Genomic DNA, 57,671 nt, shown 5'->3' on the forward strand with positions numbered 1-57,671 from the left:
ATCGCAAGGCGGAGGAGGGAGTCCATGCGGTGGGGGCACCTCCCGGCCGGAGGCTGGGGGCCATCGGCGACCGACGACAACGCCGCGAGGTGCGTGCTCCGGCGTCGCGCGCCCGGCGCGATCCGAAAGAGAGCCCCTAGGCCAGGCCGGCTCCCGCAACTCGGCCACCTGGAGCCTGAGTTCGCGAGGCGGCTCGGCCTCGGGCAGGGCCGGGATCCGCAGCCCGCCCACCGGACGCCTCCGTTCCGCAGGGGTCGCCGAAGACTACTCATGCGTAGCGTCAACCGATGGTTGACGACCTGGGATCGACAACCTACGGTTGACGCATGGAGAATCCCGTCGTTCCCAACACCACTCCGCTGCGCCTCGACGACCTGATCGCCGCGATCAAGAAGGTCCACCCCGACGCGCTCGACCAGTTGTCCGACGCGGTCATCGCCGCCGACCACCTCGACGACCTCGCCGACCACCTGATCGGCCACTTCGTCGACCAGGCCCGCCGCTCCGGCGCGTCCTGGACCGACATCGGCCGCAGCATGGGCGTCAGCAAGCAGGCCGCCCAGAAGCGGTTCGTCCCCAAGGACCCGGGCACCCCCACCGACCTCGACCCCAGCCAGGGCTTCGCCCGGTTCACCGACCGGGCCCGGAGCGTCGTGATGGCCTCGCAGGAGGAGGCCAGGGCGGCCGGCAACGCCGAGATCACCGCCGAACACCTCCTGCTCGGCCTGCTCGCCGAACCGGAGGGCATCGGGCTCAAGGCGCTCGCCGCCCAGGGCATCACCCCGGAGGCCGTCCGGGAGGCGGCCGCCGCCGCCCTGCCGGCCACCTCCGAGCAGGTGCCCGCGCTGATCCCGTACGACGCGCAGGGCAAGAAGGTGCTGGAACTGACCTTCCGCGAGGCGCTGAAGCTCGGGCACAACTACGTCGGCACCGAGCACATCCTGCTCGCCCTGCTGGAGCTGGAGAACGGCTCGGGCGTGCTCGCCGGCCTCGGCGTCGAGAAGTCCGAGGCGGAGACCTTCACCTCCGAGGCCATCAAGGCCATCATCGCCGCCCGGAACGCCGAGCAGGCCTGAGACGGGGCCCGGCCCCGGGCGGAACTCCCGCCCGGGGCCGGTCGGTTGGGCCGGGGCGGGACTCAGAAGCCGGAGATGGGCGTGCTGACGATCCGCACCCGGCCGTCGGCGGCCGCCTCCAGCGCCGCCCGCAACCGGACCGAGCGGGCCGGGCCGAGGAGTTCCAGCGCCTCCTCGACGGTGGCCCACTGGTGCCGGTCCAGTTCACCGGCCGGGACGGTCACGGGGGTGCCGTCCGGGACGGTGCCGAAGTCGAACATCAAGTGCTGCGCCGGGTGGTCGAGTTCGGACGAGGGGTGGGTCCAGGAGATGGCCAGTAGATCCCCGGTCGCCTTGACGATGCCGGTCTCCTCCAGCAACTCCCGCGAGGCGCACTCCACCGGGCCCTCGCCGAGGTCGATCGTGCCGCCCGGGAACTGCCAGTACTCGCGGTACCCGGCCTTCACGATCAGGATCCGGCCGGACTCGTCCCGCAGCAGGCAGCCCGCCGCCGCGTAGATCCTGGGCAGGGACGCCAACCATTCCTCACGGGACTTCAAGGGCTCAGCCGTCACTGCGATCCTCCTGGGGCACGGTGGTTCTGCACCGCCCACTCTGCCACCGACCCGCCCGGGGCCGTCGGTTCAGCGCTGGGCCGTCGGTTCAACGCTGGGCGGAGCGCAGGCCCACGCTCTCCTCGGCCAGGGCGGAGCTCCGGGAGGTTGCGAGAAGTTCCGCCGGAGCCGATGAGCCCGGGCCGCCGGGCCGGTCCAAGCAGCATGGACACCACGCCGAAGCCCCCGACCGTCCCCGCCCTGACCCCCGCCTTGACCTGCGACCTGACCTGCGACCTGGGCGCGCTGACCGCGCCCGACCTGGCCGTCGTCGACGCCCTCGCCCGGCTGCGGCTCGCCGCCGCTCGGCACGGGGTGGGCGTGGTGCTGCTGAACGCGAGCGGCCCGCTGCGGGAACTGCTCGCGTTCAGCGGGCTCGCGGCCCTGCTGCCGGGGGGTGTGGACCCCCTCGACCTCCGGCGGCCCGAACAGGGCCTACTCGGCGGCCAGCCGGGGCGGGAGGCCGAACAGCGGGAAGAGCACGTCGGTGTCCAGGAAGTTGGTGAACCCGGTGATCCGGCCCGCTGACACCTCCAGCACGATCAGCGCCCACGGCTCGTGCCCGCCCACCGGGCTCGGCCGGTACTGGGCGAAGGCCGGAGCGCCGTTGGCCGTCACCGGGACCAGCCGGGAGCCGCGGCAGCCGTGGCCCGGGCCGAGCATCCAGGCCCGGATCTCGCCCTGCCCCCGCAGCCACATCGCGTACGGCGGCATGTTGAGCGTGACGTCCTCGTGCAGCAGCGCGGCGAGGCCGTCCATGTCGTACGCCTCGAAGGCGCGGACGTAGCGGTCCAGCAGCGCGCGGTGGTCGTCGTCCAGGGCGGGGGCCGGGCGGGCGGCGGCGCCGTCCCCGGCGAGCACCGCGCGCGCCCGCTGCAGCGCGCTGTTCACCGAGGCCACCGTGACGCCGAGCAGTTCGGCCACCTCGGCGGCCTTCCAGCCGAGCACCTCGCGCAGGATCAGCACGGCCCGCTGCCGGGGCGCGAGGCGCTGCAGCACGGCGACGAAGGCCAGCTTCACCGACTCGCGCTGGGCCGCCACCTCGGCCGGGTCGCCCGTCTCGGGCAGCACCCGGCCGTCCGGCGCGGGGCCGATCCACGTCACCTCGGGCAGTTGGGTGTCGCTCGCGGTGGCCACCGTCACCGGGCCGGCCAGGTCCATCGGGCGGGCCCGGTTGTTGCGGCCGTTCAGCGCGTCCAGGCACACGTTGGTGGCGATCCGGTACAGCCAGGAGCGCAGCGCGGCGCGGCCCTCGAAGCCGCGGTGGCCCCGCCAGGCGCGGACCATCGTCTCCTGCACCGCGTCCTCGGCCTCGAAGACCGAGCCGAGCATCCGGTAGCAGTAGCCCGTCAGCTCCGTCCGGTACCGCTCCAACTGGAGCTCGACCGGCTCCTCCGTGATCAGGTCGGCCATGGTGCGCCCCCGTCGTCCCGCCCCGTGCTGGTGAACGGCACGAAGGTACTCCAGCCCACTGACAACCGCCCGGCGCCCCCCAGCACCGGCCGCGAACCACCCCGGACACCCTCCGAGCACGCGTCGCGGGCGGGCGCCGGAACGCGGCGCCCGCCCCCGGACCCGGATCCGCTCAGTGGGCGGAGTGCTTCTCCGCGCCGCGGTGCCGGTGGCCCTTCAGCTCGGCGTGCATCGACGGGGCGGCGTGCCCCGCCGAGGCCGCCCGGTCGCGGCCACCGTGCCGGAAGGCGTCGGGCACGGCGTACCCGGCGGTGGCGGAGGACATGGCGTCGGCGCGCAGCATCGGCACCAGCCGGGTGGGCGCGGTCGCCATGCCGCGGCGCTCCAGCAGTTCCTGGGTGCCCCGGCGGAGCTGGGCAGTGCTGCCCGGTGTTCGCTTGGTCATCGTCGGCCTCCCTTCGGCGGTCACCGGCCGGACGGATGTCGACCGGAAGGGCCGGGGGCCGCGCGGGCGTTATGTCCGGATTTTATCGGGGTTGCGCCCGAATGCCACCGGGAGATGCCACCGGGAACGGGCCCCGGGCCGGCCGGATCCGCGGGACGCGCCCCGCGCCGGGCCTCAGCCCATGACCTCGTGGACGAAGCACCAGCGCCAGTCCTCGCCCCGCTCGTACGAGCGGATCACCGGATGCGAGGTGTTGTGGAAGTGCGCGGTGGCGTGCCGCTGCGGCGAGAAGTCGCAGCAGCCGATGTGGCCGCAGTCCAGGCAGATCCGCAGGTGCACCCAGTCCCGGCGCCCTTGGGCCAGGCAGTCGGCGCAGCCGTCGACCGGCGGGAGGGGCTCGATGCCCTGGGGGGCCGCGGCGAGGTCTTCGCAGGCACTCATGCCCGCAGGGTAGTGACGGCCCGGCCGGCCCCGGCCTCAAGACACGCCGCGCGCCCGGTCGGCCTTCCCGGCGCCAGGGTGGTCCTGCCGCACCCAGGACCGCGGATCCCGGGAAAGCGCATCCCAGGAAGGCCGCACCCGGGACGCACACAGCCCTGGGCGAACCTCCGCCGCCCGCGCACAGTTGTCGTCGTCAGCCCCACCACCCTCCCAGGCCCAGGAGCCACCGATGAGCTACCCCGCCCTCGCCGCCCGCACCGCCGTCGTCACCGGAGCCGCCAGCGGCATGGGCGCGGCCACCGCCCGCCTGCTCGCCGCCCACGGCGCCCGGGTCGCCCTGCTCGCCCGCCGCACCGACCGGCTCGACACCCTCGCGGCCGAGCTCACCGCCGCCGGCGGCCAGGCCCTCGCCGTCACCGCCGACATCACCGACCAGGCCTCCGTCGACGCCGCCGCCAAGGCCGTCCACGACGCCTACGGCCGGGTCGACCTGGTGGTCAACAGCGCCGGCGTGATGCTGCCCAACCCCCTCGCCGACGGCCGGACCGACGAGTGGACCCGCATGGTCGACACCAACCTCACCGGCGCCCTGCGGATCATCCGCGCCTTCGCCGACGACCTCACCGCGGCCGCCGCCGACGGCCGGGCCGCCGACCTGGTCAACGTCTCCTCCATCGCCTCGCGCGTCGTCTTCCCCAACTACGCCGTGTACAGCGCCACCAAGGCCGCGCTCACCCAGCTGTCCGCCGCCCTGCGCTCCGAACTCAGCCCCCGCGACGTCCGGGTCAGCTCCATCGAGCCCGGCCTGACCGACACCGAACTCGGCGGCCACATCGACAACCCCGCCCTGCGCGAACAGCTCGGCGGCATGTTCGCGGCCATCCCCGCACTCACCGCGGACGACCTCGCCGACCTGATCGCCTACACCGTCAGCCGCCCCCGGCACGTCAACCTGAGCCACACGGTCGTCGTGCCGACCCGGCAGGCGTAGGGCCGGTCCCCGAACTCCCCCGATCCGGGTCGGCTTCCGGGCTCCGGCTCCACCATCAGGGGAGGCATGGGAGCATGCCACCCGTGGCGATCGTGACGGGGAGAACGAACGGCGACACCGGCGGTGGCGACACCGCCGGCACGCCCGCACCGGCGGACACCGGCATACCGGCGAGCGCCGGAGCCGGCCGGGGCCCGGCCCGGGCGGTGTCCGAACCCGGCCGGATCCGGCAGCCCGTCGCCCTGATCCGGCTGCTCACCGGGCTCATCGCCATCGCCCTCACCCTGCTGCTCGCCGACTACGCCCGGGCCACCACCGGCGGCATCGCCGCCGACGTCGCCGAAGCCGCCGAACTGGTGCCCCGGCCGCTCGCCGGCCTCGCCGGCGGCCTCACCACCGCCGCCGTGCTGCTGGTGCCCGTCGTCCTCGCCGCCCGCCGCCTCCTCGGCCCCGACCGGCGACGCGCCCTCCAGCAGGTCTCCGACGGCCTGCTCGCCGCCGTCCTCGCCTACGGCGCCACCCTGCTCCTCGACCTGTGGGCCGACGGCGTCGCCCCCGCCTCCCTGCTCGCCGCCCTCACCCAGGCCCTGCCGGGCGGCGCCCTCGGCCACACCGAGCCCGTCTACGGCTACCTCGCACCCGTCCTCGCCTTCATGACCGCCTCCGGCAACCGCGAACACCGGGCCCCCTGGGCCGTCCTCGCCCTCTCCGGCCTCGCCGGACTCGCCGGCGGGTACGCCACCCCCACCGCCCTGCTGCTCGGCCTGCTCATCGGCTGGACCGGCGCCCACGGCACCCTCTACGCCGTCGGCACCCCCGACCCGCTGCCCAGGCCCGGCGAGATCCTCCGGGCCCTGCGCGAGAGCGGCCTGCGCCCGGCCGAGGCCCACCCCGCCGGGCCCGACCGCTACCTGGTCCGGCAAGCCGACGACCGGCCCGACCTCGACGTCCAGCTCCTCGACCGGCAAGCCGTCACCGCCGCCGCCGTCCAGCGCGCCTGGCGCCGCCTGCGGCTGCGCACCGCCCCCCACCCCCGGGCCCTGCGCTCCCCCCGCGCCGGCCTCGAACACGAGGCGCTCGTCACCTACGCGGCCCTCGCCGCCGGCGTCCGCACCCGCCGCATCGCCGCCACCGCCGGCCTCGGCCAGGACACCGCCCTCATCGCCTACGAACACCTCCCCGGACGCGCCCTCGACCGGCTCCCCGACGAGGAGGTCACCGACGACCTGCTGGCCGACGCCTGGCGGCAGCTCGCCCGCCTCCAGCGCCGGGAGATCGCCCACCGGGCGCTCGTCCCGTCCTCCCTGCTGGTGGACGCGACCGGCGCGGTGCACCTGGTCGACTTCGCCGACGGCGACATCGCGGCCAGCGAACTCGTGCTGCGCTGCGACATCGCCCAGCTGCTCACCACCCTCGCCCTGCGGGCCGGCGCCGCCCGCTCCGTCCACACCGCCGTCACCGTCCTCGGCGCCGACACCGTCGAGGCCGCCCTCCCCCTCCTCCAGCCCATCGCCCTCGCCCGCACCACCCGCCACGCCCTCAAGCGCACCGCCCACCCGACCGCCGCCCACCCGACCGCCGCCGCGCGCACGGGCGGCCCGGCAGGCCCCGGGCCCGACGAAGCCGCCGGCGGCGGGGGCGGGCTGCTGGAGGAGATCCGGGCGGAGGTGCTGCGGACCAGGCCGCAGGCGGAGGTGCGGCCGGTGCGGTTGGAGCGGCTGCGGCCACGGACCCTGTTGGCGGTGGTGGGCGGGGTGGTGGCCGGGTGGCTGCTGATCCCGCAACTGTTCGCGGCCGAGGACAACCCGATCTCGGCGGTGGCCGACGCCGATCCGGCGTGGCTGGCGCTGGCACTGCTGGCGGCGGCGCTGAGCCACGTGACGGCGGCGATGGGGTTCGTCGGGTTCGTGCCGGAGCGGCTGGACTTCCGCAACGCGGTGCTGGCGCAGCTGGCCGGGGCGTTCGTGAAGCTGGTGTCGCCCGGGGGCGTCGGCGGGATCGCACTGAACACCCGGCTGTTGCAGCGGGCCGGGATCCCGACCGCGCAGGCACTGTCCAGCGTCGGGGTGGGGCAGTTGATCGGCCTGGTGCTGCACCTGCTCCAGCTGGGCGCCTTCGTCTACCTGCTGGACCTGCAACCGGGCGGTTCGGAGCTGGACGCGCTGCCCGCCGTGGTGGGCGGGCTGGCGGGGGCGGCGGCGCTGCTGGCGGTGGTCTCGGCGGTGCCGCCGGCCCGGCGCTGGCTGGCGGCGCGGCTGCGGCCGCTGACCACCGAGGTGCTGCCGCGGCTGCTGGACCTGCTGCGCAGCCCGGCCCGGCTGGCGGTGGGGCTGACCGGGCAGCTGCTGGTGTCGATCTGCCTGATCGGCTGCCTGTACTGCTGCACCCGGGCGATCGGCCGGGAGCCGTCCTTCGCCTCGGTGGCGGTGGTGTTCCTGGTGGGCAACGCGGCGGGCAACGTTGCGCCGACCCCGGGCGGGGCCGGCGCGGTGGACGGGGCGCTGATCGCCCTGCTGCAGCAGACCGCGTCGATGGAGAAGGGCGGCGCGCTGGCGGCGGTGGCGATGTACCGCCTGCTGACGCTGATCCTGCCGGTGCTGCCGGGCTGGGCGGCGATGACCTGGCTGCAGCGCCGCCGGGCGCTGTAGGGCCCCGGACGGCGCCCCGGACAACGCACCGGACGGCGCCCCCGACCGGGCCCGGCGGCGGCTACTCGCGGTACTCGTCCTCGTCGAGCTGGACGACGCGGCTCTGCTCGGCGGCGTCGGCGACATCGGTGGCCGGGTCGGCTCCGACTGCCCGGCGTTCGGCCACCTCGTCGTACTCGTCGCCCTCGGGTGCCTCGTCGTCGGATTCGACGGTCTCGACGGCCTCGTCGATCAGGTAGTCCTCGTGATTCTGCGGCATGGCGTCCGTCCTCACTGTTCGGAGGCGCTGTCCGGAGGCTCCCACGGGCGCGGGGGCGGTACTGGCAGTATCCGTCGCCGGGCGGCCGGGCGCGATTGCGCCGGGGCGGCCCCGCGGCACCCGGGCCGCCGGCCGGCACGGAACGCGCCGCAGGCCACCGGGGGTACGATCGGTGCCGTACCAAGGGCTTACCCACACCCACCCGGTGGCCCCGAGGCCCTTACGAACGACGGGGAAATCATGTCCGGCTCGCACTACTTCACCGGTGCACCCGAGGTCGCCAGCGAGCGCCGGCCGATCACGGTCTCCCTGCCGGACCTCACCCTCGAACTGACCACCGACACCGGGGTGTTCTCGCGCGGCCGGCTCGACCCGGGCACCCGGATCCTGCTGGAGCACGCCCCGCAGCCGCGGGTGCGCGGCCCGATCCTGGACGTCGGCTGCGGCTACGGCCCGATCGCGCTGACCTGGGCGAGCCGGCGCAGGCGGCTGCCGGTCTGGGCGGTGGACGTGAACGAGCGCGCGCTGGAACTGGTGCGGCTGAACGCCGAGGCACTGCGGCTGGGCAACGTCCAGGCCGCGCTGCCCGAGGACGTCCCGCAGGACGTGCGGTTCGCCACCATCTACTCCAACCCGCCGATCCGGATCGGCAAGGCCGCGCTGCGCCGGCTGCTCACGCACTGGCTCGGCCGGCTGACCCCGGACGGCTCGGCGTTCCTGGTGGTGCAGAAGCACCTGGGCTCGGACTCGCTGCAGAAGTGGCTGAACGAGCAGGGCTACCCGACCACCCGGGTCGCGTCGGTCAACGGGTTCCGGATTCTGGAAGCACGACCCCGCCCGGAGCCGGGCGAGGGTACGGAGAGTGGACGGGGAACGTCGTCGTGAAGCAGTTGCGCGGGACCGAACTGAAGCGACTGCACCGCTCGTGGCGGCGCAGCAACGAGTTCCGGCTCGCGATGATCCTGGAGAACCTGCAGTCGCCGTTCAACGTCGGCTCGGTGGTCCGGACCGGGGCCGCGATGGGCGCCGAGAAGCTGTACCTGGCCGGGGAGACCCCGTCGGTGCGCTCCTCGGGCGCGCAGAAGGCCGCGATGGGCACCGACAAGTACCTGAAGGTGGAGCACTTCCCGACGATCGCGGAGGCGGTCGCGGCGGCGAAGGCGGACGGCTTCAAGGTGGTCGGCCTGGAGCTGGCGGACGAGGCGGTGCCGATGTTCGCCGCCGAACTGACCCCGGCGGTGGCCTTCGTGCTGGGGCACGAGGACCGCGGGATCACCCCCGACGCGCTGGCGCTCTGCGACCAGGTGGTGTTCGTGCCGCAGCTGGGCCGGGTCGGCTCGCTGAACGTGTCGGCGGCCGCGACGGTGGCCTGCTACGAGGCGCGCCGCCAGGGGTACGCGATCAGCGGCACCCCGGACGGCACCGACCTCGGCGACCTCGGTGACCTCGGCGGGGCCGACGACGAGTAGGACCTGATCGGATTCCGGAGGGGTGTGCCGAAAGGCCCACCCCTCCGGTCGTTTCCGTCCGCCATCTCTGCCGAACGGCAGATGTGCCCGGCCGCCCGCGCCGGAAGCATGGCGGACATGACGGAACTCCGGATCCTCGACCTGACCAAGGAGTACCGCGGCGGCAAGCGCGCGGTGGACTCGTTCTCGCTGACGCTGCGGCCCGGCGTGCTCGGCCTGCTCGGTGCCAACGGCGCCGGGAAGTCCAGCCTGATGCGCATCCTGGCCACGGTCACCCGGCCCACCGCCGGGCAGGTGCTCTGGGACGGCGCGGACACCGCCCGCCGGCCCGGCCCGCTGCGCCGCACGGTCGGCTACCTGCCGCAGGACTTCGACGGCTACCCACAGCTCACCGCCCGCGAGTTCCTCGCCTACCTGGCCGCCGCCAAGGGCCTGCGGCGGCGCCACGCGAAGGCCCGGATCGACGAACTGCTCGACCTGGTCAACCTGTCCGGCGCGGCCGGGCAGCGGCTGGGGGCGATGTCCGGCGGGATGCGCCAGCGCGTCGGCATCGCGCAGGCGCTGCTGAACGACCCGGCACTGCTGATCGTCGACGAGCCGACCGTCGGGCTCGACCCGGAGGAGCGGCTGCGCTTCGGCGGCCTGCTGACCGGGCTCGGCGCCGAGCGGATCGTCGTGCTGTCCACCCACATCGTCTCCGACGTGGCCGCCACCGCCGACCGGATCGCCGTGATGGGGCACGGCCGGCTGCTGCACCACGGCACCCCGGAGGACCTGCTGCGGGGCGCGGCGGGCTCGGTCTGGGAGCTGACCGTGGCCGCCGACCGGCTCCCGGCGCTGCGCTCGCGGTTCCTGCTGGGCGCCACCACCCGCACCCCGCAGGGCGTCCGGGTCCGGGTGCTGTCCCCGCACCCTCCCGCGCCGGAGGCCGAGCCCGTCCCGCCCCGGCTGGACGACGCGTACCTGCTGCTCACCGCCGCCCAGGCCGGGCCCGAGCGGGTGGCGGCGTGACGGCCGGCCTCTGGGCGCTCGCGCTCGCCGACTTCCGGGAGCGCCGGCGGCGGCCCGGGTACCTGGCGGTGCTGCTCGGCACGCTCGCGCTCGGACTGCTGGCCGCACCGGTCGGCGACTCCCGCTGGACGGTGTTCCAGGTCACCGACCTGCACGGCCGCTACACCAGCGGCTACGTGGGGACGGTGACGGCGCTCGGCGGCGCGGTCTGGCTGTCACTGGCTGGCTTCGGCATCGCCCGGGGGTCGATCGGGCGGGACGAGCGGAGCGGCGTGGGCAGGTTGCTCGCCGCCACCCCGCTGACCCGGATCGGCTACCTGGCGGGCAAGTTCGGCAGCAACCTGCTGCTGTTCGGCTCGATGCTGCTGGCCCTGGCCGGGACGGCCCTCGGCGTGCAGCTGGTCAAGGGCGACTCCGGGCACGTGGACGTGCTGCGGCTGCTGCTGCCGTACGTGCTGATCACGCTGCCGCTGCTGGCCGCGGTCGCCGGGTGCGCGGTGCTCTTCGACACCCTGCCCGGGCTGCGCGGCGGGCTCGGGGCGCTGGTGTGGTTCGCGGTCTGGCTGGTCGCCGTGCTCGGCGCGCAGGCGGGCGGCGGGCCAGACCTGCTGGGCATGCGCCGGATCACCGCGTCGATCCGGGAGGCGATCGCGGCCGGCGGGCGGTCGGCGGACGGGGTCGAGTTCGGGGTCGGGCTCACCGCGGACAACCGGGTGCTGGGCACCTTCGACTGGCCCGGCCTCGGCCCCGGCGAGGCGGGCGCGCAGGCCGCCGGGGCGCTGCTGCTGACCGCCGTCGCGGTGGGGCTGGCGCTGCTCGGGGCGCTCTGGTTCCGGCGCTTCGACGGGGAGGGGCCGCGCCCGGCCGCCGGGGCGTCCGGAGCCGTCCGGACCGACGGCCCCGCGCCCGGGGTCGGGGTCGGTCCCGGCGCGGCCGCGGCCGCCTTCACCCTCGCCCCGGCCCGGCTGACCCCGGCCCCGGCACGCCGGGGCGGCGCGGTGCTCGCCGCCCTCGTGGGCGAGCTGCGGATCCTGGTGCAGGGCCAACGGCTTTGGTGGGCCGGGGCGGTGGCCCTCGCCGCACTGGCGGCATGGGTCGCGCCGGACGGCCCGAGCCACCCGGTGCTGCCGTTCGCGATGCTCTGGCCGGTGCTGCTGTGGTCCCGGATGGGCCACCGGGCGGGTGGCGGCAGCACCGGCGAACTGCTCGGCGCCTGCCCCTCGCCCCTGCGCCGGGGGCTGGCCGCCCTGCTCGCCGGGGTCGTCCCGGCCCTCGCCGTGGTAGCCGTGCCCGCCGCCCGGCTGCTCGCCGCCGGACAGCCCCGGGCCGCCGCGGGCGCCCTGGCCGGGGCACTGCTGATACCCGCCCTGGCACTGCTCTGCGGGGCCGTCACGGGCGGGCCTCGGCTGTTCCAGTCGCTCTACCCGATGCTCTGGTACGCAATGGTCAGCCATGTCTCCGGGCTGGACTTCCTCGGCGTCTCCGGGGAGCGTGCCCCGGCCCCGACCGCGGTGGCCGCCGTCGCCGCCGCACTGGCCCTCGGCGCGCTCGCCCTGGGCGCGGTCCGCGAGGCCTCCCGTTGACCGCCACCGCGCGGCGGTGGTCAGCGCAGCGTCAGCTAAGCGTCAGCGCTCCAGGCGACTGTAGTTGGCATGACGTCGATCACGGCAGTCTCCAGCTGTCTTCCCGACACCATCCCGATCGCGCGCTTCCAACAGGAACTCCAGCTGACGGATGTGCAGCTCCGGCGCTACCAGCGCTTCTACGGGCTCTCCGAGGTGTGCCGCGACCCTGCGGCCACCGAGACCGAGCTGCTGCTGCGCGCCGCGACCAAGCTGGTGGAGCTGCGCGGGCAGGAACAGCGCGTCAAGTACGTCCTCCAGGCCCGCACGATGCCGTCGCCGCTGCCGTACCCGATGACCTCGCTCCGACCGCTCCAGGTCGAGCTCGGCCTGGAGCACGCCGCCGGCTTCGTCGTCTCGCACCACGCCTGCGCCTCCGGGCTGCTCGCGCTGGACCTGGCGGGCACCCTGCTGGCCGCCGACCCGGACCCGAACGCGCTCGCCCTGGTCCTGGCCGGGGAGAAGGCGTGCACCACCCAGACGCAGTCCATCCCGGACGTCACCGTCATGGGCGAGGGCACCGTCGCCTTCCTGGTGAGCGCGGACCGCACCGGCTCCGACCGGATGCTCGGCTACGCGACGCGCACCCACACCCAGTTCGGCGACGAGTTCATCATGGGCGACGCCGCCGCCAAGGAGTTCCAGGACCTGTACGGGCCCGGCCTGTGCGAGGTGATCGGCGCCGCCCTGGAGGAGGCCGGCTGCGGCCTCGACGAGCTGGCGCTCGTGCTTCCGCACAACGTCAACCGGCTGTCGTGGATCGGCGTCTGCAAGACGCTCGGGCTGCCGCTCGACAAGGTCTTCCTCGACCTGGTCGGCGAGACCGGGCACTGCTTCTGCGCCGACCCCTTCATCAACCTGCAGAAGGCCACCGAGCTGGGGCGGCTGCGCCCCGGCGACCGCTACCTGATGACCAGCGTGGGGCTCGGGGCGACCTTCGCCGCGATGGTCCTGGAGCACTGACGGCCGTCCACCGAGTCGGCCACCACCGCAGCACCTGCGCACCCGCCGCACCGCGCCCGAGCGCACACGAGAAATGACGAGGTCGACATGCATCTACCGTCCTCCGGCTTCAGCGCGCGCCTCAAGCGCGCCGTGACCGGGTCCGCGGACACCCCGCTGGTGTTCCTGGGCAACTTCGAGGTGGAGAACCACTGGGCGCTCGGCGAGCCCGCGCTGCCCCGGGTCGCCTCGCACGCGGGCAGTGCGGTGGTGAACCGCATGGACGAGTTCGCGCTGCTGCTCGGCGGCAAGGACGACCACGTCGTGCTGAAGACCGCCTTGGACGAGGGCTACCGCGGCTACCTGGAGGGCCTCGGCCTGGAGCTGCCCACCGTGCACGTGGTGGCCGGCCAGGACCCGCAGCGCACCGTCAGCGAGGACGCCCTCGCCGACCCCGAGCTGCTGCGCGCGCTGTCCGCCGTCGCCGCCGAGGGCGCCCGGCTGACCGCGCACGGCATCTCCACCGTCGAGGAGGAGCTGGCCGAGCGCACCGGGCTGCAGCTGGGCGCGCCGACCGCCGCGGTCTGCAAGCGGGTCAACAGCAAGGTGTACAGCCGCCGGCTCTCCGACGAGCTGGGCATCCGCCAGGCCCGCGGCTGGGCCTGCGAGACGCTGGAGGAGCTGGCCGAGGCGGTGGCCGCGGCCGGTGAACTGCTGGCGGCGGGCCGCAAGGTGGTGCTGAAGGACGCGTTCGGCGTGTCCGGCAAGGGCATCGTCGTGCTGGACTCCGAGGCCCGCCTGGGCCGGCTGCACCGGATGGCGGTCCAGCAGGCCGAGCGCGCCGCCAAGGCCGCGGGCGGGGCCCCGCGCACCGCGCTGGTGATCGAGGAGTGGGTCGCCAAGCGCTGCGACCTCAACTACCAGTTCACGGTGGGCCGGGACGGCTCCACGCACTTCGACTTCGTCAAGGAGCTGCTGACCGAGGGCGGCGTCCACAAGGGCCACCGGATCCCGGCCCGGCTGACCGACGGGCAGGTCGCGGAGATCGAGGCGACGGCGCTGCGGCTCGGCGAGCGGCTCGCCGCCGACGGCTACTACGGCGTGGTCGGCGTCGACGCGATGGTCGACCCGGACGAGGGCCTGTACCCGGTCATCGAGATCAACGCCCGCAACAACATGTCCACGTACCAGAACGTGGTGCACGAGGGCGGCCTGGCCGGGGCCGACGACGTCGCCGTCGCCCGGCACTTCCCGCTGCGGCTGACCCGCCCGCTGCCCTTCGCCGAACTGGCCGAGGTGCTGGACGGGCTGCTGCTGACCGAGCGGGGCCCGCGCCCGCGCGGCCTGTTCGTGAACAACTACGCCACGGTGAACGCCGCCGCGGGCACCGCCGCCGGCGCCGAAGCGGACGGCTTCGAGGGCCGGCTGTACGGCGTGCTCGTCGGTGCCTCCGACGAGGAGATCGAGGCGCTCGACACCGACATCACCCGCCGCCTCGCGGCCTACCCGGAACGGAGCTGACCGTGAGCGTCGCATTCGAGGTGCAGGGCCTCGGGATCACCGAGCTCGCCGAGGAGTTCGGCACCCCGCTCTACCTGTACGACGGCGAGGAGATCACCACCCGCTTCCAGGGGCTGCGCGAGGCGCTGCACCCGGCGCTGGAGGTCTTCTACTCGCTCAAGGCGAACCCCAACATCTCCGTCTGCGCGCTGCTGCACAGCCTGGGCTCGCGCGCCGAGGTGTCCTCGCTGACGGAGCTGGTCACCGCCCGCCGGGCCGGGGTCGAGCCGCGCGACATCATCTTCCTCGGCCCGGGCAAGAGCCGCGGCGAGGTGGCGGCCTGCCTGGACGAGGACATCCACGCGATCGTCTGCGAGTCGATCGGCGAGCTGGACCTGATCGACGAGGTGGCCCGCGAGCGCGGGATCACCGCCCGGGTCGCGCTGCGGGTCAACCCGCGCTTCTCGGTGAAGGGTTCGGGTCTGACCATGGGCGGCAAGCCGCGCCAGTTCGGCACCGACGAGGAGCTGCTGCTGGCCGAGGGCAAGGAGCTCGCCGGCCGCTACCCCAACATCCGGCTGATGGGCGTCCAGGTGTACCTGGGCACCCGCATCCTGATCGAGGAGTCCGTCGTCGAGAACACCCGGCGGATCCTGGAGCTGGCCGAGCGCCTCTCCACCGAGCTGGGCTTCCCGCTGGAGACGGTCGACGTCGGCGGCGGCCTCGGCATCGCCTACTTCGACAACGAGAAGGACCTCGACGTCGCCGAGCTGACCGCCGGGCTCAACCCGCTGATCGCGGACTTCCGCGCCCGGCACCCGGAGACCCGGATGATCATGGAGCTGGGCCGCTTCCTGGTCGCCGCGTCCGGCACCTACGTCACCCGGGTGCGCTACACCAAGACCTCGATGGGCGAGAACTTCGCGGTCACCGACGGCGGCACCAACCACCACATGGCGGCCGTCGGCATCGGCTCGTACGTGAAGCGCAACTTCCCGATGGCCGCGCTGGAGCGGCTGGACGAGCCGGCCACCGAGCCCTGGCACATCACCGGCCCGCTCTGCACGCCCAACGACGTCATCGGCAAGAAGGTGCCGATGCCGGCGCTGCGGGCCGGCGAGCTGATCGGGGTGCAGCGCTCCGGCGCGTACGGGCCGACGGCCTCGCCGGTGCACTTCCTCAGCCACGGCTACCCGGCGGAGGTGCTCGTCCTGGACGGGCGGGCGCACCTGATCCGGGAGCGCGACGACGTCGAGGCCATGCTCGGCCGCCAGCGGCTGTACGCGGCCCCCGGCGACGATCAGAACTGACCACCGACCGGCCGACCCACGGCCGGGACCAGCCCGAGGAGAACACCATGAGCGACACTGCCAACACCGTGGCCGACGTGAAGTACGTCGACGCCGTCCGCAAGGGCCTGTCGGAGGTCCTCAACAAGGACGTCTCCGGCGCCGACCCGGGCGTCCGCCTCTTCGACGAGCTGGGCCTGGACTCCAGCAGCGCGCTCGAACTGCTCATCACCATCGAGGAGATCCTCGACGTGCAGTTCGACGCCGACGAGCTGGACATGACCCACTTCGAGACCGTGGGCTCGCTGGCCGGCTTCGTCGCCGCGGAAGCGAGCGCCTAAGCATGTTCCGCGCGACTGCGCCCGTGCGGCGTCCGGCCCCGGCCGGCGCGGACGGCACGCCCGGCCCGGCCCCGGCGGCGGTCCTGCCGCGGCTGATCCGGGCCGGCGCCCACACCCCGCCGGGGCCTGGCGCGCCGTACCGGCCGGAGGCCGCGCGGGAGGACTTCTACCGCGAGCTCGGGGCGCTCTACGGCGCGGACTTCGACCGCGAGCAGTTCGCCGCCTCGGGGCGGCGCACCTCGGTGGAGCTGGCCCACGGCGCGCTCGACGCGCTGGGCCCGCTGACCGCCGAGGAGTGCCCCGAGGTGGTGGTGGTCGCCTACTCCGCGCCGGACTTCGACCACGCCGAGCTGGTCGCCTCCTGCGTGAAGGGGCGGCTGCCGGGCGAGCCGCTCTCCTTCGCCCTGTCCGACCAGGGCGTCCTGGCGCCGTTCAGCGCGCTGCGGGTCGCCGTGGAGTACGCCCGGCGGTGCGGCTGGTCGCGGCTGCTGCTGCTGGTCGTGGACCAGGGCACCCAGCCGTTCCCGCTGCCCGCGACGGGGCAGAGCGCCGTCCACACGGACGCCGCGGTCGCGCTGCTGATCCACTGGGACGGCGGCGACGCGCCGCTGGGCGGTGCGGCCCAGGGCCTCCCGGAGCCGGGGCTGTTCGCCGACTGGGACGCCTCGGCCGCGCTGGTCACCGGCTCCGGCCTGTCCGACGGCTGTGCTGAACTTCCGACACACGGCGGTCCGTGGACCAAGGTGGCGGCCGGACAGCCCGCCACCGGCGGCTGGGCCGCCCTGCTCGCCGCCGCCGACCGGGACCGCCCGGTGGTGGTGGCCGACTACGACCGGGAGCGCGGCTTCCTGGCCTACTGCACACTCGACACGGGGGAGTTGGGGGTCCGATGACGGTTCCGGCCGAGGTGCGCGAGCACTGGCAGGAGGCCCGGACGAGCGCGCGCAACGACGGCCTCGTCCCCGCACTGACCCTGCTCTCCCGCGCGCTGTCCCCCGGGGTGGCACCGCGCGGCCCGCGCGGGCACGCCGTGGTCCCGCGCGAACTCCTCGGCGAGTACGCCGAGTTCGGCGACGACGAGGACGGGGACGAGGACGGGAATGGGGGCCTGGACCCGGTGCCCGGTCTGGCCGTCCTGAGCCCCGCCGACGCCACCCGGGCGCCCGCTGGCCCCGACGCCCACGACTGGGGCACCGGCCTCGCCTGGCTGCGGCTCGGCGCGTCCGAGCGGCTGCGGGAGGCCTGCCTGGCCTACCTCGCGGGCCGCCAGGTCGAGGGTTCCTCGCTGCTGCTGCAACAGCTGGTCAAGGGCGCGCTCGCCGACGTGCTGATCGACCACCTGGAGATCGAGGGCGTCCTCGACGACCTCGCCGAGGGGCCGGACGACTCCCCGCTGGCCCCCGCCCGGCCCCTGGACGGCCCGGCCCTCGCCCGCCTCCAGGCCCAGATCACCCATGCCGACCGCGCACTGCTGCGGCTGCTCGGGGCGTACGGTTTCACCGCCGAGGGGCCGGGCCGGGCGGCGTACGCCTCCGAGCTCCTCGCCGACGTGTACTGCGGCTGGCCGGGGCCGGCCGGGGACACGGCACAGAACGTCGACTCCCGGAAGGGGAACGTGTGATCAGCCTGCCCGGCCCGCTGGAAACCACGCACCGGTACGTGCGGCGGTGGGCCGAAGACCTGCGGGCGGGCGCGCTCGACCTCGACCGGGACCCGGAGGCCGTCCACCGCTTCCTGGACCTGCCCGCCGTGCGCTTCCTGGCCGGCCACCAGGTGCCGCCGGAGTGGGACCGGGCGTCCGCCGAGGCCGGTGCCGGCCCCGCGCACGGCCTGGCCACCCTGGAACGGGTCCTGGTGAGCGAGGAACTGGCGCGCGGCGACGCCGGGATGATGCTGGGCGCGCCCGGCGCCTCGATGTGCGGGGTGCTGCTGAGCGTGCTCGGCAGCCAGGCCCAGAAGGACTGGGTGTACGGCCGGCTCGCCGAACGCCCCCGCTGGACCTGCTTCGGCCTCACCGAGCCCGACCGCGGCTCGGCCATCGGCGAGATGACCACCACGCTGACCCCGGTGGGCGACGGCTCGTACGTCCTGGACGGCGAGAAGCGCTACGTCGGCAACGCCGCCCGGGCCGACCTGGGCGCCGTGTTCGCGCGGGTCGCGGGCACCGAGCGGCTCGGCGTGCTGGCCGTCCTGGTGGACACCGCCGACCCCGGCTTCCGGGCGGAGCCGCTGCCCACCCTCGGCCTGCGCGGCGTCCAGCTGACCCGGATCACCCTCGACGGGGTGCACGTGCCCGCCGAACGGGTGCTCGGCGCCCACCTGCCGCCGACCCGGCGGGGCATGTGGAGCATCGTCTCGGTCTTCAACCAGCTCCGCCCGAGTGTGGCCGCGATCGCCCTCGGCATCGCCCGGGCCGCCCACGACTACGTCGCCGAGAACCGCCGGGAACTGCGCGGCGCGGAGCGCGAGCTGTTCGAGTCGCTCGGCCAGCGGATCGACGCGGCCCGCCAGTTGACCTACCGGGCGGCCCTCGCGGTGGACCGCAAGCCGGCCGCCGGGCACCTCTCCTCGGCGGCGAAGGCCCGCGCCTGCGAACTCGCCGAGGACGTCACGATGCGCGCGCTGGGTTTCTTCGGGCCCGGCGCCCGGCTGGACCACCCGCTCCTCGACAAACTCGCCCGGGACGCACGGGGCGTGGAGTTCATGGAGGGGACACGGAACATCCAGAAGCTGAATCTGTTCCAGGGGCTGCACACCGGAAAGGTGGGCCGGTTCTGAACGGGACAGAACAACCGGTCGGTCGGGATACGGTCGAGATCTGGCAGATTCCGCTGACCGGTGGCGAGCACCCGGACCGCCCGGACGGCGAAGCCGCCCAGGACGCCCCGGACGGGTACCCGCCGCACCTGGAGGAACTGCTCGACGAGCAGGAGCGGGCGCGCGCCCGGAGCGGACAGCTGCCCGGGCTGCGGCGCCGCTTCGTGCTCGCGCACGCCGCCACCCGGATCGTCCTCGGCGAGCACCTCGGCCGCCCCCCGGCCGGGCTGCGCTTCAGCCGCGGCCCGTGGGGGAAGCCGGCCGTCGAGGACGCGCCGGGCCTGCACTTCAACCTGTCCCACTCGGGCGAGATCGCCCTGCTCGCCCTGGCATCACGGCCGGTCGGCGTGGATGTCGAGCTGGCCCGCGCCGAGCTGGACACCGCCCGGCTGGCCGGTCGCTTCTTCCCCCCGGACGAACGGGAGCTGGTCGCCCGGGGCGGGCCCGACGCCTTCACCCGGCTGTGGACCAGGAAGGAGGCGTGCGTGAAGGCCTCGGGCGCCAGACTCACCCAGGGCATGGGGATCCCGGTCGCCCACGACGGACCGGAAGCCACCGTGTACGCACGCTCCGGTCCGTTGCCCGGTCCGTGGAGAGTCACCGACCTGCCGCTGCCCGAGGAATACGCGGGGTCCGTCGCACTGATCGGCGACGGGCCCTTTAACGTGTCCCGGCGGATGTGGTATCAAATTCCGCCCGGAGAATCCGGCGGCAGCCCTCTCGGGTCGGCTGTCAAGTAGAAGAAACTCCCCCTCCAATCGTCGAAGTTGTACCCGTGATCATGCGTCGAAGCGTCACTAGATTCAGTGATGCAGGCGAACGCCGCACCGCACCGGCCGGACTCATAAGTCAGGCCCGTGTCTTGATCCGGGCATTTCTTTTGAGGAGGGGAACGTGATCGTGGAAGGCAGGAACGTGATCACCAGGGCCGCTCGGTGGAGCGCCGTCCACCCCTGGTGGGCGATCGCGCTCTGGGTGGCGTTCGTCGTGGCGGCCCTCGTGGTCGGCGGCGTCACGGGCACCCGGCAGGCCACCACCTCCGACCTCGCCATCGGCCAGTCCGGCCGGGCGGCCGCGATCGCCCGCAGCGGCGGCCTCCAGGAGCGCGCGGTGGAGAACGTCCTCATCACCCCGTGGGGCGGCGGCCGGCTCGACCCCGTCCAGGCGCAGTCCGCGGCCTCGGACGCCACCCGCGACCTGAAGGCCCTCCCCGGCATCAGCTCGATCGACGCCCCGGTGCCCGCGCCGGACGGCTCGGCCCTGCTCGTCCCGGTGACCCTCGACGGCGATCCGGAGACCTCCGCCGACCGGGTGCAGCCGCTCATCGACACCGTGGCGAGGACCCACACGTCGCACACCGAGCTGCGGATGGAACTCGTCGGCGCCGGCTCGATCAAGGCCGGGCTCAACGAGATGCTGAGCAAGGACCTCGGCAAGGCGACCGTGCTGAGCCTGCCGGTGACGCTGCTCGTGATGGTCTTCGTGTTCGGCGCGATCGTCGCCGCGAGCGTCCCGGTCGTCCTCGGCCTGTCCTCGGTGCTCGCCGGACTGGGCCTGTGGGGGGTGGCCTCCCAACTGGTGCCCGACCCGGGGCCGGTGACGCACGTCATCGTGCTGATGGGCATGGCCATCGGGGTCGACTACTCGCTGTTCTACCTCAAGCGCCAGCGCGAGGAGCGGGCGTTGGGCGCCAACAACATCGACGCCATCGAGATCGCGGCCGCCACCTCCGGGCACTCGGTGCTGGTGTCCGGCGTGGTCGTCATGATCTCGATGGGGGCGCTCTACCTCGCCGGGCACATCGCCTTCGAGTCGATGGCCACCGGCGCGGTGCTGGTGGTCGCCATCGCGATCACCTCCTCGCTGACCGTGCTGCCGGCCATGCTGTCCCGGTTCGGCCGCTACCTGGACGCGCCGCGGGTCCCGCTGGTGTGGCGGCTCACCCAGAAGGGCGGGGTCAAGCCGCGGCTGTGGTCGACCATGCTCAAGCCCGCGCTGCGCCACCCGGTGATCGCACTGGTGGTCTCGGTCGGCGCGCTGCTCGTCCTCGCGCTGCCCGCCCTCGGCCTGAAGCTCAAGGCCACCGGGATCGACGACCTGCCCCGGTCGATCCCGGCGATGCAGGCCAACGAGCGGCTGACCCACTCCTTCCCGAGCCAGGCCGACACCCACACCGTCGCGGTGAAGGTCCCGGCCGACCGGACGGCGCAGTTGGGCACCGCGGTGGAGTCGCTGGTCGAACGCGCCTCGCAGGACGACCTCTTCGTGCACAACCCCGCGCCGGTCGTCCGCACCTCCCCCGACGGCACGGTCGCCACCGTCGCGATCGGCACCCACTTCGACAGCGGCTCCCCGCAGGCCCGCGCCTCGCTGGCCCGGCTGCGCCAGGACCTCGCCCCGCAGACCCTCGGCGCGGTCGCGGGCGCCGAGTTCGCGGTCGGCGGCAGCGACGTCGCGTTCGACGTCGACTACCGGGCGAACGTCATGCACAAGATGCCCTGGGTGCTCGGGGTGGCCCTGGTGCTGACCTTCCTGGTGATGACCGCCGCGTTCCGCTCGGTGGTGCTCGCGCTGATCACCGTGGTGCTCAACGTGCTGTCCGCGGCGGCCTCCTTCGGCCTGCTCGCGCTGATCTTCCAGCACACCTGGGCGGAGGACCTGCTGCACTTCGAGTCCACCGGCCGGGTGGTGGCCTGGCTGCCGCTGATGCTCTTCGTGATCCTGCTCGGCCTGTCGATGGACTACCACGTCTTCGTGGTCAGCCGGATCCGGGAGGCGGCGCGCGGCGGACTCTCCGTCAAGGAGGCGGTCGAGCAGGGCATCACCCGCACGGCCGGCGTGGTGACCAGCGCCGCGGTGGTGATGGTCTGCGTGTTCGCCCTGCTGGCCTCGCTGAACTTCATCGAGATGAAGCAGATGGGGGTGGGCATGGCCTGCGCGGTGCTGCTCGACGCGACGGTGATCCGGATCGTCGTCCTGCCGGCCGTGGTCACCCTGCTCGGCTGGAAGACCTTCTGGCCCTCGCGGCTCGCGCGCCAGACCACGACCCGGACCCCGCGGATGCCGGCCATCGTGGCCGCCGCGGCGGCGGCCTCGGCGGCACGCACGACCCTCCCGTAACACGGGACCCGTCCAACTCGACGGCCGGGGAAGGGCTTAGCCCCTCCCCGGCCCTTTTCGTGTGCGTTTCGTGCAGGCACCCGGCCACAACCAGTCGTGACAAGGGGTTTGACGCCGACTGTCCCGTGGTGGTTTGTTACGGGAGTTGTAGAATCGCATGCGCGTTCGTCGGCACGTGAACGACCTTCCCGGTGACGGGGGGGCGCAACTGCCGGTGGACGCGCCACGGGGAAGCAGGGGGCGGTCAGGGGGGTGGCCATGCACAGTGACGGCAGCCTTGCCTCGGCGCGCTGGCGCAACGAGCTCACCCGGGTCGGGACGCTGTCCGGACGGGAACGGCAGGTCTTCGACCTGATCGGTGCCGGACACTCCAACCGCGGCATCGCCGCCCGACTGCACGTCACAGAGCGCACGGTGAAGGCGCATGTCGCCAACATCCTGGCGAAACTGGGAGTGGAGTCGCGGCTTCAGGTGGGGTTGGTGGCGCAGGTTCATCAACTCATGTACGAAGGTACATGGCCGGACGACCCAGGCGTGTCCGATACTTGACCAGCGCGAATGATACCCAGGCTTTTCCCCTTTGTCAGGCCACCCCAAACACGTCGACCACTGTTGACGGTGGCCGGGCCGAGGTCACAGGAGAAAAGCTTGTGGCTGGAGTTCACCGCTAGGGACGGGGAATTTGGTGTACATCTCCATATTAGGCCCACTATTGATCGGCGACGGTCAGCGCACCGTAGGTCTACGGGCGAAGAAGAATCGCGTGATGCTCACCATGCTGGCGCTCAACGCCGGTCAGGTGGTCGCGTTCGACGAACTGATCGACGAGCTGTGGGGGGAAGCGCCGCTCAAGAACGCGCGCAACGCCTTGCAGGCCAATGTCAAACGCATGCGCAAATCGTTGGCGGAACTTGGTCTGGAGGGGCCGGACCAGGAACTCATCCGCACGGTTGACAACGGTTACATGCTCAACGTCTCGGAGGACGCGGTCGACGCGTACCGGTTCCTGCGGACGGCGGAGAAAGGCGCGGGGCTGGTCAGCGACCGGCCGTACGAAGCGATGGACACGCTCCGCAAGTCGCTCGGGATGTGGCGCGGACCGGCCCTGCTCGACACGAGCGACGGGCCCTGGTGCCGTGCCGTAGCGCTGCGTCTGGACGAGCAGCGCAAGACCGCGCGGGAGGACCTGATCTCGGCCCAGCTGCAAGCGGGCGAGGCGGGGACGGTGGTGGCCGAGCTGAAGCAGTTGCTCGCCCAGTACCCGGAACGCGAGCGGTTCAGCGAGCAGTTGATGATCGCCCTCTACCGGTGCGGCCGGCAGTCGGAGGCCGTCGACATCTTCCACCGCACCCGGAAGTGGCTCGACGACGAGTTGGGGCTCAAACCGAGTCGTCGTCTCCACCACCTCTACCAGGCGATCCTGATGCAGGATCCCTCGCTGTAAGTCCCGTCGGGGCGAGGGCAGTTCGCCCCGGCACGTCGGCGGCTCCCCGGCTGGGGTGCCGCCGACGGCCCCGTGACGGCCGGGCCCGGATTCCGGGCCCGGCCGTCCGGTCGTTCAGGACCGGCGCAGCGCGGCGTCGGCCACCGCGCCGATCCGGCCGGCCGCCTCCCGGCCGAGCATCTCCTCGTGGCCGCAGGCGACGTCGTGCACCGTCAGCGCGCCGGTCAGGTGCGCGCGCCAGCGGTCGGCGAGCTCGGCGGCGGGGGCGCCCTGCACCTCGTCGGCGGCGGTGAACAGCAGCAGCGAGCCGTCGAACCGGCCGGGGGTGAACTCCCGGGCGATGTCCGTGTGGTGGCGCATCACCGCCATCAGCCGGCGCAGCTCCCCGTCGTCGATGCCCGCCCCGGCGGCGTGGTGGGCGAGGAAGGCCCCGCGGATCTCCTCGTCGGTCGGGTTGTGGTCGCCCGGCAGCACCGGGAAGACGTCCAGCGCCGCCAGGAAGGCCACCCGCTCGCCCGCCGCCTGGAGCTGCACCGCCATCTCGTGCACGACCAGCCCGCCGAAGGACCAGCCCAGCAGGTGGTACGGGCCGTGCGGCTGCACCCGGCGGATCCTCGCCAGGTACGTGGCCGCCAGTTCCCGTACGCCCTGCGGCCGTTCCCACTCCCCCTCGGGCGCGGCGATGCCGTCGGACTGCAGCGCGTACACCGGCCGGGCCGGGTCGAGGTGCGGGGCCAGCTCCGCGTACGGCAGGCCGAAGCCGACCCCGCCGTGCACGCAGAACAGCGGCTCGGCGGTGCCGCCCGGCCGGATCGGCAGCACCGGCTCCAGCACCGTCGCGGGGAGCCGCTGCGAGCCGGCGGGCCGGGCGGCGGCGGCGAGGGCCGCCACCGTCTTGTGGGTGAAGACGTCGGCCAGCGAGAGCGTGAGCCCGGCCTTCGCGGCCCGGCTGACGATCTGCACCGAGCGCAGGCTGTCGCCGCCGAGGTCGAAGAAGTCCCCGTCGGCGCCGACCTGGTCGAGGCCGAGGATCTCGCCGAAGACCCCGGCGATGACCTCCTCGGCCGGCGTGCCCGGGCGCCGCACCGGGGCCTGCGCGGCGGCGGGCGCGGCACCGGGCGCCGGCAGGGCGCGGGTGTCGAGCTTGCCGTTCGCGGTCAGCGGCAGCGCGGGCAGCGTCACCAGCGTCGCGGGCACCATGTGCGCGGGCAGCGACTCGGCGACGAACGCGCGCAGCACCGGCACGTCGACGGCGGCGACGCCGGGCAGCGGCACCACGTACCCGGTCAGCTGGGGCACGCCGGTGGGCGAGGGCGCGACCTGCACCGCGGCCTGCACGACCACCGGGTGGCGCATCAGCGCGGCCTCGATCTCGCCGAGCTCGATCCGGAAGCCGCGCAGCTTCACCTGGTGGTCCACCCGGCCGACGTAGTCGAGCGTGCCGTCGGCCCGCCAGCGGACCAGGTCGCCGGTGCGGTACATCCGGGTGCCGGCCGGCCCGTACGGGTCGGCGACGAAGCGCTCGGCGGTGGTGACGGGGCGGCGCAGGTAGCCGTGCGCCAGGCCGGTGCCGGCGATGTACAGCTCGCCGGTGACGCCGACCGGCGCGGGCGCGAGGGCGTCGTCCAGGACGTACAGCCGGTGGTTGTCCAGCGGGCGGCCGATCGGCGGGCGGCCGCCGCCGGGGCGCAGCGGGTCGCTCCAGGTGGCGCAGACCGAGGCCTCGGTCGGGCCGTAGGCGTTGCGGAACTCGGTCAGCGGGGCGAACCGGTCGACCAGCGCGGCCGGGCAGGCCTCGCCGCCGACCAGCAGGTGCAGGCCCTCGGGCAGCACCACGTCCTCGGGCAGGCCGGCCACCACGGTGGGCGGCAGCACCACGTGGTTGACCTGGTGCTCGGCGAGCAGCGCGCCCAGCACCTCGCCGGAGACCCGGCTCTCGTCGGTGGCGACCACCAGGGTGCCGCCCGAGTACAGCGAGACGCCGAGCTCCCAGACGGTGGCGTCGAAGCTGAACGAGGCGAACTGCAGCACCCGGGTGTCCGGCCCCGCGCCCATCCGCGCCTGGTGGTTGGCGGCCAGGTTGGCCGCCCCCAGGTGCGGCACCGCGACGCCCTTGGGGCGGCCGGTGGAGCCCGAGGTGTAGATCACGTAGGCGACGTCCTGCGGGACGAGCGGCCGGGTGCGGTCGGCGTCGACGGGGTTGCGGTCGGGCCGGCCGGTCAGGTCGGACCGGGTGCGCAGGGAGTCCAGGACCAGCGGGACGACGCCCTCGGGCAGCCCCGGGATCCGGTCGGCGACCGCCTCGACGGTCAGCACCTGGGCGGGCGCCGCGTCGTCGAGCATGTAGGCGATCCGCTCGGCCGGGTACTGCGGGTCGACCGGCAGGTAGGCGGCGCCGGTCTTGAGCACCGCCAGCAGCGCGATCACCAGCGGCGCGGAGCGCGGCATCGCCAGCGCGACCACGTCGCCGGGGCCGACCCCGCGCTCCAGCAGCAGGTGGGCGAGCCGGTTGGCCCGCTCGTTGAGCGCCGCGTAGGACAGCCGCATCGTCGCCGGGCCGGCCGGTACGCCGTCCGGGCCGATCAGCGCGGGGTGGTCCGGGTCGGCGGCCGCCAGGCCCTCGAACAGGGCGGTCAGGGTGACCGGGGTGAACGGGGCGGTCGGGCCGGCCCACTCCTCCAGCAGGACGCGGCGCTCCTCGGCGGTGAGCAGGTCGAGGGCGCTGAGCGGTGCGTCGGGGGTGCGGGCGGCGGAGTCGAGCAGGGTGGCCAGGGCCCGGGCGAGGCGGGCCGCCGTCGCCCCGGTGAACAGGTCCTCGCGGTACTCCAGGCGGATGTCCAGTCCGGCCGGGGCGCCGTCCGGGCCGGTCCGCTCCAGTACCTGGAAGGACAGGTCGAACTTGGCCGTCGTGCTGCCGATCGGCAGCACCTCGGCGCTCAGGCCGGGCATCGCGGGCAGCGGGTCGGCACTGTTCTCGAAGGCCAGGATCACCTGGAAGAGCGGCTGCCGGCCCATCGAGCGGACCGGGTTGAGCTCCTCCACCAGGTGCTCGAACGGCAGTTCGGCGTGCCCGTAGGCGGTCAGGTCGGTCTCCCGGACCCGCCCGAGCAGGGCGGTGAACGCCGGGTCGCCCGAGGTGTCGGTGCGCAGCACCACGGTGTTGACGAAGAAGCCGACCAGGTCGCGGACGGCGTCGTCGGTGCGCCCGGCCACCGGGCTGCCGAGCGGGATGTCGGTGCCCGCGCCCAGCCGGGTGAGGAGCGCGGCCAGGCCCGCCTGGACGGCCATGAACAGGCTGGCGCCGCCGCGCCGGGCCAGTTCGGCGAGCCGGGCGTGGGTCTCGGCGGGCACCGTGCACTCGACCTCGGCGCCGCGGTGCCCGGCCCGGGCCGGGCGGGGGAAGTCGGTGGGCAGGTCCAGCTCCTCCGGGATGCCCGCCAGCGCCTCGCGCCAGTGCGCGAGTTCGGCGCTGGCCAGGCTGTCCGGGTCGTCCTTGGAGCCGAGCAGTTCGCGCTGCCAGAGCGCGTGGTCGGCGTACTGCACCGGCAGCGGCTCCCAGCGCGGCCCGGCGCCGTCCAGCCGGGCCCGGTAGGCGTCGGAGAGGTCGCGGGAGAGCGGGCCGAGCGACCAGCCGTCGGCGGCGATGTGGTGCACCGTCAGGGCCAGCGCGTGGCTGTCCCGGCCGAGGGTGAACAGCCGGGCCCGCAGCGGCACCTGGGCGGACAGCTCGAAGGGGTGGGCGGCCTCGGCGGCCAGCGCCGCCTCCAGCGCGCCCGGCGCCGCCCCGGAGAGGTCCACCACGACCAGCGGGGCGCCGGCCTGCTCGGCCTCCTCGGCGGAGAGCACCAGCTGCGAGGGCAGCCCGTCGGCCTCGGCGAAGACGGTGCGCAGGCTCTCGTGCCGGGCCACCACGTCCCGGACGGCGGCGGCCAGCGCGGCGGCGTCCAGCGGGCCGGTGAGGCGGACCGCCAGCGGGATGTTGTAGCTGCCGGTGGGGCCGTCCATCTTGTCCAGGAACCAGAGCCGCTCCTGGGCGTGCGAGAGCGGCACCGAGGACGGCCGGTTCGGGACGGCGCGCAGCGCGGGGCGCCGGGGGGCCGGCTCCGCCGCGTCGGCGGCCGCCGACTCCGGGTCGAGGACGCGGGCCAGCGCCTCGGCCGTCCGGGCGTCGAACAGGGCCCGCACCGGGACGTCCGCGCCGAGCGCGGCACGCAGCCGGTTGGCGACCCTGGTCGCGGACAGCGAGTGGCCGCCGAGTTCGAAGAAGTCGTCGTCGGCGCCGACCCGGTCGAGCCCGAGGGCCTCCGCGAAGACCGCGCAGAGCAGTTCCTCGCGCTCCCCCGCGGGCTCGCGTCCGGTGCCCGCCCGCTCGTCCGGCGGGGCGGGCAGGGCCTTGCGGTCGACCTTGCCGTTGGGGGTCAGCGGCAGGTCGTCCAAGGGAACGTACACGGCAGGGATCATGTGCGTGGGCAGCACCGATGACGCCCGCTCCCGCAAGCGGTCGCGGTCGATCCCTGCCGGTACGACATAGGCGACCAGGCGGGCGTCCCCCGCCTGGTCGGTGCGGGCCGTGACGACGGCCCGCGTCACTCCGGGCTGCGCCGCGAGCACGGACTCGATCTCGCCGAGCTCGATGCGGTAGCCACGGATCTTCACCTGGTGGTCACTGCGCCCCGCGTACTCCAGGGCGGTGCCGGCGGCGTCCCAGCGGACGATGTCGCCGGTGCGGTACATCCGCGTGCCGCTCGGGCCGTACGGGTCGGCGACGAAGCGCTCGGCGCTCAGGCCGGGGCGGCCCAGGTAGCCGCGGGCCAGGCCGGTGCCGGCGAGGTAGAGGTCGCCGAAGGTGCCGTCGGGGACGGGGCGCAGCGCGCCGTCCAGGACGTACACCCGGGTGTTGGCGATCGGGCCGCCGATCGGCGGCGGCCCGGCCGCGGCGGTGGTCAGCGGCGCGGCGGTGGACCAGATGGTGGTCTCGGTCGGGCCGTACACGTTGGTCACGGACGCGCAGTGCGCGGTGAGGGTGCGGGCCAGCGGCTCGGGCAGCGCCTCGCCGCCGACCAGGGCGCGCAGGTCGGCCAGCCGGGGGGCGTGGTCGGCGGCGAGCGACTGCCAGAGGCTGGGGGTGGCCTGCAGCAGGGTGGCGTCCAGGCCGGTGACGGCGTCCGCCAGGGCGGCCGGGTCGCGGACCGTCTCGCGGTCGGCGACCAGCAGTTCGGCGCCGGCGGCGAGCGGGACGAACAGCTCCAGGTTGGCGATGTCGAAGCCGAAGGTGGTGACGGCGAGGAAGCGGTCCTCGGTGGTCACTTCGAAGCGGGCGACCATGTCCTCGACCAGGTTGACCAGCGCCCGGTGCGGCACCACGACGCCCTTGGGGCGGCCGGTGGAGCCCGAGGTGTAGATCACGTACGCGGGGTGGTCGGCGCGCGGGGCCGTGCCCGGTACGCGCTGCCCGGGCGCACCGGTCGCGGCGTCCGGGCCGTCCAGGACCCACAGCTCGCCGGTGCTCATCTCGCCTTCGGAGGCTTCGGCGGCGAGGAGTTCGCGCACCCGGCGGTGGGTGAGGGTGACCACCGGGGCGGCGTCGGCGAGCATGTAGCGCAGCCGGTCGGCCGGGTAGTCCGGGTCCAGCGGCAGGTAGGCCGCGCCGGACTTGAGGACGGCCAGGGCGGCGACCACCAGGTCGCAGGAGCGGTCCAGCGCGATCGCCACCACCTGCTCCGGGCCGGCCCCGGCGGCGTGCAGGGCGTGCGCCAGCGCGTCGGCGCGGGCGTGCAGTTCGCGGTAGGTCAGGCGCTCCTCGCCGCAGCGCACGGCGGGCGCGTCCGGGGTGCGGGCGGCCCGGGCGGCCAGCAGCGGGGCCAGCCAGTCGCCGGGCAGCTGCGTCCCGGTGGCGTTGCGGGTCTCGGTGATCCCGGCGCGCTCGGCCTCGTCCAGGACGTCCAGCCGGCCGCACGGCTCGTCGGGCCGGGCGACGGCGGCGGCCAGCAGCCGGGCGAAGCGCCGCCCGACCAGTTCGGCCTCGGCCCGGGTGACCAGCGCGGGCACGTGGTTGACGGCCAGGCCGAACGGGGTGCCGGGGAAGACCGTGAGGGTGACCGGGAAGTGGGTGGCGGAGCGGACGTCGGCGCCGGTCACCCGGGGTCCGGTGCCGGTGGCCAGCGGCAGGCCGCCCATCGGGTAGTTCTGGAACATCAGGGCGGTGTCGAATAGTTCGCCGCGCACGGCGGTGAGCTGCTGGACCTCCGCCAGGGTCAGGTGCTCGTGCGCCAGCAGCGCGGTCTGCGACCGCTGCACGTCGGCGAAGAGCTCGGCCGGGGTGCGGGCCGGGTCGACGTCCACCCGGACCGGGAGCGTGTTGGCGAACAGGCCCACCATCCGCTCGACGTCCGGGACCTCGGCCGGCCGGCCGGAGGTGACCGCGCCGAACAGCACGGTGTCCTGGCCGGTCAGCCGGGACAGCAGCAGCGCCCAGCAGCCCTGCACCACCGCGTTGACGGTCAGGCCGCGCGAGCGGGCGAAGCCGGTCAGCGCGGCGGAGACCTCGGGGGTCAGCTCCAGCGGGACGGCCTGCGGCAGCGCGGCCGCACCGGCGGCCCGGTCGCGGCCGGCCGGCACCAGCCGGGTCGGGTCGACGACCCCGGCCAGGGCGGCGGTCCAGGCCTGCCGGGCGGCCTCCTTGTCCTGCGCGCCGAGCCAGGCCAGGTGCGCCTGGTAGCGGGCCGCGCCGGCCCGCGGCTGCTTGGCGGGGGTGCCGCCGGCCTTCAGCTCCTCGGCGAGCGCGGCGAGTTCGCCGATCAGCGAGACCATCGACCAGCCGTCCACCAGGATGTGGTGGACGGTCCAGACCAGCCGGCAGCGCCCGCCCTCGGCGCGGGCCAGGGTGAGCCGCTGGAGCGGCGGGCGGGCGAGGTCGAAGCGGCGCAGCCGGTCCTCCTCGGCGAGCCGGTCGAACTCCGCCTCCGGCCCCTCGGCGGAGGCCGCCACCGCGACCTCGCGCCACGGCAGTTCGACCGACGTGGGGATCACCTGGATCGCCTCGCCGTTCTTGCGGTGCCGGAAGCAGGCCTTCAGGTTGGGGTGCCGCTCCAGGAGCAGGCCCGCCGCGGTGCGCAGCGCGGCGGCATCGGCGTCGGTCAGCTCGTCCAGGTCGAGGACCAGCTGAATGGTGTAGACGTCCGTCCCCTCACGGTCGTACTCCGAGAGAAAGAGCAGTCCCTGTTGCAGCGGCGAGAGCGGAAGGACTTCACTGATGGCGGACGGCCGATTCAAACCGGGCTCCTCGTGGAAGGCCTGCAAGTGCGGAATAACAAACGCTTTCCGATGGCGCTGACGAGCAACTGACCGGCAACTGACGGACGGCTGACGCGTGCCTCAGGACGGGTCCGAAACCCTGGTCGCGGACCCCGTCAGCAGTCCGTCAGCCCCTCGTCAGCGCCCGGCGGGAGGCTTGCCGCCGAGGCTAATTCGTTACCGAAGGCCAGGAGTCTCCAGTGCCGGTCATTTCCGCGTCGCACGAATTCGAGGTCAGCGACCTCTTCGTGAATCTGCAGCCGTTCTTCGGGCACCGTCTCTTCCTGAAAGTCGAAGGGTTCAACTTCGCCGGGTCCATCAAGCTGAAAGCGGCCCGGGAAATGGTCGCGCAGGCCGAGGCGGCGGGCGTCCTCGGCCCCGGCTCGACCCTGGTGGAATCCTCGTCCGGGAACATGGGCGTCGCCCTGAGCGTGCTCGCCGCCAGCCGCGGCTACAAGTTCATCTGTGTCACCGACTCTCGCTGCAACGAGGTCACCCGCCGCACCATGGAGTCGTACGGCGCCGAGGTGCACCTGATCACCGAGCCGCACGAGACCGAGGGCTTCCTCGGTGCGCGGATCCGCCACGTCAAGGCGCTGCTCGCCGCCGACGAGAAGCGGGTCTGGCTCAACCAGTACCTGAGTCCGGGCAACTGGATGGCGCACTACCGGACCACCGCGCCGGCCATCGCCCGCCAGTTCCCGGACCTGAACGTGCTGTTCATCGGCGCGGGCACGACCGGGACGCTGATGGGCTGCGCCCGGTACTTCCGCGAGCGGCGCCCCTCGGTGCGGGTCGTCCCGGTCGACAGCGTCGGCTCGGTCACCTTCGGCGCCCCGCCGGCCACCCGGCACATCCCGGGCCTGGGCACCAGCGTGCGGCCCGCGCTGCTGGACGAGTCGCTGGTGGAGCGGGCGGTCCACGTCGAGGAGACCGACACCGTCCGGACCTGCCGCGAACTGATGCGCGGCGGCTTCCTGTTCGGCGGCTCCACCGGGACGGCCGTCAGCGGCGCGCTGCGCTGGCTGAACGAGCACTACGGCGACGGCGCGGGCGGCGTGCGCGAGCGGGTGACCGCCGTGACCATCTCGCCGGACCTGGGCGAGCGCTACATGGACACCGTCTACCACGACGAGTGGGTGCGCGGTTCGGTCGGCCCGGAGGGCCTGCTGCCCGGGGTCGAGCACCGGGGCCTCGGGGCGGGCGTCGCCGCCGGGCTCCAGACGGTGTCCGGCTGACCGGTCCGCCGGGGGCGGGGCCGGCGGGGTCAGAGGGTCGAGAGTTTTCAAGGCGGGGCTGAGGCTGAGAATGACGGAGAGCAAAGCAGTGACGACAAACCGGAACGCTGTCCTTCCGCTCACCGCGGCACAGGCCGAGATCTGGTTCGACGAGCAGTTCGCCGCCGGGCCGCTGGCCTACAACATGGCGGACTACATCGATCTGCGCGGACCGCTCGACGCCGAGCTGCTCGGACGGGCGCTGCAACGCCTCGGCCACGAGGCCGAGGGGCTGCGGGTGCAGTTCGTCGAGGAGGACGGCGCCCCCGGCCAGATCATCCGCCCGCTCGCCCAGCTCCCGCTCAAGACGCTGGACTTCAGCGGCGAGGCGGAGCCCTCGGCGGCCGCCGAGCGGTGGATGCGGGCCGACCACGCCGACCCGATGAAGGTCACCGACTTCCCGCTGTTCCGCGGCGCGCTGATCAGGCTCGCCCCGGAGCACCACCTGCTCTACCTGTGCATGCACCACATCCTCGCGGACGGCTTCAGCCGCTCGCTGCTCTACCCCAAGCTGTCCAGCGCCTACACCCGGCTGGCCGCCGGCGAGGGCCCGGCCGAGCTGGACGCCGACGCCATGCCGGCCTTCCACCGGCTGCTGGACGCCGAGCGCAAGTACCTCGACTCGTCGATGGTCGAGAAGGACCGCGCCTACTGGACGGACCGCCTCACCTCCGACCGGCACGGCGCGGTGCCCGAGCTGGTCTCGCTCTCCGAGCAGGAGCCGGCCCCCGGCCGGGTCGCGCTGCGCGAGACCGCCCGGCTCTCCCCCGCGACCACGGCCGCGCTGCACGCCCTCGCCCAGGACGGCAAGGTCACCATGCCGGTCCTGATGGTCGCCGCGATGGCCGCCTACACCCAGCGCGTCACCGGGGTCGCGGCGCCGCTGCTCACCCTGCCGGTCACCGGCCGGGTCGGCGCGGTCAGCCGCGAGATCCCCGGCATGCTCGCCAACTACCTGCCGCTGGCCGTCCGGGTGCGCCCGGAGATGACCCGCACCGAACTGCTGCGCGCGGCCTGGGTCGAGGTCGCCGGCACGCTGAAGCACCAGCGCTACCGCGGGGACAAGGTCCGCCGCGACATCGGCCTGCGGATCGACGACCAGCGCGCCTTCGGCCCGTTCATCAACGTGCTCAACCAGGACCCGGAGCTGGCCTTCGGCGACTGCCGCGGGGTCGTGGTCAACCTGTCCACCGGCATCGTCAAGGACCTCATCATGACGGTCCTGAACGCCGACGACGGCACCGTCGAGATCCACCTCGACGGCAACCCCGAGCTGTACGAGCCGGCCGAACTCGCCACCCACCTCGCCCGGTTCGAGACCTTCCTCGGCACCCTCGCCACCATGCCCGCGGACCGTCCGCTCGGCCAGGTGGGCCTGGGCGCGACCGGCGAACCGCTCGGGCTGCTCGGCGCCTGGGATCCGGCCACCGCCGCCGACCAGGGCCTGGTCGAGCGGGTCCGCGCCGTCGCGGCCGGTACGCCCGACGCGGTGGCCGTGGCCGACGGCGCCGAGCGGATCGACTACCGCGAACTGGTCGCCCGTGCGGCAGGCCTGGCCGCCCGGCTGACCGCCGCCGGGGTCACCACCGGTTCGGTGGTCGCGATGTTCGCCGAGCCCGGCGTCCCCTTCGTCACCGGTGTGCTGGCCGTCCAGGCCGCCGGCGGCGCGTACCTGCCGCTCGACCCGACCGCCCCCGCCGCCCGCAACACCGGGCTGCTGGACGACGGCGGCGCCCGCCACCTGCTGGTCGGCGCCGGGTACGAGGCACAGGCCGCCGAGCTCACCGCCGGGGCGACCACCGCCCTGCCGCTGACCGACCCGTCCGACTCCACCAGTGGCGCCGAACTCACCGCTGTCGGAAGTGAGTTGGACCTGGCGTACGTGATGTTCACCTCGGGCTCCACCGGCAAACCCAAGGGCGCGATGGTCCAGCGCTCCGGCATGATGAACCACCTCTGGGCCAAGGTCGGCGACCTCGACCTGGCCGCCGGGGAGGGCGTCGTCCAGAACGCGCCACTCACCTTCGACGTGTCGGTGTGGCAGATGCTCGCCCCGCTGGTCGTCGGCGGCACCGTCCGGGTCTCCGGCACCGACATGGCCGCCGACCCGGCCGCCCTGTTCGGCATGGCCCGGGACGAGAAGATCGCCGTCCTGGAGGTCGTCCCCTCCCTGCTGCGCGCCGCCCTGGACGCCTGGGACCTCGACGGCACCGCCCCCGAACTCCCCCACCTGCGCTGGCTGATGGTCACCGGCGAGGCCCTCCCGGCAGACCTCTGCCACCGCTGGCACGCCCGCCACCCGCACATTCCGATGATGAACGCCTACGGCCCCACCGAGTGCTCCGACGACGTCACCCACGCCGTCATCCGCGCCGGCGACACCCTCACCGCCCGCGTCCCCATCGGCACCGCCGTCCGCAACACCCGGCTGTACGTGCTCAGCGACGAACTCCAGCCCGTCCCCGTCGGCGTCCCCGGCGAGCTCTACATCGGCGGCGCCGGAGTCGGCCGCGGCTACCTCCACGACCCCGCCCGCACCGCCGGCACCTTCATGGCCGACCCCTACGCCGGACCCGGCACCCGGATGTACCGCACCGGCGACCGCGTCATCCAACGACCCGACGGCCAGCTGGAGTTCATCGAACGCCGCGACCACCAGGTCAAGATCCGCGGCCGCCGCGTCGAAACCGGCGAAATCGAAGCCGTCATCCGCTCGCTGGACACCGTCGCCGACGCCGCCGTCGCCGTCCTCCCCGACGCCTCCGGCAACCCCCGCCTCATCGGCTACCTCACCGGCCCCGGCGTCGACCCCGCGCAGGTCCGGGCCGAACTCTCCCAACTGCTGCCCGGGTACATGATCCCGGCGTCCTGGCTCGTCCTCGACGCCATGCCGCTCACCCCCAACGGCAAGCTCGACCGCAAGGCCCTGCCCAAGCCCGCCCTCGGCGAGCAGGACACCCTCCGCGGCCCCCGCACCGAGCGCGAGCGGGTCCTCTGCGACATCCTCGCCGAGGTCCTGGGCACCGGCCGGGTCGGCATCGACGAGGACTTCTTCGCCCTCGGCGGCGACAGCATCCGCTCCATCCAGGTCGTCAGCCGGGCCCACAAGGCCGGGCTCACCCTCACCACCCGCGACATCTTCACCCACAAGACCGCCGCCGCCCTCGCCCGGGTCGCGGGCGGCGCCGACCCCACGGCGGCGACCGCGCCCGCCGAGGACGCGGGCGGCACCGGCCCGTACGAACTCACCCCGATCATGGGCCAGTTGCACGACGACACCACCAGCCTCACCGGCCCGGTCGTCAAGTACAGCCAGCACGTGGTCGTCCGGGTCCCCGCCGCCCTGGACGCCGAACTGCTCGACGCGGCCCTGCACACCCTGGTCGACCACCACGACGCGCTGCGCACCCGGGCCACCGAACCCGCCCCCGGCCTGTGGCACCTGGAGGCACTGGCCCCCGGCGCGCTCGCCGGCGTCCGCCTGGTCGCCACCGCCGAGAACGGCGCCAGCAGCGGCGCCGACGACCAGGACGCCCTCGGCTTCGCCGAGCGGCAGGCCTCCGCCGCCCGCGCCCGGCTCGACCCCGCCGCCGCCGTGATGATCCAGGCCGTGCTGATCGGCGCGGCCCCCGGCGCCGACACCGCCCTGCTGGTGCTCTCCGCCCACCACCTGGTCATCGACGGCGTGTCCTGGCGGATCCTGCTGCCCGACCTCGCCGCCGCCTGCGAGGCGCTGGCGGCCGGCCGCACCCCCGCCCTCGACCCGGTCGGCACCTCCTACCGCGCCTGGTCCCAGCTGCTCGCCGCGCAGGCCCGCACCCAGGTCCGAGGCCCCGAACTCGCCCTCTGGCAGTCGATCCTGACCGGCCCCGACCCGCTGGTCGGCACCCACCGGCTCGACCCCGAGACGGACGTCTACGGCACCCAGCGCACCCTGCGCCTGGAGCTCGGCCCCGAGGTCACCGGCCCGCTGCTCACCGACGTCCCGGCGGCCTTCCACGCCGAGGTCAACGACGTCCTGCTGACCGGCCTCGCCCTCGCCGTCGCCGACTGGCGCCGCCGGCACGGCCGCGCCGACTACGCCCAGACCCTGATCGAGCTGGAGGGCCACGGCCGCGAGCAGCTCAGCGACGGCCTCGACCTGTCCCGCACCGTCGGCTGGTTCACCAGCGCCTTCCCGATGCGCCTCGACCCCGGCACCCTCGACTGGGACGAGCTCTGGGCCGGCGGCCCCGCCCTCGCCGCCGCCCTCAAGCGGATCAAGGAGCAGCTGCGCGCGCTGCCCGACCGCGGCGTCGGCTACGGCCTGCTGCGCTACCTCAACCCGCACGCCGCCCGCGCCCTGGCCGGCCACCACAAGCCGCAGATCGGCTTCAACTACATGGGCCGCTTCGACGCCCGCGAGGCCCGCCTCTGGGAGCCGGCCGGCGGCGACGGCGTGGTCGGCACCGGCGCCCACCCCGGCATGCCGCTGCCGCACCTGCTCGACGTCACCCCGGCCACCGAGGACCGGCACGACGGCCCGCACCTGATCGCCAACTGGTCCTGGGCCGGCCGGACCGTCGCCGAGGAGGACGCCCAGGACGTCGCGGACACCTGGTTCCGCGCCCTCGAACTGCTCGCCCGGCACGCCACCGCCCCCGGCGTGGGCGGCCGCACCCCCTCCGACCTGCCGCTGGTCGCCCTGGCCCAGGACGAGATCGAGGAGTACGAGGCCGAACTCGCCCAGGCCGGCACCGCCCTCGCCGACGTCCTGCCGCTCACCCCGCTCCAGCAGGGCATGCTCTTCCACGCCGACTACGACACCGCCGCCGGGGGCGACGCGGACGCGGTCGACGTCTACACCCTGCAGATCGTCGCCGACATCGAGGGCGACCTCGACGCCGACGCCCTGCGCGCCGCCGGGCAGACCCTGCTCGACCGGCACCCCAACCTGCGCGCCGCCTTCCGCGCTCGGGCCACCGGCGAGCCCGTCCAGGTCATCGCCCAGCACGCCGAACTGCCCTGGCTGGACGCCGACCTGACCGACCTGCCGGAGCCCGCCCGGGCCGCCGAGCTGCGCCGCATCACCGAGGCCGAGCGCACCCGCCGCTTCGACCTCGCCGCGCCGCCGCTGCTGCGCTTCGCGCTCGTCACCCACGGCGAGGGCCGGCACCGGTTCATCTGGACCAGCCACCACATCCTGGTCGACGGCTGGTCGATGCCGCTGCTCGTCCGCGAGCTGTTCGCGCTCTGCGCGCCCGGCGCGGACGTCGCGCTGCTGCCCGACCCGGCCCCGTACCGCTCGTACCTGGCCTGGCTGACCGCGCAGGACCGCACGGCCGCCCGGGCCGCCTGGCACGAGGTGCTGGCCGACATCGACGAGCCCACCCTGCTCGTCCCCGCCGACCCGAGCCGCCTCCCGGCGCTGCCCGACGCGGTGCTCGCCGAGGTGCCGCGCGAGCTGACCGCCGCGCTCGCCGGCTGGGCCCGAACCCAGGGCCTGACCGTCAACACCGTGGTGCAGGGCTGCTGGGCGCTGCTGCTCGGCCGGCTCACCGGCCGCCAGGACGTGGTGTTCGGCGCCGTCACCTCCGGCCGCCCGGCCGAGGTCCCGGACGTCGAGTCGATGATCGGCATGTTCCTCACCACCGTGCCGGTCCGGGCCCGGCTGCACCCCGGCGACACCCTCGCCGAACTGCTGCACGCCCTCCAGGACCAGCAGACCGCGCTGCTCCCGCACGAGCACCTCGGGCTCGCCGCGATCCACCAGGCCGCCGGGCTGTCCGGCGAGGTCTTCGACACCGTGGTGCTGTTCGAGAACTTCCCGCTGGACGAGAACGGCCTCGACACCGGCGTCGCCGACGGCCCGCGCATCGTCCGCACCGAGGCCCTGGACGCCCGGCACCACCCGCTGAGCCTGGTGGTCCACCCCGGCGACAGCCTGCACCTGCGGCTGGACTACAACCCCGGCCTGTTCGGCCGGGCCGAGGTCGAGCGGGTCGCGGCGATCTTCCAGCACCTGCTGCGGACCGTCGCCGAGCAGCCCGGACTGCCGCTCGCCCAGGTCGACGTGACCGCCCCGGCGGACCTCACCGGCACCGGCACCCCCGGCGAGCTGGGCGGACTGCTCGGCGCCTGGGATCCGTCGATCCCCGAGGAGAGCCTCGGCGTCGTCGAGCGGGTGCGCGCGGTGGCCGCCCGCACCCCCGAGGCGACCGCCGTCACCGACGGCGCCGGCTCGCTGACCTACCGGGAGCTGGTCGAGGCGGCCGGCGGCCTGTCCGCGGGCCTCGCCGAGGCCGGTGTCACCACCGGTTCGGTGGTCGCGATGCTCGCCGAGCCCGGCGTCCCGTTCATCACCGGCGTGCTGGGCGTGATCGGCGCCGGCGGCGCCTACCTGCCGCTCGACCCGACCGCCCCCGCCGCCCGCAACACCGGGCTGCTGGAGGACGGCGGCGCCCGCCACCTGCTGGTCGGCGCCGGGTACGAGGCGCAGGCCGCCGAGTTCGCCGCCGCCGTCCAGGGCGAGCCGGTCACCGTCATCGGCCTGGAGCAGGCCGCCGGCGCGCGGGCCCTGCCCGACTGCGTGGGCACCGGGCTGGACCTGGCGTACGTGATGTTCACCTCCGGCTCCACCGGCAAGCCCAAGGGCGCGATGGTCCAGCGCTCGGGGATGATGAACCACCTCTGGGCCAAGGTCGGCGATCTCGACCTGGTAGCCGGGGAGAGCGTCGTCCAGAACGCGCCGCTCACCTTCGACGTGTCGGTGTGGCAGATGCTCGCCCCGCTGGTCGTCGGCGGCACCGTCCGGGTCTCGGGGACGGAGATGGCCGCCGATCCGGCCGCCCTGTTCGGGATGGCGCGGGACGAGAAGATCGCCGTGCTGGAGGTCGTGCCCTCGCTGCTGCGCGCCGCCCTGGACGCCTGGGACACCGAGGGCGACGCCCCCGAACTCCCCCACCTGCGCTGGCTGATGGTCACCGGCGAGGCCCTTCCGGCGGACCTGTGCCAGCGGTGGCACGCCCGCCACCCGCACATTCCGATGATGAACGCCTACGGCCCCACCGAGTGCAGCGACGACGTCACCCACGCCGTCATCCGCGCCGGCGACACGCTCACCGCCCGCGTCCCCATCGGCACGGCGGTGCGCAACACCCGGCTGTACGTGCTCAGCGACGAGCTCCAGCCCGTCCCCGTCGGCGTCCCCGGCGAGCTCTACATCGGCGGCGCCGGAGTCGGCCGCGGCTACCTCCACGACCCCGCCCGCACCGCCGCCACCTTCATGGCCGACCCCTACGCCGGACCCGGCACCCGGATGTACCGCACCGGCGACCGCGTCATCCAACGACCCGACGGCCAGCTCGAATTCATCGAGCGCCGCGACCACCAGGTCAAGATCCGCGGCCGCCGCGTCGAAACCGGCGAGATCGAAGCCGTCATCCGCTCCCTCGACACCGTCGCCGACGCCGCCGTCGCCGTCCTCCCCGACGCCTCCGGCAACCCCCGCCTCATCGGCTACCTCACCGGCCCCGGCGTCGACCCGGACCGGATCCGCCGTCACCTGGCCGAGCTGCTGCCCGGGTACATGATCCCAGCGTCCTGGCTGGTGCTGCCCGCCATGCCGCTCACGGCCAACGGCAAGCTCGACCGCAAGGCCCTGCCCAGGCCCGACCTGGGGGACCAGGAGGAGGCCCGCGCGCCGCGCACCGAGCGCGAGCAGGTGCTGACCGAGATCCTGGCCGAGGTCCTCGGCACCGGACGGGTCGGCATCGACGAGGACTTCTTCGCCCTCGGCGGCGACAGCATCCGCTCCATCCAGGTCGTCAGCCGGGCCCGCAAGGCCGGGCTCACCCTCACCACCCGCGACATCTTCACCCACAAGACCGCCGCCGCCCTGGCCCAGGTCGCCGAGGAGCAGGAGCAGAACCCCGCCGAGCCCGCCCCGACGGAGCCCGAAAGCAGTCTGATCGCCCTGTCCGACGAGGAACTGGCCGATCTGGAATTCGAGTTGAATGAGGAACTTTCGTGACGACCGCCCCCAGAACCGGGTCGAAGATCAGCGAAGTACTTCCGCTCTCCCCCCTCCAGCAGGGGCTGCTGTTCCTGTCCTCGTACGACCAGGCCTCGCCCGACCTGTACACCCTCCAGTTCGTCGCGGAGATCGACGGGCCGGGCGCGGGTGACGGCGAGCAGCTCGCCGCCCGGCTGCGCGCGGCCTCGGCCGCGCTGCTGCGCCGGCACCCCAACCTGCGGGCCTGCTTCCGCAACCGCAAGACCGGCGAGCCCGTCCAGGTCGTCCTCAAGGAGACCGAGGTCGAGCCGCAGTGGCAGCTGCACGACCTCACCCACCTGCCCGAGGCCGACCGGGAGGCGGAGGCGCAGCGGCTGACGCGTGAGGACCGGCTGCGCCGGTTCGACCTGGCGCGGCCGCCGCTGATGCGGTTCACCCTGATCCGGCTCGGCGCGGGGCACCACCGGTTCCTCTGGTCGGTGCACCACATCGTCATGGACGGCTGGTCGTTCCCGCTGGCCGTCCGCGAGCTGGTGCTGCTCGGCGACGAGGCGGGGGCGGCGGCGCTGCCCGCGCCCGCGCCGTACCGCTCGTTCCTGACCTGGCTGAACGGCCGCGACCGGGCCGCCGCGCGGGCGGCCTGGGCGCAGCTGCTGGACGGCCTGGACGGGCCGGTCCGGGCGCTGCCCGCGGCCGGCGACGGCGACTCCCTCGAACTGCCGTCGCTCGTCCGGGGGTTCCTGTCGCCGGAGCGCACCGCGGCGCTCGCCGGCTGGGCGCGCGGCCGGGGCCTGACCCTCAACACCGTGGTGCAGGGCTGCTGGGCGCTGGTGCTCGGCCGGCTCACCGGCCGCGAGGACGTGGTGTTCGGGTCGGTCACCTCCGGCCGTCCGGCCGAGGTCCCGGACGTCGAGTCGATGATCGGCCTGTTCGCCAACACCCTGCCGGTCCGCGCCGATCTGCGCCCGGACCAGCGGGCGAGCGAGCTGTTCGAGGCACTGGCCCGCCAGCAGCTCGCGATGATGCCGCACGAACACCTGCCGCTCGCCGAGGCGCAGGCCGCCTCCGGCGTCCAGGGCGAGCTGTTCGACACCGTCCTCGCCTTCCAGAGCTACCCGCTGGACGAGGCCGCGCTGTTCCGCGAGTCGGGCGGCACCGTCAGCTCCGCCCAGGTGCTCTCGGCCACCCACTACCCGCTGAGCCTCACCGTCTTCCCCGGCGAGCGGCTGGACCTGCACCTCGCGTACCGGCCCTCGGCCTTCGCCGAGGCCGCTGAGCACACTGACGCCGCCGAGGACCCGCAGTCGTCCGCGCAGCGCGTCCTGGACCGGCTGGTCCGCGTCCTGGAGCAGGTCGCCGACGACCCGCAGGCCCCGCTCGCCCGGCTCGGCGCGCCCGAGCCCGCCGAACTGGCCCGCATCCTCGGCGAGTGGAGCGGCGCCTCGGCCGCCCCCCGGGAGCCCGCGCGGCGCGCCACCGTCGCGGAGCTGTTCGCCGAGCAGGCCGCCCGCACCCCGGACGCCGTCGCGGTCACCGCCCCCGGCGAGGCCGCCCTCAGCTACCGCGAGCTGGACGAGCAGGCCAACCGGCTCGCCCACCTGCTCGCCGCCCGCGGCGCCGGCCCGGAGAGCCTGGTGGCCGTCGCGCTGCCGCGCGGCGCCCAGCTGATCGTCGCCGTCCTGGCCGTCCTCAAGGCGGGCGCGGCCTACCTGCCGCTGGAGCCCGGCCACCCGGCCGACCGGATCGGCTACACCCTGCGTGACGCCCGTCCGGCGCTGCTGCTGACCGCCGGCGGCGTGCTGCCCGAGCCGCCCGACGCCCCGGACCTGCCGCGCCTGGACCTGCCGCGCCTGGACCTGGACGCCCCGGAGACGGCCGCCGCGCTGGCCGCCCACCCGGCCACCGCCCCGGACACCGCGGCCTCCCCCGAGCACCCGGCCTACGTCATCTACACCTCCGGCTCCACCGGCCGCCCCAAGGGCGTCGTGGTGCCGCACCAGAACGTGGCGCGGCTGCTGGAGGCCACCGACGACTGGTTCGACTTCGGCCCCGGCGACGTGTGGACGCTGTTCCACTCCATCGCCTTCGACTTCACCGTCTGGGAGCTGTGGGGCGCGCTGCTGCGCGGCGGCCGGCTGGTCGTGGTGCCGTACGACGTGTCGCGCTCCCCCGACGCCTTCCTGGACCTGCTCGCCGAGGAGCGGGTGACCGTCCTCAACCAGACGCCGTCCGCCTTCTACCAGCTGATGCGCGCCGACGCCGACCGTCCGCGCCCGCTCGCCCTGCGGACCGTGGTGTTCGGCGGCGAGGCGCTGGACATCGGCAAGCTCGCCGACTGGTACACCCGGCACGCCGACGACGCGCCGCGCCTGGTCAACATGTACGGCATCACCGAGACCACGGTGCACGTCTCCTACCAGGAGCTGGACGCCCCGACGGCCGCCGCCGGCGGCGGCAGCGTGATCGGGCGCGGCATCCCGGACCTGCGGGTCTACCTGCTCGACGGCGCCCTGCAGCCCGTCCCGGCCGGCGTGCCCGGCGAGCTGTACATCACCGGCCCCGGCCTGGCCCGCGGCTACCTGCGCCGCCCCGACCTCACCGCGGCCCGCTTCGTCGCCTGCCCGTTCGAGCCCGGCGGCACCCGGATGTACCGCACCGGCGACCTCGGCCGCTGGCGGGCCGACGGCACCCTGGAGTACCTGGGCCGCGCCGACGAGCAGGTCCAACTGCGCGGCTTCCGGATCGAGTTGGGCGAGATCGCGACCGTCCTCGGCCAACACCCCGCGGTCGCCGAGGCGGCCGTGATCGCCCGCGAGGACCGGCCCGGCGACCAGCGCCTGGTCGCCTACGTGGTGCCCCGCGACGGCGCCGACCCGGCCGGGCTGCGGGAGTTCGCCGCCGAGCGGCTGCCCGAGTACATGGTCCCGGCGGCCGTGGTCCCGCTCGCCGCGCTGCCGCTGACCGCCAACGGCAAGCTCGACCGCCGCGCCCTGCCCGCCCCCGCGTACACCACCTCGGCCCGCAGCCCGCGCACCGCCGAGGAGGAGCAGCTCTGCGGCGTCTTCGCCGAGGTGCTCGGACTCGACCGGGTCGGCGTCGACGACGACTTCTTCACCCTCGGCGGCCACTCGCTGCTCGCCACCCGGATCGTCAACCGGGTCCGCGCCGAACTCGGCGCCGAACTCCAGGTGCGGGACCTCTTCGAGGCCCCCTCCCCCGCCCGCCTCGCCGAACGGCTGGCCGCCGCCGCACCCGGCCGCGCCCCGCTCGCCGCCGGGCCGCGCCCGGCCGTGCTGCCGCTGTCGTACGCGCAGCAGCGGCTCTGGTTCGTCGAGCACCTGGGCGCACCCGGCGGGCTGTACGCCATCCCGCTGGCGATCCGCCTCTCCGGGCGGCTCGACACCGCCGCCCTGACGGGCGCCCTGCAGGACGTGGTCACCCGGCACGAGGCGCTGCGCACCGTCTTCCCGCAACGCGCCCCCGCCGGGGCCCCCGAGACCACCGCCAGCGGACCGGCCGAACAGCGGGTGCTCGCCCCGGCCGAGGCCGCCGTCCCGCTCCCGGTGAGCGAGACCACCGAGGCGGGCCTGCCCGCCGCCCTCGCCGCCGAGGCCGCGCGCGGCTTCGACCTGGAACGCAGCCTCCCGCTCCGCGCCCGCCTGTTCCGGCTCGGCCCGGACGAGCACGTGCTGACGATCGTCCTGCACCACATCGCCGGCGACGGCTGGTCGCTCGCCCCGCTCACCCGCGACCTCACCGCGTACTACCGGGCCCGGGTGGCCGGCCGCCCGGCCCAACTGCCGCCGCTGCCCGTCCAGTACGCCGACTACGCCCTGTGGCAGCGCGGACTGCTCGGCGCGGAGGACGACCCGCAGAGCGAGCTCACCCGCCAACTCGGCTACTGGAGCGAGACCCTGAAGGGCCTGCCGGAGGAACTGGCGCTGCCCTTCGACCACCCGCGCGGCACCCGGGCCGAGCACCGCGGCGACGTCGTGCGCACCACCGTGCCGCAGCCGCTCAGCGCCGAGCTGCACCGGCTCGCCGCCGCCTGGGGCGTCAGCGTCTTCATGCTGCTGCGGGCCGGGCTCGCCGCCCTGCTCACCCGGCTCGGCGCGGGCACCGACATCCCGCTCGGCAGCCCGATCGCCGGCCGCACCGACGAGCGGCTCGACGAGCTGGTCGGCATGTTCGTCAACACCCTGGTGCTGCGCACCGACACCTCCGGCGACCCGGGACTGCGCGAGCTCGCCGAACGGGTCCGGGCCTACGACCTGGCCGCCCACCAGCACCAGGACGTGCCCTTCGAGAAGCTCGTCGAGGTGCTCAACCCCGAGCGCTCGATGGCCCGGCACCCGCTGTTCCAGGTGATGCTCGGCTTCCAGCAGGCCGGCCCGGCCCCGGCGCCCGAGGACGACCCGGAGCTCGCCGTGACCGAGCAGCCGGTGCCGGTCCGGACCGCCAAGTGGGACCTGTTCTTCCAGCTCACCGAGCAGGCCGGCGGCGCGCTCGCGCTCGCCGTCGAGTACCGCACCGACCTGTTCGAACCCGCCACGGCCCGCCGGATCACCGACGCCTACCTGCGACTGCTCGCCGCCGCCCTCGCCGAACCCGCCCGGCCGCTGTCCCGGCTGGACCTGCTCGGGCCCGAGGAGGAGGCCGAACTGCTCGCCCTCGGCACCCACCGGGCCGGCACCCCGCGCAGCACCCTCACCGCCCTGGTGGACCGCCGGATCGCGGCCACCCCGGACGCGGTCGCGCTGGTCCACACCGAGCCCGGCCACCCGGAGCGGCTGCGGCACACCAGCTACGCCGAACTGGACGCCGAGGCCAACCGCCTGGCCCACCTGCTGACCGCGCGCGGCGCCCGCCGGGGCGACCTGGTGGCGCTGCGCCTGGAGCGCGGCCCGGCCGTGGTGAGCACCCTGCTGGCGATCGCCCGCACCGGCGCGGCCTACCTGCCGATCGACCCGTCCTACCCCGACGAGCGGGTCCGCGACATGCTGGCCGACAGCGGCGCCCGGCTGCTCGTCACCGAACGCTCCCTGGCCGAACGGGAGCTCCCCGCCGGGGTCGTCAAGCTGCTCCTGGACGCCCCCGAAACCCTGGCCGACCTGGCCGGCCGGCCCGTCACCGCCCCCGTGCCCGCCGCACCGATCGACCCCGACGACCTGCTGTACGTCATCTACACCTCCGGCTCCACCGGCAAGCCCAAGGGCGTCGCGGTCCCGCACCGCGCCGCCGTCCGCCTGGTCCTGGGCCTGCCGGAGCTGGCGCCGACCGCCGCGGACACCTTCCTCTACTTCGCACCGGTCGCCTTCGACGCCTCCACCTTCGAGATCTGGGGCGCGCTCGCCCACGGCGCCCGGGTGGCGGTCCACCCGCCCGGCCCGGCCGACCCGCAGGCCCTGGAGTCCTTCCTGGCCCGCGCCCGGGTGAGCGTCGCCTTCCTCACCACGCAGTTGTCCAACACCATCGCCGACACCCGGCCGCGTGCCCTGGCCCCGCTGCGGGCACTGCTCACCGGCGGCGAGGCGCACTCCCGCGACCACCTGGACCGGCTGCGGGCCGCCCTGCCGGACACCACGGTGTTCAACGTGTACGGCCCCACCGAGACCACCACCTTCGCCACCGGCCAGGACCTCGGCCGCGCCGAGGGCACCGTCCCGATCGGCCTGCCGATCGGCGACACCCGCGCGTACGTCCTGGACGAGGCGCTGCGGCCGGTGCCGCGCGGCGTGGTCGGCGAGCTGTACCTGGCCGGTGAGGGCCTGGCCCGCGGCTACCTCGGCCAACCCGCGCTGACCGCCGCCCGCTTCACCGCCTGCCCGTTCGGCGCGCCAGGGGAGCGCATGTACCGCACCGGCGACCTGGTCCGCTGGGACCGGCACGGCCGGATCGAATACGTCGCCCGTGCCGACCAGCAGGTCAAGATCCGCGGCTACCGGGTCGAACTCGGCGAGATCGAACGGCTGCTGGCCGAGCACCCGGCCGTCGCCCGGGCCGCCGTCCTGGCCCCCGCCGACGCCGCCGGCCAGCGCCGCCTGGTCGCCTACCTGGTGCCCGCCGACGGCCGACCGACTCCCGGACCGGCCGAGTTGCAGGGCCACCTGGCCCGCTCGCTGCCCGGCCTCATGGTGCCGGAGAGCTACACCGCGCTGCCGGAACTGCCGCTGAACGCCAACGGCAAGCTGGACGTCAAGGCCCTGCCCGCCCCCGCGGCCACCCCCTCGGCCCGCGCCCCGCGGGCGCCCCGCACCGAGCCGGAACGGCTACTCTGCGCCGCCGTCGAGGAGGTCCTGGGCACGGGCCCGGTCGGCCCCGAGGACTCCTTCTTCGCCCTCGGCGGGGACAGCCTGAAGGCGATCCGGCTGGTCAACGCGGCCGGCCGGGCCGGGCTGCCGATCAGCCTCGGCGCGGTCTTCGAGCACCGCACCCTGGAGGCGCTGGCCGCGGCCGCCGCCACCGGGGGCGGCGCGGTCGACCTGCTCGGGCCCGTCCTGCCGATCCGGCCCACCGGCGGGCGGCCCCCGCTGTTCTGCGTGCACGGCGGCCTCGGCTTCGCGATCCCGTTCGCGGCGCTCGCCGAGCACCTCGACCCGGAGCAGCCGGTCTACGGCCTCCAGGCCCGCGGCCTGTCCGACGACGGCCCGCTGCCGACCGACCTGGGCGACGTCGCCGAGGAGTACCTGGCCCGGGTGCGCGCCGTGCAGCCGCACGGCCCGTACCACCTGCTCGGCTGGTCCTACGGCGGCGTCGTGGCGCACGAGATGGCCGTCCGGCTGCACGCCGCCGGCGAGCAGGTGGCGTTCCTGGCCAACCTGGACGCCTACCCCGACGACGCCCTCGGGGCCCGGCCCAGCGACGCCGAGTTCCTCGCCGACTTCCTGGCCGAGGCCGGGGTCGACGCGGCGGAGCCGGAACGGCTCACCCCGCAAGGCGTCGCCGCACACCTGGCCCGCACCGAAGGCCCCCTCGCCGCGCTCGAACCGGGTACGCTGGAACGGCTGCTGGGGGTCATGCGGAACAACCTGGAGCTGTTCCAGCGGTTCACCCCGGGCCGCTTCGACGGCTGCCCGATGACGCTCTTCGTGGCGGTCGGCGGCGACACCCGCCCCACCCCGGAGGAGCGCGCCCTCAAGGTCAAGAGCTGGGAGCCGCACGTCGGTTCCGCCGTCCTCGCGCACGACGTGGACAGCGGGCACCAGCAGTTGCTGCAACCCGCACCGGCGGCGGCGATCGGCGCGGTCGTCGAACACGCCCTCGCCGCCCTGGCCGCGAGCCCGACCGGCACCCCGACCACCTGACGCCCGGTCAACCCGGCACGTCCCGCGATCCCGAGATCTGGAGAACAGTCATGGCGAACCCCTTTGACCGCGAAGACGGCACCTTCCTCGTCCTCGTCAACGCGGAGGGGCAGCACTCCCTGTGGCCGTCCTTCGCCGCCGTCCCGGAGGGCTGGTCGGTGACCCTGGAGGCCACCGACCGGGCCACCGCCGTCGCCCACATCGAGGGCAACTGGACGGACATGCGCCCGCTCAGCCTCCAGCAGCAGGGCTGACCGACCGGGCCCGCGCCCGGAATCCGGAAGAACGCCGCCGGACGGCTCCGACCCCGCCGCCCGCCGCACCCCCAGGGCCTTCGCCCGCCGGTGCGGCGGGCGGCCGTTTTGTCCCCGACACCCCTCCCCACCAGGCACGCGACACCCCGCCAGGACCCGTCAGTGAGCGGTCAGTTGGACGTCATCGACCCGTCATCGGGCCTGACTAATTTGCTGCTCAGAGGCCCGATTTCCGGGCACCCCAGGGCGCCCGCACAGGGCACCCGCAAAAACGGAGGAAAACGAGCATGACGACGGTAGCCCCAGAGCGTCTCACCCGGATCCGCGAAATCATCGCCGAGAACATCGACGTGCACACCGAGTTCGCCGACACCGCGCTGTTCGTCGACGAGCTGGGCGCCGACTCGCTGAAGCTCATCGACGTGCTCAGCGCCCTGGAGATGGAGTACTCCATCGTCATCGACATGAACGAGCTGCCGAAGATGGTGAACGTGGAGGCCACGTACCAGGTGACCGCGACGGCCGCCGGCTGGTGATCGGGGCGGGTTCCGGGACCGGAACCCCCGCCCGCAGGCATCCCACTGCTTAAGGAGTCCCATGTCCACCGCACAGTCACCAGCGGCACCCCGCGCCGGCGTGCCGGCCGACCGCCGCCGGGTCGTCCTCACCGGCCTCGGGGCGATCTCCAGCATCGGCACGGGTGTCGAGGAGTACACCGCGGGGCTGCGGGCCGGCCGCTCCGGTGCGCGGCCGATCACCCGGTTCGACACCGAGGGGTTCGGCCAGAACATCGCCTGCGAGGTCCCCGACTTCGAGCCGGAGCGCTGGATCCGCAACGTCCCCCTCGACGACATGGGCCGCGCCGGGCAGTTCGCCGTCGCCGCCGCCCGGATGGCCGTGGAGGACGCCGGGCTCACCGAGGCCGACCTCGGCGAGCGCCAGGCCGTCATCAGCGTCGGCACCACCGACGGCGAGGGGCACGACATCGGCGTGCTGGTCGAGCAGGAGATCGCGGCCGGGGACCCGGAGGGCATGGACCCGGTGCTGTCCCGCCGGATCAACGCCGGCCGGCTCACCACCGTCATCGCCCGCGAGCTGCGGATGCCGAACGTGGAGCCGACCACCATCACCACCGCCTGCGCGGCGGGCAACTACTCGATCGGCTACGGGCTGGACGCGATCCGCTCCGGCGAGGTCGACATCGCCCTGTGCGGCGGCGCCGACGCCGTCTGCCGCAAGGCCTTCGCGCTGTTCAAGCGCTTCGGCGCGCTCACCCCGGACGTGGTCCGCCCGTTCGACAAGAACCGCCAGGGCATCCTGACCGGCGAGGGCGCGGGCATCCTCGTCCTGGAGAGCCTGGAGTCCGCCCTCGCCCGCGGCGCGCACATCTACGCCGAGGTGCTCGGGTACGGCCTCAGCTGCGACGCCGCCCACCCGACCGCGCCGAACCGCGACGGCATCGCGCGCGGCATCCGGCTCGCCCTGGACGACGCCGGGGTCGAGCGGGACGAGATCGACTTCATCTCCGCGCACGGCACCGGCACCAAGGCCAACGACAAGACCGAGTCGGCCGCCATCGTCGACGTGTACGGCGACGCACCGCCGCGCACCGTCGCGGTGAAGTCGATGCTCGGCCACTCGATGGGCGCGGCCAGCGCGCTCGGCGCGATCGCCTGCAGCCTCGCCATCGAGCACCAGTTCATCCCGCCGACCATCAACCACGTGGAGACCGACCCCGACTGCCCGCTGGACGTCGTGCCCAACCAGGCCGTCGACGCGGAGGTCCGGATCGTGGAGAACAACTCCAGCGCCTTCGCCGGCAACAACGCCATCCTGATTCTGGGCACGTACGGAGAGCGAGTCTGACGATGACCACCGCAGCCACCCCGGCGGCCCTGCCGCCGGAGACACTCGTCATCACCGGTTGGTCGGCCGTGTCGCCGTACGGCCTGACCCGCCAGGACTTCGCGTCCGGCGTGCGCGCCGGCGCCAAGACCGCCGTCAAGGCGGACGCCGCGCTCGGCACGCTGCCGTCGCCCGACGTCTGCCTGGTGCCCGGCTTCGACATCAAGGGCCTGCTCGGCCCCACCGGCACCGCCAAGATGGACCGGCTCACCGCGCTGGCCCTGGTCGCCTCCGACGGCCTGCTCAAGGACGCCGACGGCAACCGGGTGGTGGAGACCGACGACCGCACCGGTGTGGTCCTCGGCATCTCGATGGGCAGCCTGGAGAACGTCACCAACTTCCTCAAGCAGTCCTACACCAACGCGCTGCCCTTCCACGTCGACGCCGGCCGCATCCCCTTCGGCAGCCTCAACCACGCCGCCGGCGCCACCGCCATCCGGCACGACCTCAAGGGCCCCAACACCACCGTCGCCGGCGGCCGGGTCAGCGGCCTGCTCGCCCTCAACTACGCGCGGCGCCTGATGGGCCAGGGCCGGGCGACCAAGTACCTGGTCGGCTCGGCCGAGGAGTTCTCCGCCGCGCACGCCTGGATCGAGCACACCGCCGTCGCGGCCGGCGACTCCACGCCGCTGCTCGGCGAGGGCTGCGGCCTGTTCGTCGTCGAGCACGCCGGCACCGCCCAGCGCCCGGCGCTCGCCGCGGTGCTCGCCGTGGAGACCCGCGTCGACATCGACGACGACCCCAAGGCCGCCGTCACCGCGTGCGTGCAGCGCGCCCTGGCCCGCGCCGGCGTCACCGCCGACGAGGTCTGGGCCGCCGTCCCGTGCGCCGCGCCGACCGCGGCCGGCCGGGCCGAGTACGACGCGCTCGCCGCGCTGCTGCCGGCCGAGGCACTGGGCCGGGTCCCGTCCATGGAACTGCTCGGCGACACCAGCGCGGCCTCCGCGTCCTTCCAGATCCAGGCGGTGCTCGGCGTGGCCGAGGCCGACCCGGCGGCCCGGGGCCGGATCGCCCTGGTGTCCGCCGTCGACCGTGACGGCGCGGTGGGCTGCGCCGTCCTGAGACTCTTCGGGGAGCACGCGTGATCGCCCTGGTCAGCGGCGGGTCCCGGGGCATCGGCAAGGCCATCGTGCTGCGCCTGGCCCAGGACGGCTACGACGTCGCCTTCTGCTACCGCTCCAACGCCGACGCCGCCGAGCAACTCGCCAAGCAGGCGGGCGAGTTCGGCACCCGGATCACGGCCACCCAGTGCGACGTGGCCGACCCGGAGCAGGTCCGCGACTGGTACAACCGCACCGAGCGCGAGGTCGGCCCGGTGGACGCCGCCGTCACCTCGGCCGGCATCACCCGGGACCGCCCGGTCATCCTGATGCCGGAGGACGACTGGAACCAGGTCCTGCGCACCAACCTGGACGGCGTGTACCACGTGTGCCGCGCCGCCGCCTTCGCGATGAGCAAGCGCCGCAGCGGATCGATCGTCAACCTGTCCTCGGTGTCCGGCATCTACGGCAACCTCGGCCAGGCCAACTACGCCGCGTCCAAGGCCGGCATCATCGGCTTCACCAAGTCCCTCGCCAAGGAGACCGGCCCGCGCGGCGTGCGCGCCAACGTGGTCGCGCCGGGCCTGATCGCCACCGACATGGTCGGCGACATGTCCGACGCCGCGGTGGAGCGGATGCTGAAGAACGTCGCCCTCGGCCGGGCCGGCAAGCCCGAGGAGGTGGCCGACCTGGTCTCCTTCCTGGTCTCCGACCGCGCCGCCTACATCAGCGGGTCGGTCTTCGAGATCCACGGCGGCGGCACGTTCTGATGGGAGCACGAATGCAGGGGGCCCAGGGACTGCGCGACCACTACGACGCGATCGTCGTCGGCAGCGGCATCGGCGGCCTGACCACCGCCGGCTACCTGGCGGCCGACGGGCGCAGCGTCCTCGTCCTCGAACAGCACGACATCGCCGGCGGCAACGCGCACGTGTTCCGCCGCCGGCGCAAGTACGAGTTCGACGTCGGCACGCACTACCTCGGCGACTGCGGCCCCGACGGGCACTTCCCGGCGATCCTGGCCGGCCTCGGCGTCCTGGACCGGGTGCGGTTCCGGCCGATGGACAACGAGCAGGGCTTCGACCGGATCATCACGCCCACCGCGACCGTCGACGTGCCGGCCGGCTGGGACGCCTACCGCGACCGGCTGCGGCAGGCCCTGCCCGAGGAGGCCGACCGGATCGCCGGCTTCCTCGAACTCGCCGAGAACGTGGCCGGCTCGACCCGCGCCGGCCTGAACGGCGAGTCCCTGGTCGACCTGTTCCGCAAGTCCCCGCAGACCATGCGCTGGTCCCGCCGCACCTTCGCCGACGCCCTGGGCCACTTCGGCCTCTCCGCCAAGGCGCGCACGCTGCTCGCGGCGCAGGCCGGCAACTACGGCACCATGCCCGACGGCATCAGCCTGGCCCACCACGCCTCGATGATGGACCACTACCTGCGCGGCGCGTACTACCCCGAGGGCGGCGGCCAGGCGATGGTCGCCGCGTTCGTCGAGGCGCTGGAGGCGCACGGCGGCGAACTGCGCACCCGCTGCGACGTCCGCCGCATCCTGGTCGAGAACGGGCGCGCCACCGGCGTCGAACTCACCGACGGGCAGCGGGTCTCGGCCCCGCTGGTCATCTCCAACGCGGACTACCGGCGCACCGTCCTCGACCTGTGCGGCGGCGAGGACGCCTTCCCCGCCGAGGTGGTGGCCCGCACCCGCGCGGCGACCATGCGCGGCTCCTTCGTCTCGGTGTACATCGGGCTCGACACCGAACTGCCGGGCCTGCCCAACGCCAACCTCTGGTGGCACGACAGCGACGACATGGAGGGCGCGCACGCCGCCATGCTGGAGCGGTACGCGCGGGACGGCTCGATGGACTCGGTGCCGGCGCTCACCTTCTCCTTCGCCTCCCTCAAGGACCCGGGCGCCACCGCCGTCTGCCCGCCCGGCCACAGCAACTTCCAGCTCATGACGGGCCTGCCGCCCGGCTACGGGTTCTGGGGCCTGGAGGGCGGCCCGGCCGACGGCGAGCCCTACCGCCGCAACGCCGCCTACCTCGCCCGCAAGCAGCAGCTCACCGAGGTCATGCTGGCCACCGCCGAGAAGGTCATCGGCCCGTTCCGGGAGCGCATCACCCACCTGGAGACGGCCACCCCGCTCACCCACGAGCGCTACATCCGGGCCACCGGCGGCACCCCGTACGGCATGGCCAGCTGGGGCGGCTCCAACCAGCGGCCGGACGTGCGCACCGAGGTCGAGGGCCTGTACGTGGTCGGCCAGAGCGTCCGCTACGGCAGCGGCATCGCCGCGGTCGCGAACAGCGGCATGGCCGCCGCCTCCGACATCATCGGCCGCGGGCTGCTGCGCGAGGTGTTCGGCGGCGCGGTGCTCGGCGACCCCTCCCGGCTGCCCGACCGCGGCCCGGACTGGGACCCGCTGGTGGTCTCGCGCGGGCGGGCGCGGCAGCGCGCCAAGGGCCTGGCCCGCATCGGCTGACCCGCTCCCCCTCCCGTTTCCCCACCCTCCGATCCGCACCCCTCCGACCAGGAGCACTGTTCCCATGAATCAGGTCCCTCCCTTCGCCGTGGTCTCCGGCGCCCAGGTGCACGAGGCCCTCAACGGGCACGAGGACGAGGTCGTCGCCACGGTCGAGGCCGCGTACCGGCTGCACGGCGAGGGGCAGACGGTCAACCCGGACTCGTACTTCCTGCGCTTCCCCGACCGCCCGTCCTCCCGGATCATCGCGCTGCCGGCCTCGGTCAAGGGCGAGGTCGGCGTGCACGGCATCAAGTGGATCTCCAGCTTCCCGGACAACGTGGCGGCCGGCCTCCCGCGCGCCTCGGCCGTCCTGATCCTCAACGACGCCGAGACCGGCTACCCGTTCGCCTGCCTGGAGAGCTCGATCATCAGCGCGGCGCGCACCGCCGCCTCCGCGGCCCTCGCGGCGGCCCGGCTCGCCGACGCCCGCGGCGAGCGCCCGACCCGGGTCGGCTTCTTCGGCGTCGGCCTGATCGCCCGCTACGTGCACACCTACCTCGCCGCCAACGGCTTCGACTTCACTGCGGCCGGCGTCCACGACCTGTCCGCCGAGCACGCCGAGGGCTTCTCCGACTACCTGCGCCGGGCCGAGGGCGAGGGCGTGGAGGTCACCGTCCACGACAAGGCCGAGGACCTGATCCGCTCCAGCGACCTGGTGGTCTTCGCCACCATCGCCGGCGAGCCGCACGTGACGGACCCGCAGTGGTTCTCGCACAACCCGCTGGTGCTGCACGTCTCGCTGCGCGACCTCTCCCCCGAGATCGTCCTCGACTCGTGGAACGTCGTCGACGACATCGAGCACTGCATGAAGGCCGGCACCTCGCCGCACCTGGCCGAACAGCGCGTCGGCCACCGCGAGTTCGTCGCCGGCACGCTCTACGACGTGCTCACCGGAAAGATCACCCCGCCGTCCGACCGGCCGGTGGTCTTCTCCCCGTTCGGCCTCGGCGTGCTCGACATGGCCGTCGCCAAGCACGTCTACGACCGCGTCCTCGCGGCCGGGCAGCTGCACACCGTCCCGGACTTCTTCCACGAGCTCAAGCGCTACGGCTGAACCCTCCCCGCCCTGCCCCAGAGGCCCGTCCGCGCTCCCGGCGCCGGCGGGCCTCCGGCCTTTCCCGCCGCCCCGCCCCCTCCGCTGACGGCCAACTGACGGCACGCTGACCGAACGGCCCCCCGGCCCCCCGACGCCTTGTCCGCGCCATGGACGGCCGCCCAGAATCACCCGCATGAGATCCTTTGCCAACCTGGCCGAATTCACCGGGGCGACCGGGGAGCACCTCGGCTACAGCGAATGGCTCGACGTCACCCAGCACAGCGTCGACCAGTTCGCCGACGCCACCGGCGACCTCCAGTGGATCCACGTGGACCCGGAGCGCGCCGCCACCGGCCCGTTCGGCGGGACCATCGTCCACGGCTACATGACGCTCGGCCTGCTGCCCGCGATGATGCGCGCGATCTTCGAGATCCACAACGTCAAACTGGGCGTCAACTTCGGCCTGGACAAGGTCCGCTTCCCCCGCCCGATCCCGGTCGGCGCCCGGGTCCGCGGCGGCGCCAAGGTCACCAGCGTCCGCGAGACCCCGATGGGCCACCTGGCCGCGGTCCGGATGACGGTGGAGGTCGAGGGCCAGCAGCACGCGGCCTGCGTGGCGGACACCCTGTCCCTCTTCGTCGCCGCCCCCGACACCGCCGAGGGCGGCTCGGACGGCTTCTGAGCCCGCCCGCCGACGTCACCGCCGCCGCCAGGTAGAAGAACCTCCCCCTCCGGTCGTGCAAGAGGGGGGTTATTACTACCGATTCCGGCACGCCGTCCCCGCCAGAATGGTCACACGGCCACCACGGCCGCGGCACAGCGAACGGCACAGAGAGGAGCGGGTCATGGACCGCACGATGAAGCTCGGGGGAAGCCCCTCGGCGGTCGAGATCAGGGGATTCTCCGTCCCCGCCGGATTCACCGGGCTGCGGCGGGCACTGGCCCTCTGCTGGATGTCCATCGCGGCCTTCGGGCGCTCGCTCGGGGTCACCGGCGCGATCTCCCTCGTCGGCCCCGGCCTCGGCCTGGTGCCGCGGGCCATGGAGCGCGTCCGGGCACTGGCCGCCCGCCAGCGCGGCCTGTCCGAGCGCTGGTCCGGCGTGCAGATCCCCGGCCCGCCCAGCGGCCTGCCGGCCGCCCCCGAAGGCGCCTCGGGGGCCGTCGCCCGCTACCGCTGGATCATGAGCGACCCGCAGACCAAGCGGGAGTTCACCTGGGTGCTCACCGACCCGATCGCCGGCGGCTTCCTCGCCTTCATGCCGATCGCCGTCCTGCTCAGCGGCTTCTGGGGCATCTTCCTGGCCTTCTTCGGCGTCCCGCTGTCGATCCAGTGGGACGGCCTCTGGTACCAGTTCATCCCGATCGACGGCCAGGCCACCGCGGTGCTGGCCGGCGTCCTCGGCGTCCTGCAACTGCCGCTGGCCCTGTGGATGGCCCCCCGCGCCGTCCGCAAGCACGCCCTGTACACCCACTCCATGCTCGCCCCCAGCGAGCAGGAACTGATGGCCAGCCGGATCCAGCACCTCACCACCACCCGCAGCACCGCCGTCGACACCCAGATGGCCGAGATCCGACGGATCGAACGCGACCTGCACGACGGCGCCCAGGCCCGCCTGGTCGCGATGGGCATGACCCTGGACGCCGCCGAACACCTGCTGGAGACCAACCCCGAGGCCGTCCGGGCCCTGCTCATCGAGGCCCGCCAGTCCTCCTCCAAGGCCCTGGAGGAGATCCGCAACCTGGTCCGCGGCATCCACCCGCCGGTCCTCGCCGACCGCGGACTCGCCGACGCGGTGCGGGCGCTGGCCATGGTCTGCCCGGTCCCCACCGAGGTCGTCGTGGACCTCCCCGGCCGCCCCGAGATGCCCGTCGAGTCCGCCGCCTACTTCGCGATCTCGGAGATCCTCACCAACGTCGCCAAGCACTCCGGCGCCGACCGGGCCTGGATCGACATCCGTTACGATCACGGCATGCTGCGCATCACCGTGACCGACAGCGGCCGCGGCGGCGCCGACGCCACCCGGGGCACCGGCCTGCGCGGCATCGAGCGACGACTCAGCACGTTCGACGGGGTCCTGGCCGTGAACAGCCCCGTCAACGGCCCGACCATGGTGACGATGGAGCTTCCGTGCGTATTGTCCTCGCCGAAGACCACTTCCTCCTGAGGGACGGCCTGATCCGCCTCCTCCAGGCCTACGGACACGAGGTGGTCGCCGCCGTCGACAACGGCGCCGACCTCCTCGCAGCCCTCACCGAGCAGCAGCCGGACGTCGCGGTCGTCGACGTCCGGCTTCCGCCGAACTTCACCGACGAGGGCCTGCGCGCCGTCCTCACCGCCCGCCGCACCATGCCCGACCTCCCGGTCCTGCTCCTCTCCCAGTACGTCGAACCGCTCTACGCCCGCGAACTCCTCGCCAGCGGCGGCCGCGGCGTCGGCTACATGCTCAAGGACCGCGTCACCAACGGCTCCCAGTTCCTCGACTCGATCCGCCGCGTCGCCGACGGCGGCACCGCGATGGACCCCGACGTCATCTCCCAGCTCCTCGTCCGCAAGGAACGCGACGAGAACGTCGGCAGCCTCACCGACCGCGAACGCGAAGTCCTCGAATGGCTCGCCCAGGGCCGCTCCAACGCCGGCATCGCCCAGGGCCTCTTCATCACCGAGAAGGCCGTCGCCAAGCACATCAGCAACATCTTCACCAAGCTCGGCCTCCTCCCCACCGACGGCGACAACCGCCGCGTCCTCGCCGTCCTCGCCTACCTCGACCAATAACCCGCCCCACCCCACGCACGCAAAAGCCCCAGGTCATAAACCACATGACCTGGGCCTTCCGTCTTCCCGAGCCGCCTGCGGAATTCGAACCCGCGACCTACGCATGACGGGCCCGAGAGTGATCATGATGACTGCTGCCAGCATCGATCACTTGATGATGAACCCACAGGTCAGGGCGCTGCGCTGTCATCCACGATCCCGCCCGAACCGGCACGTGCTACGCCGTCCGCTCACGCATCGCTCACGCAGATCTGCCTGTACCAACATGACACTGCCCCGACCTAGCAACTTGCGTCATCGGCCCTCACGGCCATCAGCACCCGTTGCAGCGCCGTGATGCGCCGATCCCCATCGGGCCGGGTCTCCAAGGTACGGAGCAGCAGCGCTTCCAGTTCCTCTTGCGCCACGCGAGGGTGTCCTGCCTCCCAGAGCAACTGGGCTCGTCGGTAGCGCGCCTCCCAGACCTCGTCGTGATCCGCGCCACGCGCCCGAGACCAGCCCTCTGCCACTTCCTTGAGCAGTTCAGCAGCCACCGCCGGCTGCCCTGCCCGGTACAGGGTCTTACCGAGGTCCTCCCGTGCTGCCAGAGTTTCGGAATGGTCCATCCCCAGTGTGCGACCGCGACGCTCAACGACCCCACGGAGCAGGGAAGTAGCCTCTGCAAGTTTCCCCTGGATTGCCTCGGCAATGGCGAGACTGTGTCCCATCGTCAGGGTCGCTGGATGATCTTCCCCTAGGCTGCTCCGACATCTCTCCAGCCCATCTCGATACTCATCCTCTGCCTCGGGGACCCGCTCTTGGCCAAGCAGCAGGAAGGCCAGGTTTCCCTGGACAGAGAGAGTCTGACGGTG

39 protein-coding genes (1 of these 39 running past the window's edge) are annotated in these 57,671 nt (G+C 74.1%); 32 read left to right on the forward strand and 7 right to left on the reverse strand.

From position 1 onward, the window contains the following. Window positions 1-326: 326 nt before the first annotated feature. Window positions 327-1,076: a Clp protease N-terminal domain-containing protein gene (locus AB0R04_RS12410; RefSeq protein ID WP_363370395.1), complete on the forward strand. Its 750-nt coding sequence runs from the start codon at window positions 327-329 to the stop codon at window positions 1,074-1,076. A 62-nt stretch (window positions 1,077-1,138) separates the two neighbouring features. Here the strand turns inward: AB0R04_RS12410 and AB0R04_RS12415 are convergent, their stop codons facing one another. Beyond that, entirely contained in the window at window positions 1,139-1,630 is a 492-nt protein-coding gene (locus AB0R04_RS12415) for an NUDIX hydrolase (RefSeq protein ID WP_063348748.1), read from the reverse strand. 204 nt (window positions 1,631-1,834) lie between these two features. On the opposite strand from AB0R04_RS12415, the gene AB0R04_RS12420 reads away from it, so the two are divergent. Next, entirely contained in the window at window positions 1,835-2,197 is a 363-nt protein-coding gene (locus tag AB0R04_RS12420; RefSeq protein ID WP_363370397.1) for an STAS domain-containing protein, read from the forward strand. Here the strand turns inward: AB0R04_RS12420 and AB0R04_RS12425 are convergent. From AB0R04_RS12425 to AB0R04_RS12435, 3 genes are all read right to left on the reverse strand, one after another. After that, window positions 2,105-3,082 carry a sigma-70 family RNA polymerase sigma factor gene (locus AB0R04_RS12425; RefSeq protein WP_363370399.1) on the reverse strand — a complete coding sequence of 326 codons (978 nt, stop codon included), beginning with the start codon at window positions 3,080-3,082 and terminating at the stop codon, window positions 2,105-2,107. The genes AB0R04_RS12420 and AB0R04_RS12425 overlap by 93 nt on opposite strands. A 172-nt stretch (window positions 3,083-3,254) precedes the next feature. Further along, a complete protein-coding gene (locus AB0R04_RS12430) occupies window positions 3,255-3,527 on the reverse strand; it encodes a hypothetical protein (RefSeq protein ID WP_063348746.1) in 273 nt (90 codons plus the stop codon). Between the two features lie 174 nt (window positions 3,528-3,701). Continuing rightward, window positions 3,702-3,968 (reverse strand): UBP-type zinc finger domain-containing protein, encoded by a 267-nt coding sequence (locus tag AB0R04_RS12435; protein WP_063348745.1) that lies wholly within the window; start codon window positions 3,966-3,968, stop codon window positions 3,702-3,704. A gap of 229 nt (window positions 3,969-4,197) precedes the next feature. On the opposite strand from AB0R04_RS12435, the gene AB0R04_RS12440 reads away from it, so the two are divergent. Further along, complete coding sequence (locus tag AB0R04_RS12440) at window positions 4,198-4,959, forward strand: SDR family oxidoreductase (protein WP_063348744.1); 762 nt, start codon at window positions 4,198-4,200, stop codon at window positions 4,957-4,959. 83 nt (window positions 4,960-5,042) lie between these two features. Then, window positions 5,043-7,607 carry a lysylphosphatidylglycerol synthase domain-containing protein gene (locus AB0R04_RS12445; protein ID WP_363370402.1) on the forward strand — a complete coding sequence of 855 codons (2,565 nt, stop codon included), beginning with the start codon at window positions 5,043-5,045 and terminating at the stop codon, window positions 7,605-7,607. Between the two features lie 61 nt (window positions 7,608-7,668). Here the strand turns inward: AB0R04_RS12445 and AB0R04_RS12450 are convergent, their stop codons facing one another. Continuing rightward, complete coding sequence (locus AB0R04_RS12450) at window positions 7,669-7,866, reverse strand: hypothetical protein (protein ID WP_063348742.1); 198 nt, start codon at window positions 7,864-7,866, stop codon at window positions 7,669-7,671. Between the two features lie 240 nt (window positions 7,867-8,106). Between AB0R04_RS12450 and AB0R04_RS12455 the strand changes: the two genes are divergently transcribed. From AB0R04_RS12455 to AB0R04_RS12525, 15 genes are all read left to right on the forward strand, one after another. Further along, window positions 8,107-8,751: a methyltransferase gene (locus AB0R04_RS12455; RefSeq protein WP_063348741.1), complete on the forward strand. Its 645-nt coding sequence runs from the start codon at window positions 8,107-8,109 to the stop codon at window positions 8,749-8,751. Continuing rightward, window positions 8,748-9,335 (forward strand): TrmH family RNA methyltransferase, encoded by a 588-nt coding sequence (locus tag AB0R04_RS12460; RefSeq protein WP_363370405.1) that lies wholly within the window; start codon window positions 8,748-8,750, stop codon window positions 9,333-9,335. Before AB0R04_RS12455 ends, AB0R04_RS12460 begins: the two co-directional genes overlap by 4 nt. 108 nt (window positions 9,336-9,443) lie before the next feature. After that, window positions 9,444-10,346, forward strand: coding sequence for an ABC transporter ATP-binding protein (locus AB0R04_RS12465; protein ID WP_363370407.1), 903 nt, complete (start codon window positions 9,444-9,446; stop codon window positions 10,344-10,346). Next, window positions 10,343-11,929 (forward strand): hypothetical protein, encoded by a 1,587-nt coding sequence (locus AB0R04_RS12470; protein WP_363370409.1) that lies wholly within the window; start codon window positions 10,343-10,345, stop codon window positions 11,927-11,929. Before AB0R04_RS12465 ends, AB0R04_RS12470 begins: the two co-directional genes overlap by 4 nt. A gap of 69 nt (window positions 11,930-11,998) precedes the next feature. After that, window positions 11,999-12,931, forward strand: coding sequence for a 3-oxoacyl-[acyl-carrier-protein] synthase III C-terminal domain-containing protein (locus AB0R04_RS12475; RefSeq protein WP_063348739.1), 933 nt, complete (start codon window positions 11,999-12,001; stop codon window positions 12,929-12,931). Between the two features lie 87 nt (window positions 12,932-13,018). Beyond that, a complete protein-coding gene (locus tag AB0R04_RS12480; protein WP_363370411.1) occupies window positions 13,019-14,431 on the forward strand; it encodes an ATP-grasp domain-containing protein in 1,413 nt (470 codons plus the stop codon). A gap of 2 nt (window positions 14,432-14,433) precedes the next feature. Further along, window positions 14,434-15,720, forward strand: a complete 1,287-nt coding sequence (locus tag AB0R04_RS12485) for a type III PLP-dependent enzyme (protein WP_363370413.1) — start codon at window positions 14,434-14,436, stop codon at window positions 15,718-15,720. Between the two features lie 47 nt (window positions 15,721-15,767). Next, a complete protein-coding gene (locus AB0R04_RS12490) occupies window positions 15,768-16,040 on the forward strand; it encodes an acyl carrier protein (RefSeq protein WP_063348736.1) in 273 nt (90 codons plus the stop codon). A 2-nt stretch (window positions 16,041-16,042) separates the two neighbouring features. Continuing rightward, window positions 16,043-16,933, forward strand: coding sequence for a hypothetical protein (locus tag AB0R04_RS12495; RefSeq protein WP_063348735.1), 891 nt, complete (start codon window positions 16,043-16,045; stop codon window positions 16,931-16,933). Beyond that, window positions 16,930-17,661 (forward strand): hypothetical protein, encoded by a 732-nt coding sequence (locus AB0R04_RS12500; RefSeq protein ID WP_363370415.1) that lies wholly within the window; start codon window positions 16,930-16,932, stop codon window positions 17,659-17,661. The genes AB0R04_RS12495 and AB0R04_RS12500 overlap by 4 nt, the downstream gene beginning before the upstream one ends. After that, window positions 17,658-18,818 (forward strand): acyl-CoA dehydrogenase family protein, encoded by a 1,161-nt coding sequence (locus AB0R04_RS12505; protein WP_363370417.1) that lies wholly within the window; start codon window positions 17,658-17,660, stop codon window positions 18,816-18,818. The genes AB0R04_RS12500 and AB0R04_RS12505 overlap by 4 nt, the downstream gene beginning before the upstream one ends. Window positions 18,819-19,021: 203 nt before the next feature. Further along, window positions 19,022-19,597 (forward strand): 4'-phosphopantetheinyl transferase superfamily protein, encoded by a 576-nt coding sequence (locus AB0R04_RS12510; protein WP_363370419.1) that lies wholly within the window; start codon window positions 19,022-19,024, stop codon window positions 19,595-19,597. 154 nt (window positions 19,598-19,751) lie between these two features. Next, window positions 19,752-21,977, forward strand: coding sequence for an MMPL family transporter (locus tag AB0R04_RS12515; protein ID WP_363370421.1), 2,226 nt, complete (start codon window positions 19,752-19,754; stop codon window positions 21,975-21,977). A 258-nt stretch (window positions 21,978-22,235) separates the two neighbouring features. Then, window positions 22,236-22,526, forward strand: a complete 291-nt coding sequence (locus tag AB0R04_RS12520; RefSeq protein ID WP_107453059.1) for a helix-turn-helix transcriptional regulator — start codon at window positions 22,236-22,238, stop codon at window positions 22,524-22,526. A 136-nt stretch (window positions 22,527-22,662) separates the two neighbouring features. Beyond that, the gene (locus tag AB0R04_RS12525) at window positions 22,663-23,421 is read left to right on the forward strand and encodes an AfsR/SARP family transcriptional regulator (protein WP_279634911.1); all 759 of its coding nucleotides are present in this window, start codon (window positions 22,663-22,665) and stop codon (window positions 23,419-23,421) included. 114 nt (window positions 23,422-23,535) lie between these two features. Here the strand turns inward: AB0R04_RS12525 and AB0R04_RS12530 are convergent, their stop codons facing one another. Further along, the gene (locus AB0R04_RS12530) at window positions 23,536-30,693 is read right to left on the reverse strand and encodes an amino acid adenylation domain-containing protein (RefSeq protein WP_363370423.1); all 7,158 of its coding nucleotides are present in this window, start codon (window positions 30,691-30,693) and stop codon (window positions 23,536-23,538) included. 221 nt (window positions 30,694-30,914) lie between these two features. On the opposite strand from AB0R04_RS12530, the gene sbnA reads away from it, so the two are divergent. The 13 genes from sbnA (at window position 30,915) to AB0R04_RS12595 (ending at window position 56,820) form a co-directional block, all read left to right on the forward strand. Continuing rightward, window positions 30,915-31,952, forward strand: a complete 1,038-nt coding sequence (gene sbnA / locus AB0R04_RS12535) for a 2,3-diaminopropionate biosynthesis protein SbnA (protein ID WP_063348730.1) — start codon at window positions 30,915-30,917, stop codon at window positions 31,950-31,952. An 88-nt stretch (window positions 31,953-32,040) separates the two neighbouring features. Further along, window positions 32,041-40,002: an amino acid adenylation domain-containing protein gene (locus AB0R04_RS12540; protein ID WP_363370426.1), complete on the forward strand. Its 7,962-nt coding sequence runs from the start codon at window positions 32,041-32,043 to the stop codon at window positions 40,000-40,002. After that, complete coding sequence (locus tag AB0R04_RS12545) at window positions 39,999-47,288, forward strand: amino acid adenylation domain-containing protein (protein WP_363370428.1); 7,290 nt, start codon at window positions 39,999-40,001, stop codon at window positions 47,286-47,288. Before AB0R04_RS12540 ends, AB0R04_RS12545 begins: the two co-directional genes overlap by 4 nt. 50 nt (window positions 47,289-47,338) lie before the next feature. Then, a complete protein-coding gene (locus tag AB0R04_RS12550; protein ID WP_063348727.1) occupies window positions 47,339-47,542 on the forward strand; it encodes an MbtH family protein in 204 nt (67 codons plus the stop codon). Between the two features lie 287 nt (window positions 47,543-47,829). Continuing rightward, window positions 47,830-48,078, forward strand: coding sequence for an acyl carrier protein (locus tag AB0R04_RS12555; protein WP_063348726.1), 249 nt, complete (start codon window positions 47,830-47,832; stop codon window positions 48,076-48,078). Window positions 48,079-48,139: 61 nt separating this feature from the next. After that, a complete protein-coding gene (locus AB0R04_RS12560; RefSeq protein WP_063348725.1) occupies window positions 48,140-49,408 on the forward strand; it encodes a beta-ketoacyl-[acyl-carrier-protein] synthase family protein in 1,269 nt (422 codons plus the stop codon). Window positions 49,409-49,410: 2 nt separating this feature from the next. Further along, window positions 49,411-50,532, forward strand: a complete 1,122-nt coding sequence (locus AB0R04_RS12565; protein WP_107452908.1) for a beta-ketoacyl synthase N-terminal-like domain-containing protein — start codon at window positions 49,411-49,413, stop codon at window positions 50,530-50,532. Continuing rightward, on the forward strand, window positions 50,529-51,257 hold the full coding sequence (fabG, locus tag AB0R04_RS12570) for a 3-oxoacyl-ACP reductase FabG (RefSeq protein WP_363370431.1): 729 nt from the start codon (window positions 50,529-50,531) through the stop codon (window positions 51,255-51,257). Before AB0R04_RS12565 ends, fabG begins: the two co-directional genes overlap by 4 nt. An 11-nt stretch (window positions 51,258-51,268) precedes the next feature. Further along, window positions 51,269-52,969, forward strand: coding sequence for an NAD(P)/FAD-dependent oxidoreductase (locus tag AB0R04_RS12575; RefSeq protein WP_244293425.1), 1,701 nt, complete (start codon window positions 51,269-51,271; stop codon window positions 52,967-52,969). Between the two features lie 64 nt (window positions 52,970-53,033). Then, on the forward strand, window positions 53,034-54,065 hold the full coding sequence (sbnB, locus tag AB0R04_RS12580) for a 2,3-diaminopropionate biosynthesis protein SbnB (protein ID WP_363370433.1): 1,032 nt from the start codon (window positions 53,034-53,036) through the stop codon (window positions 54,063-54,065). A 175-nt stretch (window positions 54,066-54,240) separates the two neighbouring features. After that, window positions 54,241-54,729 carry a MaoC family dehydratase gene (locus tag AB0R04_RS12585; RefSeq protein ID WP_063348721.1) on the forward strand — a complete coding sequence of 163 codons (489 nt, stop codon included), beginning with the start codon at window positions 54,241-54,243 and terminating at the stop codon, window positions 54,727-54,729. A gap of 163 nt (window positions 54,730-54,892) precedes the next feature. Beyond that, window positions 54,893-56,212, forward strand: a complete 1,320-nt coding sequence (locus AB0R04_RS12590; protein ID WP_363370436.1) for a histidine kinase — start codon at window positions 54,893-54,895, stop codon at window positions 56,210-56,212. Next, the gene (locus AB0R04_RS12595; protein ID WP_063348719.1) at window positions 56,176-56,820 is read left to right on the forward strand and encodes a response regulator transcription factor; all 645 of its coding nucleotides are present in this window, start codon (window positions 56,176-56,178) and stop codon (window positions 56,818-56,820) included. The genes AB0R04_RS12590 and AB0R04_RS12595 overlap by 37 nt, the downstream gene beginning before the upstream one ends. Before the next feature lie 281 nt (window positions 56,821-57,101). On the opposite strand, the gene AB0R04_RS12600 is transcribed toward AB0R04_RS12595, so the two are convergent. Further along, window positions 57,102-57,671 carry the final stretch of a tetratricopeptide repeat protein gene (locus AB0R04_RS12600; RefSeq protein ID WP_363370438.1) on the reverse strand. Its footprint extends 3,228 nt past the window's final position, so only the last 570 of its 3,798 coding nucleotides appear in the window; the start codon falls outside the window, past its right edge — the gene reads right to left on this strand; the stop codon is at window positions 57,102-57,104.

Source organism: Kitasatospora sp. NPDC056731 (assembly GCF_040687675.1).
Classification (GTDB): domain Bacteria; phylum Actinomycetota; class Actinomycetes; order Streptomycetales; family Streptomycetaceae; genus Kitasatospora.

Excerpts from the sequence above, each read along its gene's own strand:
- AB0R04_RS12410 (WP_363370395.1), top strand. The coding sequence starts at position 327 with ATGGAGAATCCCGTCGTTCCCAACACCACTCCGCTGCGCCTCGACGAC.
- AB0R04_RS12420 (WP_363370397.1), top strand. The coding sequence starts at position 1,835 with ATGGACACCACGCCGAAGCCCCCGACCGTCCCCGCCCTGACCCCCGCC.
- AB0R04_RS12425 (WP_363370399.1), bottom strand. The coding sequence starts at position 3,082 with ATGGCCGACCTGATCACGGAGGAGCCGGTCGAGCTCCAGTTGGAGCGG.
- AB0R04_RS12430 (WP_063348746.1), bottom strand. The coding sequence starts at position 3,527 with ATGACCAAGCGAACACCGGGCAGCACTGCCCAGCTCCGCCGGGGCACC.
- AB0R04_RS12435 (WP_063348745.1), bottom strand. The coding sequence starts at position 3,968 with ATGAGTGCCTGCGAAGACCTCGCCGCGGCCCCCCAGGGCATCGAGCCC.
- AB0R04_RS12440 (WP_063348744.1), top strand. The coding sequence starts at position 4,198 with ATGAGCTACCCCGCCCTCGCCGCCCGCACCGCCGTCGTCACCGGAGCC.
- AB0R04_RS12450 (WP_063348742.1), bottom strand. The coding sequence starts at position 7,866 with ATGCCGCAGAATCACGAGGACTACCTGATCGACGAGGCCGTCGAGACC.
- AB0R04_RS12455 (WP_063348741.1), top strand. The coding sequence starts at position 8,107 with ATGTCCGGCTCGCACTACTTCACCGGTGCACCCGAGGTCGCCAGCGAG.
- AB0R04_RS12465 (WP_363370407.1), top strand. The coding sequence starts at position 9,444 with ATGGCGGACATGACGGAACTCCGGATCCTCGACCTGACCAAGGAGTAC.
- AB0R04_RS12475 (WP_063348739.1), top strand. The coding sequence starts at position 11,999 with ATGACGTCGATCACGGCAGTCTCCAGCTGTCTTCCCGACACCATCCCG.
- AB0R04_RS12480 (WP_363370411.1), top strand. The coding sequence starts at position 13,019 with ATGCATCTACCGTCCTCCGGCTTCAGCGCGCGCCTCAAGCGCGCCGTG.
- AB0R04_RS12490 (WP_063348736.1), top strand. The coding sequence starts at position 15,768 with ATGAGCGACACTGCCAACACCGTGGCCGACGTGAAGTACGTCGACGCC.
- AB0R04_RS12495 (WP_063348735.1), top strand. The coding sequence starts at position 16,043 with ATGTTCCGCGCGACTGCGCCCGTGCGGCGTCCGGCCCCGGCCGGCGCG.
- AB0R04_RS12500 (WP_363370415.1), top strand. The coding sequence starts at position 16,930 with ATGACGGTTCCGGCCGAGGTGCGCGAGCACTGGCAGGAGGCCCGGACG.
- AB0R04_RS12520 (WP_107453059.1), top strand. The coding sequence starts at position 22,236 with ATGCACAGTGACGGCAGCCTTGCCTCGGCGCGCTGGCGCAACGAGCTC.
- AB0R04_RS12550 (WP_063348727.1), top strand. The coding sequence starts at position 47,339 with ATGGCGAACCCCTTTGACCGCGAAGACGGCACCTTCCTCGTCCTCGTC.
- AB0R04_RS12555 (WP_063348726.1), top strand. The coding sequence starts at position 47,830 with ATGACGACGGTAGCCCCAGAGCGTCTCACCCGGATCCGCGAAATCATC.
- AB0R04_RS12560 (WP_063348725.1), top strand. The coding sequence starts at position 48,140 with ATGTCCACCGCACAGTCACCAGCGGCACCCCGCGCCGGCGTGCCGGCC.
- AB0R04_RS12565 (WP_107452908.1), top strand. The coding sequence starts at position 49,411 with ATGACCACCGCAGCCACCCCGGCGGCCCTGCCGCCGGAGACACTCGTC.
- AB0R04_RS12575 (WP_244293425.1), top strand. The coding sequence starts at position 51,269 with ATGCAGGGGGCCCAGGGACTGCGCGACCACTACGACGCGATCGTCGTC.
- sbnB (WP_363370433.1), top strand. The coding sequence starts at position 53,034 with ATGAATCAGGTCCCTCCCTTCGCCGTGGTCTCCGGCGCCCAGGTGCAC.
- AB0R04_RS12585 (WP_063348721.1), top strand. The coding sequence starts at position 54,241 with ATGAGATCCTTTGCCAACCTGGCCGAATTCACCGGGGCGACCGGGGAG.
- AB0R04_RS12590 (WP_363370436.1), top strand. The coding sequence starts at position 54,893 with ATGGACCGCACGATGAAGCTCGGGGGAAGCCCCTCGGCGGTCGAGATC.